At 37.8% G+C, this 57,671-nt stretch carries 46 protein-coding genes, 1 other RNA gene and 4 pseudogenes (1 of these 51 running past the window's edge); 12 read left to right on the forward strand and 39 right to left on the reverse strand.

Going from position 1 to position 57,671, the window contains the following annotated elements:
• The 4 genes from JNUCC41_RS22040 to JNUCC41_RS22055 form a co-directional block, all read right to left on the reverse strand.
• On the reverse strand, positions 1–351 hold the 5' portion of the coding sequence (locus JNUCC41_RS22040) for a hypothetical protein (protein ID WP_228467412.1). The gene continues 111 nt to the left of window position 1, outside the view; 351 of the gene's 462 nt are visible here — the first part of the coding sequence; it begins with the start codon at positions 349–351; the stop codon falls past the left edge of the window.
• Between the two features lie 316 nt (positions 352–667).
• A complete protein-coding gene (locus JNUCC41_RS22045) occupies positions 668–988 on the reverse strand; it encodes a hypothetical protein (RefSeq protein WP_192204852.1) in 321 nt (106 codons plus the stop codon).
• A gap of 330 nt (positions 989–1,318) precedes the next feature.
• Positions 1,319–1,744: an OsmC family protein gene (locus tag JNUCC41_RS22050; protein WP_192204853.1), complete on the reverse strand. Its 426-nt coding sequence runs from the start codon at positions 1,742–1,744 to the stop codon at positions 1,319–1,321.
• Positions 1,745–2,335: 591 nt separating this feature from the next.
• Entirely contained in the window at positions 2,336–3,955 is a 1,620-nt protein-coding gene (locus JNUCC41_RS22055; RefSeq protein WP_228467413.1) for a family 14 glycosylhydrolase, read from the reverse strand.
• A gap of 626 nt (positions 3,956–4,581) precedes the next feature.
• On the opposite strand from JNUCC41_RS22055, the gene JNUCC41_RS22060 reads away from it, so the two are divergent.
• A complete protein-coding gene (locus tag JNUCC41_RS22060; protein ID WP_192204854.1) occupies positions 4,582–5,124 on the forward strand; it encodes a ribonuclease H-like YkuK family protein in 543 nt (180 codons plus the stop codon).
• Between the two features lie 138 nt (positions 5,125–5,262).
• Here JNUCC41_RS22060 and ssrS read toward each other — a convergent pair.
• The 4 genes from ssrS to JNUCC41_RS22080 all read right to left on the reverse strand — a co-directional run bounded on the left by ssrS (position 5,263) and on the right by JNUCC41_RS22080 (position 8,977).
• Positions 5,263–5,449, reverse strand: a non-coding RNA gene (ssrS, locus tag JNUCC41_RS22065) — 6S RNA.
• A 339-nt stretch (positions 5,450–5,788) separates the two neighbouring features.
• Positions 5,789–7,042: an MFS transporter gene (locus tag JNUCC41_RS22070; RefSeq protein ID WP_228467414.1), complete on the reverse strand. Its 1,254-nt coding sequence runs from the start codon at positions 7,040–7,042 to the stop codon at positions 5,789–5,791.
• Between the two features lie 639 nt (positions 7,043–7,681).
• Positions 7,682–8,563, reverse strand: coding sequence for a mechanosensitive ion channel family protein (locus JNUCC41_RS22075; protein WP_192204856.1), 882 nt, complete (start codon positions 8,561–8,563; stop codon positions 7,682–7,684).
• Positions 8,564–8,584: 21 nt separating this feature from the next.
• On the reverse strand, positions 8,585–8,977 hold the full coding sequence (locus tag JNUCC41_RS22080; RefSeq protein ID WP_228467415.1) for a sporulation protein: 393 nt from the start codon (positions 8,975–8,977) through the stop codon (positions 8,585–8,587).
• Positions 8,978–9,629: 652 nt separating this feature from the next.
• On the opposite strand from JNUCC41_RS22080, the gene JNUCC41_RS22085 reads away from it, so the two are divergent.
• Complete coding sequence (locus tag JNUCC41_RS22085; RefSeq protein WP_192204857.1) at positions 9,630–10,163, forward strand: DL-endopeptidase inhibitor IseA; 534 nt, start codon at positions 9,630–9,632, stop codon at positions 10,161–10,163.
• A 171-nt stretch (positions 10,164–10,334) separates the two neighbouring features.
• Here the strand turns inward: JNUCC41_RS22085 and JNUCC41_RS22090 are convergent, their stop codons facing one another.
• The 6 genes and pseudogenes from JNUCC41_RS22090 to JNUCC41_RS22115 all read right to left on the reverse strand — a co-directional run bounded on the left by JNUCC41_RS22090 (position 10,335) and on the right by JNUCC41_RS22115 (position 16,444).
• Positions 10,335–11,324: an HAAS signaling domain-containing protein gene (locus JNUCC41_RS22090; RefSeq protein ID WP_192204858.1), complete on the reverse strand. Its 990-nt coding sequence runs from the start codon at positions 11,322–11,324 to the stop codon at positions 10,335–10,337.
• Positions 11,311–11,658 carry a PadR family transcriptional regulator gene (locus JNUCC41_RS22095; protein ID WP_034306796.1) on the reverse strand — a complete coding sequence of 116 codons (348 nt, stop codon included), beginning with the start codon at positions 11,656–11,658 and terminating at the stop codon, positions 11,311–11,313. Before JNUCC41_RS22095 ends, JNUCC41_RS22090 begins: the two co-directional genes overlap by 14 nt.
• Positions 11,659–11,998: 340 nt before the next feature.
• The gene (locus JNUCC41_RS22100; protein ID WP_192204859.1) at positions 11,999–12,994 is read right to left on the reverse strand and encodes an asparaginase; all 996 of its coding nucleotides are present in this window, start codon (positions 12,992–12,994) and stop codon (positions 11,999–12,001) included.
• A 581-nt stretch (positions 12,995–13,575) separates the two neighbouring features.
• Positions 13,576–13,812 (reverse strand): annotated as a pseudogene (locus tag JNUCC41_RS22105) (glutathione-dependent formaldehyde dehydrogenase); the annotation flags it as partial.
• Between the two features lie 162 nt (positions 13,813–13,974).
• Complete coding sequence (locus tag JNUCC41_RS22110) at positions 13,975–14,730, reverse strand: GTP cyclohydrolase II (protein ID WP_192204860.1); 756 nt, start codon at positions 14,728–14,730, stop codon at positions 13,975–13,977.
• 568 nt (positions 14,731–15,298) lie between these two features.
• Positions 15,299–16,444 carry a glycerate kinase gene (locus tag JNUCC41_RS22115; protein ID WP_192204861.1) on the reverse strand — a complete coding sequence of 382 codons (1,146 nt, stop codon included), beginning with the start codon at positions 16,442–16,444 and terminating at the stop codon, positions 15,299–15,301.
• Between the two features lie 227 nt (positions 16,445–16,671).
• Between JNUCC41_RS22115 and JNUCC41_RS22120 the strand changes: the two genes are divergently transcribed.
• Positions 16,672–16,899: a hypothetical protein gene (locus JNUCC41_RS22120; RefSeq protein ID WP_192204862.1), complete on the forward strand. Its 228-nt coding sequence runs from the start codon at positions 16,672–16,674 to the stop codon at positions 16,897–16,899.
• 455 nt (positions 16,900–17,354) lie between these two features.
• A complete protein-coding gene (locus JNUCC41_RS22125; RefSeq protein ID WP_192204863.1) occupies positions 17,355–18,962 on the forward strand; it encodes an FMN-binding glutamate synthase family protein in 1,608 nt (535 codons plus the stop codon).
• Between the two features lie 108 nt (positions 18,963–19,070).
• On the opposite strand, the gene JNUCC41_RS22130 is transcribed toward JNUCC41_RS22125, so the two are convergent.
• The 3 genes from JNUCC41_RS22130 to JNUCC41_RS22140 form a co-directional block, all read right to left on the reverse strand.
• Positions 19,071–19,460, reverse strand: coding sequence for an MFS transporter (locus JNUCC41_RS22130; RefSeq protein ID WP_192204864.1), 390 nt, complete (start codon positions 19,458–19,460; stop codon positions 19,071–19,073).
• 389 nt (positions 19,461–19,849) lie between these two features.
• Entirely contained in the window at positions 19,850–20,788 is a 939-nt protein-coding gene (locus JNUCC41_RS22135; RefSeq protein ID WP_192204865.1) for an MBL fold metallo-hydrolase, read from the reverse strand.
• 600 nt (positions 20,789–21,388) lie between these two features.
• Positions 21,389–21,982: a branched-chain amino acid aminotransferase gene (locus JNUCC41_RS22140; RefSeq protein ID WP_192204866.1), complete on the reverse strand. Its 594-nt coding sequence runs from the start codon at positions 21,980–21,982 to the stop codon at positions 21,389–21,391.
• 172 nt (positions 21,983–22,154) lie between these two features.
• Here JNUCC41_RS22140 and JNUCC41_RS22145 point away from each other — a divergent pair, with 172 nt between their 5' ends.
• Complete coding sequence (locus JNUCC41_RS22145; RefSeq protein ID WP_192204867.1) at positions 22,155–23,273, forward strand: NAD(P)/FAD-dependent oxidoreductase; 1,119 nt, start codon at positions 22,155–22,157, stop codon at positions 23,271–23,273.
• 650 nt (positions 23,274–23,923) lie between these two features.
• Here the strand turns inward: JNUCC41_RS22145 and JNUCC41_RS22150 are convergent.
• The 5 genes from JNUCC41_RS22150 to JNUCC41_RS22170 all read right to left on the reverse strand — a co-directional run bounded on the left by JNUCC41_RS22150 (position 23,924) and on the right by JNUCC41_RS22170 (position 28,684).
• Positions 23,924–24,685, reverse strand: coding sequence for a hypothetical protein (locus JNUCC41_RS22150; RefSeq protein ID WP_192204868.1), 762 nt, complete (start codon positions 24,683–24,685; stop codon positions 23,924–23,926).
• A 455-nt stretch (positions 24,686–25,140) separates the two neighbouring features.
• Entirely contained in the window at positions 25,141–26,079 is a 939-nt protein-coding gene (gene glaH, locus JNUCC41_RS22155; RefSeq protein ID WP_192204869.1) for a glutarate dioxygenase GlaH, read from the reverse strand.
• A 327-nt stretch (positions 26,080–26,406) separates the two neighbouring features.
• Positions 26,407–26,748: a DUF3870 domain-containing protein gene (locus tag JNUCC41_RS22160; protein WP_192204870.1), complete on the reverse strand. Its 342-nt coding sequence runs from the start codon at positions 26,746–26,748 to the stop codon at positions 26,407–26,409.
• Between the two features lie 29 nt (positions 26,749–26,777).
• Complete coding sequence (gene lhgO / locus JNUCC41_RS22165) at positions 26,778–27,995, reverse strand: L-2-hydroxyglutarate oxidase (RefSeq protein ID WP_192204871.1); 1,218 nt, start codon at positions 27,993–27,995, stop codon at positions 26,778–26,780.
• A 14-nt stretch (positions 27,996–28,009) separates the two neighbouring features.
• Complete coding sequence (locus JNUCC41_RS22170) at positions 28,010–28,684, reverse strand: GntR family transcriptional regulator (RefSeq protein WP_141992068.1); 675 nt, start codon at positions 28,682–28,684, stop codon at positions 28,010–28,012.
• Positions 28,685–29,670: 986 nt separating this feature from the next.
• On the opposite strand from JNUCC41_RS22170, the gene JNUCC41_RS22175 reads away from it, so the two are divergent.
• The gene (locus tag JNUCC41_RS22175; protein WP_192204872.1) at positions 29,671–30,381 is read left to right on the forward strand and encodes a Dph6-related ATP pyrophosphatase; all 711 of its coding nucleotides are present in this window, start codon (positions 29,671–29,673) and stop codon (positions 30,379–30,381) included.
• A 507-nt stretch (positions 30,382–30,888) separates the two neighbouring features.
• Here JNUCC41_RS22175 and JNUCC41_RS22180 read toward each other — a convergent pair.
• From JNUCC41_RS22180 to JNUCC41_RS22210, 7 genes and pseudogenes are all read right to left on the reverse strand, one after another.
• Positions 30,889–31,461 (reverse strand): tyrosine-type recombinase/integrase, encoded by a 573-nt coding sequence (locus tag JNUCC41_RS22180; protein WP_228467416.1) that lies wholly within the window; start codon positions 31,459–31,461, stop codon positions 30,889–30,891.
• A 608-nt stretch (positions 31,462–32,069) separates the two neighbouring features.
• Positions 32,070–33,041, reverse strand: coding sequence for a UV DNA damage repair endonuclease UvsE (gene uvsE, locus JNUCC41_RS22185; RefSeq protein ID WP_192204873.1), 972 nt, complete (start codon positions 33,039–33,041; stop codon positions 32,070–32,072).
• A gap of 178 nt (positions 33,042–33,219) precedes the next feature.
• A complete protein-coding gene (locus tag JNUCC41_RS22190) occupies positions 33,220–33,723 on the reverse strand; it encodes a PCYCGC motif-containing (lipo)protein (protein WP_192204874.1) in 504 nt (167 codons plus the stop codon).
• Positions 33,724–34,272: 549 nt separating this feature from the next.
• A pseudogene (locus JNUCC41_RS22195) lies at positions 34,273–34,794 on the reverse strand (DUF1641 domain-containing protein); the annotation flags it as partial.
• Positions 34,787–37,750: a formate dehydrogenase subunit alpha gene (fdhF, locus tag JNUCC41_RS22200; protein WP_192204876.1), complete on the reverse strand. Its 2,964-nt coding sequence runs from the start codon at positions 37,748–37,750 to the stop codon at positions 34,787–34,789. The gene fdhF and the pseudogene JNUCC41_RS22195, both read right to left, overlap by 8 nt.
• Before the next feature lie 182 nt (positions 37,751–37,932).
• Positions 37,933–39,819 (reverse strand): annotated as a pseudogene (gene pulA / locus JNUCC41_RS22205) (type I pullulanase); the annotation flags it as partial.
• A 373-nt stretch (positions 39,820–40,192) separates the two neighbouring features.
• Positions 40,193–42,322, reverse strand: coding sequence for an ATP-dependent Clp protease ATP-binding subunit (locus tag JNUCC41_RS22210; protein ID WP_192204878.1), 2,130 nt, complete (start codon positions 42,320–42,322; stop codon positions 40,193–40,195).
• A 659-nt stretch (positions 42,323–42,981) separates the two neighbouring features.
• Between JNUCC41_RS22210 and JNUCC41_RS26910 the strand changes: the two are divergent.
• The 5 genes and pseudogenes from JNUCC41_RS26910 to JNUCC41_RS22230 all read left to right on the forward strand — a co-directional run.
• A pseudogene (locus JNUCC41_RS26910) lies at positions 42,982–43,095 on the forward strand (transposase); the annotation flags it as partial.
• A gap of 248 nt (positions 43,096–43,343) precedes the next feature.
• Positions 43,344–43,712, forward strand: a complete 369-nt coding sequence (locus tag JNUCC41_RS22215; protein WP_228467417.1) for a GntR family transcriptional regulator — start codon at positions 43,344–43,346, stop codon at positions 43,710–43,712.
• Positions 43,709–44,611 (forward strand): ATP-binding cassette domain-containing protein, encoded by a 903-nt coding sequence (locus JNUCC41_RS22220; protein ID WP_192204879.1) that lies wholly within the window; start codon positions 43,709–43,711, stop codon positions 44,609–44,611. The genes JNUCC41_RS22215 and JNUCC41_RS22220 overlap by 4 nt, the downstream gene beginning before the upstream one ends.
• Entirely contained in the window at positions 44,592–45,332 is a 741-nt protein-coding gene (locus JNUCC41_RS22225; RefSeq protein ID WP_192204880.1) for a hypothetical protein, read from the forward strand. The genes JNUCC41_RS22220 and JNUCC41_RS22225 overlap by 20 nt, the downstream gene beginning before the upstream one ends.
• Positions 45,329–46,021 carry a hypothetical protein gene (locus tag JNUCC41_RS22230; protein ID WP_192204881.1) on the forward strand — a complete coding sequence of 231 codons (693 nt, stop codon included), beginning with the start codon at positions 45,329–45,331 and terminating at the stop codon, positions 46,019–46,021. Before JNUCC41_RS22225 ends, JNUCC41_RS22230 begins: the two co-directional genes overlap by 4 nt.
• A gap of 184 nt (positions 46,022–46,205) precedes the next feature.
• Here JNUCC41_RS22230 and JNUCC41_RS22235 read toward each other — a convergent pair whose 3' ends face one another.
• The 4 genes from JNUCC41_RS22235 to JNUCC41_RS22250 form a co-directional block, all read right to left on the reverse strand.
• Entirely contained in the window at positions 46,206–46,649 is a 444-nt protein-coding gene (locus JNUCC41_RS22235; protein ID WP_228467418.1) for a C40 family peptidase, read from the reverse strand.
• A gap of 204 nt (positions 46,650–46,853) precedes the next feature.
• The gene (locus JNUCC41_RS22240) at positions 46,854–47,480 is read right to left on the reverse strand and encodes a metal-dependent hydrolase (RefSeq protein WP_192204882.1); all 627 of its coding nucleotides are present in this window, start codon (positions 47,478–47,480) and stop codon (positions 46,854–46,856) included.
• Between the two features lie 498 nt (positions 47,481–47,978).
• The gene (locus tag JNUCC41_RS22245; protein ID WP_192204883.1) at positions 47,979–48,890 is read right to left on the reverse strand and encodes a hypothetical protein; all 912 of its coding nucleotides are present in this window, start codon (positions 48,888–48,890) and stop codon (positions 47,979–47,981) included.
• Positions 48,891–49,133: 243 nt separating this feature from the next.
• Positions 49,134–50,024 (reverse strand): selenium metabolism-associated LysR family transcriptional regulator, encoded by an 891-nt coding sequence (locus tag JNUCC41_RS22250; protein ID WP_192204884.1) that lies wholly within the window; start codon positions 50,022–50,024, stop codon positions 49,134–49,136.
• Positions 50,025–50,158: 134 nt separating this feature from the next.
• Between JNUCC41_RS22250 and JNUCC41_RS22255 the strand changes: the two genes are divergently transcribed.
• Positions 50,159–51,184 (forward strand): YeiH family protein, encoded by a 1,026-nt coding sequence (locus tag JNUCC41_RS22255; RefSeq protein ID WP_192208286.1) that lies wholly within the window; start codon positions 50,159–50,161, stop codon positions 51,182–51,184.
• A gap of 24 nt (positions 51,185–51,208) precedes the next feature.
• Here JNUCC41_RS22255 and speD read toward each other — a convergent pair whose 3' ends face one another.
• From speD to JNUCC41_RS22285, 6 genes are all read right to left on the reverse strand, one after another.
• Positions 51,209–52,045, reverse strand: a complete 837-nt coding sequence (speD, locus tag JNUCC41_RS22260) for an adenosylmethionine decarboxylase (RefSeq protein ID WP_192204885.1) — start codon at positions 52,043–52,045, stop codon at positions 51,209–51,211.
• Between the two features lie 160 nt (positions 52,046–52,205).
• A complete protein-coding gene (locus JNUCC41_RS22265; RefSeq protein ID WP_192204886.1) occupies positions 52,206–52,868 on the reverse strand; it encodes an ABC transporter permease in 663 nt (220 codons plus the stop codon).
• 17 nt (positions 52,869–52,885) lie between these two features.
• Complete coding sequence (locus tag JNUCC41_RS22270) at positions 52,886–53,803, reverse strand: osmoprotectant ABC transporter substrate-binding protein (RefSeq protein WP_286182189.1); 918 nt, start codon at positions 53,801–53,803, stop codon at positions 52,886–52,888.
• Between the two features lie 11 nt (positions 53,804–53,814).
• Positions 53,815–54,468, reverse strand: coding sequence for an ABC transporter permease (locus JNUCC41_RS22275; RefSeq protein ID WP_192204887.1), 654 nt, complete (start codon positions 54,466–54,468; stop codon positions 53,815–53,817).
• Positions 54,469–54,480: 12 nt separating this feature from the next.
• Entirely contained in the window at positions 54,481–55,635 is a 1,155-nt protein-coding gene (locus JNUCC41_RS22280; RefSeq protein WP_192204888.1) for a betaine/proline/choline family ABC transporter ATP-binding protein, read from the reverse strand.
• 204 nt (positions 55,636–55,839) lie between these two features.
• The gene (locus tag JNUCC41_RS22285; protein ID WP_192204889.1) at positions 55,840–57,015 is read right to left on the reverse strand and encodes an acyl-CoA dehydrogenase family protein; all 1,176 of its coding nucleotides are present in this window, start codon (positions 57,013–57,015) and stop codon (positions 55,840–55,842) included.
• Positions 57,016–57,671 lie beyond the last annotated feature (656 nt).

The raw sequence follows: 57,671 nt of genomic DNA on the forward strand, positions 1-57,671 counted from the left end.
GTCGATTTCTTCGAGAAGAGTTACATATTCTTTATGTAATCCCTCCCTGATTTCCTCCCATTTTACCTCATCAACATGATGAATGGTCCAGCTTGCGTCCCAATCTTTTTCGAAGTTTGCACCACTGATCATTGTTCGGATCACCCATAAATAATACCGGATGTGGTCAGAATGAGCAGCAATGGTTGATCCATTTATGGAACGCGAAGCATCTTCTGCGGTTAAACCATCAAGTGTACCAAAAACCCCGGTATTCGGTTTCGATTCAGTATAATAGCTCCCTCCATTTCCCGGTCCTTCAAACGTTTCTTTCAAAAGCATTTTTAATGAACTTGCCAACGTCTCGCTCAACTCAATTCCCCCCAAGTGTTTTAATTGACTTCATTACTATATATTACACTAAGACAAATCAATATTCGTTTAAAATTTGTTAAATTAATCCAAAAACATTACGAATTTATAGAATTACTCGCTCAACTGGCAAAAGGTATGAATTTCATTTTACTTTCGGGTACAATCTTATATCGTATTGACGCTGTTCTTAACGTGATAAAAAAATAATAACACCTTAAAAAGACCGTTCCTTTAATAAACAGGAACGGTCTTGATTTATTTATCTGAACATATGATTCAACTCTTAAAAGTATACAATGCTAAGTCTAAAGTTTTAGTAGCTTTTCAAACGTTCCTCCAGGGAAACAACTCTAAACTTTAACTCCTGATTAGAGTCCAAGCACCCTATTACAATTTGGTTATCTTCCGTAATGGTGACATATCTGAAGGTTTCTTCTCCGTGGATCTTTATTTTTGTCTCCAATGTCGTTTCCATTTTTGCAAAAACTTGATCTGTGTATGTAAGCGGAAGAAGATCATCCAATCCTTCTTCAGGGCTGTTGAGCCACTTAAACATGAAATCTTTCAATGAGTATTGTTCAATCATCGATAAATGATTTTTAAAAATTAATTTGTCAATGGTTATCTCTTTCAACTTATCCACTCCTCAATAGTATCTAAAGTTTATATCGATAAACTCCTAACATCAAGGGCATTCCAATGACAAACCATTACATTTTGATTACTTGCTGACTAAATAAACCCTCTCCTTCCGAAAAATGGAGTACTATTACCTGGAAAAGGAATTTTGGAGATGATTTTTTCTTAAGAATACGCCTAGGATTAACATGTAGAGGGATCATTTTCTGAGTTTTGAATGTTTTGGTATAGATGATTCCTTGAACAAGGATGTCAATACCAGTCGAAAACAGCCTCCATTTGCTTATGAAATGAAGGCTGTACTTTTAAATGAAAAATGTATAAATTATAATTCTTGTTTTCCTTTTACACCATTTATCGAATAGCTGATTTTAATGTTGGCATTTAATGAATGATATACTGAACAGTACGTATTTTTGGATAATTGAATGGCACGGACCACTTTATCTTCAGGCATATCACCCTCCAATAAATAATGGATATGAAAATCGGTAAATCGCTTAGGATGATTTTCTGATCGTGCCCCTTCTATTTCTATTTGAAAGGACTTTGTTTCAAATCGCATTTTTTTTAAAATCATTACAATATCAATGCCTGTGCACCCGGCAAGAGAATGCAAAAGTAACTCAGTGGGTCTTGCTCCGCTATTTTTTCCTCCTACATCTTCGGATGCATCCATCTTTATTTCATGTCCCGACGGAGTTGTGCCAGAAAAGGCCATTTCCCCTGTCCATGTAATCATTGTCTTCATTTATTTCAATTCCTCCCTTTCTTGTTGTTTGGTTCAAAAATTGTCCGCTTGTTTTATTTAATGTAAGTACAGATCATTTAAGACTTAAAATAATATTCCCTCAAATATTGCGGTCAGTGCTAATGATCCTAACTTGTGATGACTTTCCATTCCTTATATTCTTTCCACAAGTCCTACATAGTTAGTCATTCTGTAAAATTCAGGCACTTGCTTTCCGAGTGCGGTCTTTCGCCTGTGGAGTCTTCCTTGGAGTAAATAATATTCCCGCAGGAGTTTCGAACACCCGCTCCGATCAACTTTATATTAAAAATTCTCTCACAACCATGTTCTAAAGATAAACTTAGTTATCATTCTTGTTTTTTTACTAATTTAAATGGATGAAACCTTTAATAGATTGAAGAAAGTTGCGACACTCCTGCCGAAAAAACTGGCTAGCCGAGACCCCGCAGACGCTTTGCGGCAAGGAGGCTTAGCTGACAGTCGGCGGAAAGGGAGTGGATTTCTGAAATCAACTGCAATATTTTTTTGAGAGTTTTAAATATTTAGATAGAAACCGTTAGGCTTGCAAAATGAAAGACACCATTTCTTCATCTACCATGAAGTTTTATAGTTTCCTCCTCCATTCAAAGGAGTTTTATACCTATTATTTTCCCCATCTTGCCAAGTAATATGGCCATTTTCATCTTTCAGGACGAACTTGAATTCATAAAATCGATCTGCGGCTAAACGAAATGTTCCACTCCAGCTGCCTTCAGTGCTTTGAGTGAGTTCATATTCGTAATCTTCAGGATTCCACCTGCCAATTTCGCCTCTATCCCCAATTAAGTAAACTCCATGTGTGGGAGGTACATTTTCAACTGTGAATGTAACTGGAATCGACATGCCTTTCAATTTATCAGCCATCATCCTGAACTCATTTGTTGGTTTTCCTTCATCGTCGAATAAATAGGACATCCTTAGCAAGGTAAATCCATCAAAATCATGGTTAAAAACCATTTCTGCTATATTGTCAAATCCCCCTTCATTGTTGATAAGCGGGAGTGCGTTTTCCCCATTCAAAGAAATTCCTTTTTCATTGGCCAATGAGGCGATATGGGTAACCAACGTTTTAGGTGCGCTATAGGATGGTGCAGTATGTGCGTCTTGATCTCCCATTTCCAAACAGGTGAACGTGAGGGCCATATTCGATTTCTTAAACTGATTCAATAATTGGGAGTAGTTATAGTACCCTGCACTATACTCTGCTGAATGCGGCAGTACTGGATCATTCATTTTCCAATGTACTCCTGAGATTTTAGCTCCAATTGGCACGCCAAAGACTGCATCAAAATGTTTATGGGCGAATTTAGAGATTTTTGCAAGATGCTTTTCGAGTGCTCCTTGATACCACTGCATAAAGTCGTATCCAAATTGTGTATCGATTGCTCCGCCCCTGGTGAAAAATTTATCCCCGTTTCCTGGCGGCTGTATCTCATTCCAGTTTTTATACGTTTTTCCCCACGCACCATTTAATTTTTTTATCGTTGAATATTTTTCCCTCATGGTAAGCCTGAAGTCCCGTTTCGCTCCTTCTGTATAAACTTGAAGCTGTCCCCTTTCAGGATAATCCCAGCCATCAGCATTTTGATAGGAGGGATATCGTAGTTCCCCAGCTGGTCCTGCACTTAAATATATTTTAGCTATTAAATCCTTCTTATCAGCAAAGTTCTCTGCAAAGGATTTATATAATTCGTTGTACTGATCGGCTGTACCTTCCCACCAAGGAGCAAGTACCTCCTTATTCCAGAAACCACTTTCACTCTTGAATGCCATGTTTTCTAGAGTGTCTTTATTCCAGAGCCAACTCGGGATGGAATAGTTACAATCATCCCCCACATTACCGCCGCATTGATGTGTAGACAAAATGGGCACCCATTTTAAACCGGAAGCTTTCACAGTTTCCGCATATTTTTTATAATAGGACCAATCAAACTGATTATCTTTTTTACTCTCGACTAATCCCCACCAAATATCTGTCGTTATTGCATAAACTCCATTTTCCTTCAACTGAGTTAACTGTGCCTCAAATTCCTCCCAATTTGTTATTTCGCCCAATGGGGCCATTACATAAAGCTTGTAATCTGGTTTTACTTCCGCTGATCCAGGTGAAGTACTTGATAAGGGAACAAAATACAGCATAAAGGTAAAAACGCCAACAGATAATTTGTTCATAAAAATGCCAACCCTTCCCCAATAACTTTATTCATTTGTGCATCATTGAAATCGTTTACATTCACTTCGATTGATAAAGGTATTCCTTTACTGAAAATTATATTTGTTTTGGAAATATTTATCAATTAATCCGTCAGGGGAATTTAGTTCAAAGCTCCGGAAAGAAAAAATGGATAGTCTAAGAGACTATCCATAGCAGCGGGCCATCTATATTTTTATAAAACAATATAAACACTATCATCTTCTATGGTTGAGTTTGTTTACAGAGTTTAATTTGTCCATTAATTTTCGCTTTCAGCAGGCGGTCCGCCCTCGGAGCCATTGTGCCTGCGGGGTGTCTCCATTGGACGTGCCTTTATTAGCAGGAGTTTCGTACACCCGCTCCAATCAACTTTGTTTTAACATTAGGGTAGAACACCTTTTGCCTAGAGTCTTTTTGTTTAAAATAGAACAATTAAAACTTGAGGTGATAGCTATTCAGCGAGATTACCTTTTGTTGACTGCATTCTATAGGTGCCGGTACTTCCAACCGCACGAAACAATGACCCCCTTCATATGATGTGTTATGAGCGGCATGAGATAATTAATAATTTGATTATATCCGGGGAAAGGTTGGGTGCAATAATATGACGCAATATCCATTTCATAACATTCCATTTCAAAACCTTCAGAAAAAAGACATGTCATTTGAAGATGTATTTGTTCATATTGTTGAGTTCATGAAATTAAATCCTTCCGGTGATTATCGATTAATGGTCGGTACAGATTCGCAAGTACATAAAAAGCACACGGTTTTCATTACAGGCATCGTAATACGGCAGGTCGGAAATGGTGTTTGGGGTTGTATAAGAAAAGTGATGATTCCTAGAAGGATGCTGCATTTGCATGAACGAATTTCACAAGAATTGTCGTTAACAGAGGAGATCGTATCATTGTTTACGGAAGAAAGAAAAAATCAATTAATCGATATTGTACTGCCTGCCGTATATCAAGGGGCAACGTTCACAATGGAAGGGCATATTGATATCGGGATTGGGAAGCGGAACAAAACCAGTGAATTTGTAAAAGAAATGGTAGCCAGGATGGAATCCATGGGCGTGGAACCGAAAATCAAACCCAATGCTTTCGTCGCTTCAAGTTATGCCAACCGGTATACAAAGCAAGAGTAAACATTTAATAAGCAAGAGTTATCAACATTGTTTTTTAGGCTGATCAAAATGAAAATTTCAAAAAAAATGGATAATCATTACAAATTGAAAAACAGCAAAAAACCGGCCTCAGAACGAGACCGGTTTGGACATTTAAAGATATAAGCCGCCATTGCCGTATTCAGTAAGAAAGTTTTAAACCACCACTCCTCAAAGTGGGTGTTTGCAGAAAAAATCCTGTTGTCCAAGTCAGTGACGAGGCATAACATTCCTGATTCAATATAAAACTCCCTATTACAGCTTAAAGGTTAAAACTTTATTATCAATACGAACAGTACAGCTTGTATTGATATAATACCTGAATTCCTAGTAAGTTACAATGTTAATATTCACCATATGAATCGCCTATGGCTGTAGAGGAAAAGACGCCCTAAAAGCATTCGTTAGACTCAAACTATTGATCAAAATAATCGATAAAATCTACTTATTCACCTGACTTTTGAAAATTAAATGCATAAGTACCAATAAGTCCATTTTTAGCATTTACCAGTACTCTAAAAATAATTGTAAATCCAGTTTTTATCAGATGTAATAACAGTCAGAAGAAAAAATAAAGAAAAGCAGCCAAATTGGCTGCTTTTCTTATGGCTATAGCTGTATTTAGGTGTTTGCAAACTCAAGATAATTACGATTGAATTTCCAGGGGTTTTGTTTCAGCCTTTTGATTGTACAATGGCAAAATGAAAAACATCCCTAGAATAAAAAAGAAAGCGGCTGTTTCAAATATGGCGAGGAGTGAAAATTGCTCTTTCAGGACGCCTGCTGCACTCATGGTCAACACCATCGACCCAGTGAATAACGGGCTTAAGATTCCATTGACCCTTCCGATGAACTCGCCTTCGGTCCTCTGTAATATCAATGTATTGATCCCGATTTGAATACAAGGCAGCATTAGCCCATTAAAGAACTCGGCTGTAAGTGTAACCCAAAGATTTGTTGAAAGCCCCATTACCGCTAATCCAATGGCATTCACAAGCATTCCTAAAGCTAATAATCTTTGAGGTGCCACCTTTTTGGCGAAAATCATCACACCGGCTCCACCTAAAATCATGCCAAACCCATTTACCATAAATAACCATTGTAGATTTTCCTTAGGCAGTTCCAGTTGTTCTGTAACAAGAAATATTGAGAGCGGCTGAATGAAACCAAGTCCGAGCCCGGCTGCCAAAAAACATAAACCAAGCAAACTTAGTTCCTTTTTTCGCAACACATACCTCACTCCGCTTTTCATTTCCTGCCATATCGTTGTTTTTGCGGTCTCTTCATCCAGTTTAAAATCTTTTGGAAGAAAGGCGAGGGCACCAGCTGAAAGTAAAAACGCCAGGCCAGTAATCGCAATTGAAATATTTATCCCGAATGATTGGAAGGCGAATGTACCGAGAATCGGACCTAAAACCATAAATACTGCAAAGACGGTCTGATAAACAGACATCCCTGTCTGAATTTGACTTTCTGGCAAATGCATCTTAAATAGCTTCATGCCTGATGGCTGAGAAAACTGAGAAAGAATCGCCGAAATCAAAGTTGCGAAGAATACCATTTTCCAACTGCCGAAGATAAGCGAGATAAGCACCGCAAATACGGATATTGCACTTAATATATCACACCAAACCATCGTTTTTTTTGGACTCCAGCGGTCAGCAAACGTCCCTCCAATAAATGAAAAAATAAAAATGGGCGCGAATTCCGCTACTGATATCATGGAGATGGCAAAGGCATTCCCGTTTGTCTTTTCCATGACGAATAATAAAACTGCAAAATTCCGTACCCATATCCCTATTTGTAAAAACAAGCCTGATAAGATAATGGCCCGGAATACACGATTTTTAAATATGTTAGGCTCTTTATTACTCAATGTTACGGATGTATGTTTCCCCAATATAAAAACCTCCTGTGAGATTTCTGGACAGGAGGCAGTACAATACAAAATTAACAGAGCAAAATATCCCTAATGGACGGAACACAATGATCTTTGTTTGTATTTTAATGTACAGACTAATCCTATCCAGAAAAAAGTTCGTATTTAGCACGTATTTTTTTCTTGAAGAATAGGATTAAATGATCATTGTTTAAAGGTCACCCTTCCATTTTATGTTAATTCCATAATAATCTATTTAATCTGATAAATCAAGGTAAAATCCATAAATATAACCTATTTTTTGGGCAGGTTTTTTCGACGTATTGTATAAAAAATGGACTTCCTTTAAAAGAAAGCCCAGACTGTAGACAAACTTGAAGATAAGCGAGTTTGCCTGCGTTTTTTAAAACAAAAAAAGTTCCATTTGTTTTCAGAAATCAGCTCCCTTTCCGCCGACTGTCTGCCAAGCCCCCCAGCGGTTAATGCTTAGAGGACGGACCGCCCACGGAAAGCAAGTTCTCTACGTTCCAATCAACTTTCATCGACTTCCTTTAAAAGAAAGCACTTTAATATCCATAAGTTAAAATGAATACTGTTAGTAATGCTTCTGCCCTCTGTTATCTTCTCCACCAATTTTTCATGACCTATCCCTTCTTCTTTTCAGTTCTCCAAAATACGTTCATGATTAGGATTGCCTTGAACGAGCAAATGGGCAGAAGGCATTATAATTTGATGCTCATATAAAGCAGTCATCATTTCAAACCTCACACTTCTCGCTGTTTCAAAGTAATGTTCAGGATTAACAAGTCCCACTAAGCATAGTTCATAACCAACATATTTAAGATTCGGATTTAAATCAGTAATGCCAATATATCTAAAATCCTCTTCAGGTGTACCATCCTCTAGCCTTAGAAGTGTTTCACCATACTTCTCATTACAGATATGGCATATATCTTCCAACAGCCGTTTTACCTTTTCAGGATTTTCTTGGTAACTTACAGTAACGCGTTCAATGATTCGCATTTTCCCTTTATTGAAATTTTGAATCGTCCTGATTTCACTATGTGGGATTGTCAGTAGTTTTCCTGACCATTCCCTGATCTGCATGAACCGGATACCGATTTCCTCAATCGTCCCAGAGCTTGTCCCATTGAATGTCACAAAATTCCCCACTCGAAATTCATTATCTGAAAGCCTTACGAATCCCAATAAGATATCCTTAAGCATCTGCTGAGCGGCAAATCCGATTACGACCCCTAAAATCCCAGCTCCAGCTAAAATTCCTTTTAGGTCTATAAACTGTCCAATCAAATATATAAGGAAAAGCGCGGAAATGCCGTACCTAAGAGAAGAACGAGTAACCCCCTGTATCGTTTTTTCGACTTCCTCATCAAAAAAATTGGACCTTTTAAAGAACCATTCAACCATTTTATTCAAAATATAATAAACCGCCAATAACAGTAAAGCTAATATAAAAAGCCTCAATAAAAGAAATTCTTCCAAATAATCTATGGCAAGCTCAGTAAATTTCAAGATATTCATGTTCCCACCTCCATTTCCACTTTATTCAGAATCGATGAAAATCCAGTCATCATCCTTGCCTATTATCCCTTTATCCAGTATCAGTCTCGTTTTAAGACGATAAGAAACCCCTTGCTTATAAGGGTCCTTCAATATAGGCAGACAAAAGTTAAAAGGAATTTCATTGCTTTCCCCTGAATTTATCTCTCTTGAAGACAAAATGGTGCTCGTTTTAAGGATTTCGTCAATTCCGGTAGAATGAGTATCCATAATTAAATCACATTCTATCCTCCTTATTCTTTGCGCAAGGGTACCACCCTTAATCAAGAAATATCCATTTATGCATTCACCAGATTTATACGTGTTTTTCGGAAGGATTAAATCTATTTGTGCTGAACCTATCCCTAAAAGTAATAAAGATTTTCTAAGTATCAAAGAATACACTCCATTTTTATATTTATTTGTAATTCTACATCCCCAATATATTTATACATTTCCTAAAAGGCTGCATGATCCTGCACAAAAAAACCTTTACCATTTTGGTAAAGGTTTACTGAAAAATAAATAGACCTTTACCAATAGGTAAGGTCTGGCTAACAACAATATGCTGCCAACAACACCGAGAGCAAAAAGCTCCGTAATGACGACATTGTTGTAAAAGCTACTCCCCTTTGGAGAATGTATTCAAGTATATAATTTATAATACGGTAGGACTTGAAAGTTTGTCAAATCTTTATATTTTATTACTTTCGGGCTCTGCCCGGGAAATTCGGATTCTTTGTACATATCTTGATATTAATGAAAATATAATGGATTAACTTGTCCCGCTATTGGAAAAAAATTCACTGCTGGGTTTTAAATAGGCCAGTTGGTGGAATAAGTATGTAACAGCCAAGTCCTTTCCTTACAAATGGGATTTCAAAAAGAATAAAGTGAACAAACTATGTATATATAAAAATTTTATTTAAAAATTAACAAGATTTCTCTTTTACTTATGCCGATCATGTTGTAATATAAATGTAACAATTGTAATGTTAATTACACTTTCGTTACATAAGTATCCTATTAGGGATTGGGGAGATATAATATGAAAAAATTTTCAGGTGTGCTATTATCCATTATCATTTTATTTTTCACATTAAGTGGTCAGGTTACCGCTAAAACGACATCACAGAATTTGTCTGACGCAAATGCATTAAAAATAGCCGATAATGCCAGCAAACATTTTTGGAATGCTTTACATGGTTACAAAGCCCGTTCATGTTCACAAAAAACTTTCAATTATAAAGGGACAGAGTATTCATACCTTTGCCAAGAGTTTAATACAAAAGATAAATTGACTACCTACTTAGCAGAGACATTTACTAATAATGCAGTTGAAAAAGGGCTGAACAAATATAGTTATATTACACATAAAGGGAAATTAGCCCGTCCAATCGGAGACGGCGACAGCATGTTAGAGTGGAGAAAAGCAAAAATTAAATTGGTCTATCAAAAAACCAATGTTAGATCCTACAATTTAACTGTACCTACAGTCGACGGTGACTCAGTAAAAAGAACAGTTACCTTTTATAAGTCCGGATCCACTTGGAAAGTTAATCAGTTCGATGCAGTTCAATAAAAAAAATGTAACACCTCATATGCTGTATAGTTAGTTAAAAACTATATTTCATATGAGGTGTTTTTCTGTTTTCAGTTGTAAATTGAGAAATAATAATCTTACAGACTTGTTATAAGCTCACTTTTCACTTCAAGGAACTTTCAAACAAAAAACACAGCTGGATGCTGTGCCTTAACGGATTTTTGCCTTACGGAAGCCTTGATAGGAATCGTAGACGGCAAAAAAGATGGAGATGAGTATGAGACCCCAGTAGATCGAGGTTTTCCATTCATCGATTGAAAATAGTGTTCTTTGGTACGCAGTGAATTCCGGGTTCAATAAATCAGGATTACTGATGATGATGATGAAAGTCAGAGTGGATAACAGTTGGTATATGGCATGAAATAAAGCTAGTTTCAGGGTCCATCGCCTTAAAAATAATTTATAAATCGCCAAGATCACCCCAATGATGACGACGCCTGAAACCAGCAGCCAATAGGAATTCAATACTTCTTGATTGAAAGAAGGTGTCACGAAAATGAGACTGCCATTTCTTTTTTCATAGACTCCTAAGAGGTTTGCTGCATTGAAATAAAGGGCCACGAAGACAGAAAGACCTAACAAACTCGCAAAAATCTCGATCATAGGAACCGCTTTTTTCTTTGAAATGTTCGGAATATCTTTTAGGTTTTCCGGTGTCCATGGTTTCAAGTCTTTTGTTAAAGGCGACTGGTCTTTTGACGTATCCACGCGTTCTAAAATGGCAAATGAAATCGTTAACCAGAAAAACACTTGGATACCTGTACTGATGATACCCGCAATCCCTTTCCCGATTATTATTAAAATTGCGTCCACAACCGTATTCTCCATATCTCGAAAAGGGTTATCCCCTATTAATCCGATCAATGAAATGACTGCAGCGATTGGTATAATCATTTTCAACAGACAGATATAAACATCAAAATAACGCGGTCCAATCAGATGCATCGGCCGATCGCGATAACGACTTGCCAGTGTAACAGGATCTCCTAATTTTAAAAGAACGGCTTTCACGTCTTGCTCCGTATGATCCGCCGGAAGCATATCTTCGATTGTAGATTGAAGCTCAAGAGCAATATCCTCCCGGCTTTTTTCTGGCAGCCTGCGGGTCACTTCCTGAATATAAAGTTCAATCAGCTCCATCTTCTCCCTCTCCTTTTAATAATATATAAAGCTCTTGAGAAGTTTTTTCCCATTCTTCCTTTAACTGAGTGAATATTTCTCCCCCATAATCGCTTAAAGAATAGTACTTGCGCGGTCTACTTTCAGAAGTATCCCAGCTGCTGGTGACCAATTCTTGTTTTTCCAGGCGGCGAAGCAAAGGATATAAAGTACTTTGATCAATGGTAATTCCCGACTTCTCTAAACGCTGGACAAGCGAGTACCCATACTGAGGGGTTTTGAGCTGACTTAGAACAGCTAACGTCAAAGTGCCTCTGCGCAACTCAGTGGTTAATGAATTCAGTAAAGTGCTCATCCAATCACCTCTTCTCTATACTATGTGACGTACACCATACCTTATACTATGCATCATACACTATTTTAGTTCTAACAACACCATAAAAATGAAAATATATTTTATTTAAAGCATAAAAAAGAGAAGCGTTTCACGCCTCTCGTTTTCCTTCATTAATATGACACAAGAATAACCCTTATTATCAAGGAACTAGCATATCAAGCAATTGCTGCAGTTCCCTCACTGGTACTTGTTTTTTTCACTGTAAAAAAAGATTAACTTCATCAACTGATGAAGTCTGTCCAAAGTCAGGAGTTTATAGCCCCCAAATATTTGAGTTGATAGACTAATTAGCAGGATTTCAAAAATATAATGAAATATCTGCTGCAATTGTTGTTTCCATCATTTCTTTTACCTTTTTGGGATCTGTTGTTTTTCCTAGCACCCACATTAATTTCGGTACGATTGCTTCTGTGTTCATATTTTTAGAACGTACTACACGATCATGGTCAATTTTCCGACCAACTTCATATATACCCATGTCTTCTCCTTCTTCTAGACATTGAGTCGTAATGACAACCGATACACCGTGCTCTGTTAATTCAATTAATTTCTCTAAAATGTTGCGCACTTGAAAAGGAATACCACCACTTCCATAGCTTTCCACAACCACTCCTTTATACAAACCTTTTAGGCAGTCAAAAAATTCTGGTTTTATCCCAGGATGTAATTTCACAACCGCCACATCTGTACAAAGTGACGTATCTAATTGAATGTGTTTCTTTTTAGGGATTTTAATGGATTTATTATATTCAATATAGTCATCATGTATCGATGCTACATACGGATAATTAATACTTTCAAAGGCATCATAGCTTTTCGTTCTAAGTTTAATCGCTCTTGTCCCTTGAATGACTTTGCCGTCAAATACAATATATACCCCACCTATTTCTTCACAAGCAAAACGAATGGCATCTGAAATGTTTCGTTTTGCATCTGTTTTACTATACGAAATAGGGATTTGCGAACCTGTAATCACAATCGGTTTTGATGCATCTTGTAACATATAAGAAAGTGCAGCTGAGGTGTAAGCCATTGTATCGGTGCCATGCGTAATAATGAAGCCATCGTACAGACCGTAGTGTTCATAAATAACATTCGCCAAGTCTATCCAAAACTCTGGTTGCATGTTGGTGCTATCAATGTTCATTAACTCCCTCGTATCAATACGGCAACGTACATTTAATTCAGGTATGTAACTTAATAAATCATCGGCATGCAGTTCAGGCGCAAGTCCGTTTTCTCCTTCAAGTGAAGCTACTGTTCCACCAGTCGTAATCAACATTAATTTTTTCAATGATAATGACTCCCCCATCAATATGTTTTTCAAAGAAAGTATTCATTTCGCATTCAATATTCAATTCGCGTACTTTCATGTTATTATAGTTACAAAAATATAATAATTCAAGATGAAAATATTCTATTTTGTACACTTTATCCAATTTTTGAAGCAACAGAATGTTTTTTCCTTCCTTAATTTAGCTGAGTTATTTTACAAATAATGAATTTTTTCCACTAAGATCTTCATTACAACTTTGATATTTAAGCCTAATACCATTTACGTATTTAAATATTTTTAAAGAAAATATTATAGTTTTTTTCTAAATGTTTTTATATACAGGACAATTGATTTTATCCCATCTCGGAAAATAAAACGCCTGTCCAGAATAAAAAACATACAGTATTCTTAAAGCTATCACGCAAAAAAAACGATTCATCAATCTAAGAATCGCATTTGTTCTATTTAACTATTTTTAATTCAACTAAACGGCCCCTTTAGTTCCTAAAGAAAAAACTGCCTTAAAGACTTTTCTGATTTCATTTTAAAAAATTTCCATAACAGAGACATACTCTTTGTAATGCCATGCTTCCAGAGGATCATGGTTTTAGAACGACTTTTATACAATCATCCTCACGATTATTAAAAATTTGATAACCATGACATGCGTCTTCAAGGGACATTTTGTGTGTGATAATTTCCCTTGGGTCAAATTCATTATTTATTATTTTTTTAAACAATTCTGGCATTAAATAAATGACTGGAGCTTGTCCCATTTTAAGATTAATATTCCTTACCCAAAATGCAGTCATTTGCACTGTCCCATACTTACGGACAATAAAGCACATAAAAGCTGCCAAAAAAGTGCTTCAGAAATAGCGGTCATGTCTAGCTTTCCAAATAAACAATCTACATTAATAAAGTCAATGAAGTATATTATTTTTTCTATATGATTTAGGATATAAGCCCAGATCAATTATAGGCGTAGCAGGATGAGATTAGTCATTTGGACAAATCCTCTCTTCCTCTAAATGGCCTGAACGTTTTATCTTTGTCTGGAGATAATTCTCATTAAACTCTGAAATATCTCCCCATAAAGGCTTTCTACCTGCAACCTCCAAACCAGCGTTTTTCAATGCTTCCAACTTTTTTGGGTTATTGGTTATAAGTGTAACCGGTTTGGATCTTAGTGCTTTCAATACTAATATCGCGTCATTATAGTTTCTGGAATCATCAACAAAACCCAGTTTTTTATTAGCATCAACTGTATCATAGCCATTTTCCTGAAGGATATATGCCAGTGCCTTACTAAAGAGGCCAATTCCTCTTCCTTCATGATTGGCTAGATAAAACAACGCACCCGTACCGTGTTCTACTATCATTTTCATGGATTTTTTCAATTGATAACCGCAGTCGCATCTCTTACTGCCAAAAATGTCTCCTGTATGACAAATGGAATGCATTCTGATAAAGGCATCATCACTATATGAAAAGTCACCATATACTAACACACTTGATTGCTGCAATTCAGCTAAATTAACAGAAGATAATTTCTCAATAATTCTCTCATAGTTTTCTGTTACCTCGTCACAATTTAGCCAACAATACCAATTGAACACTACCGTCTCCCCATATAAGTTAACTGGTAGTCGAATGGGACCAACTAAATAAATGGCCTTTTTATCTATTTTAATTAACCGGATTTTATCTTCTATAGCTGAAAGAACCTTCGAATCAAACTTTGTTTGGGTCATAAGTTTCACTCCTTTTTTGAGTTAGTTTAAGCATCGATTCATAATTTATCCCAATAGAATTTTCGCAGCTTTCAAGCTTGTCAATTTGAATAATTAACATACTTCTTCTTATTTTCATATGTACACCTATACTATTGTGTATTGTATGTTTTGTTCGTCAGTAATTAAATAAATAGGGTAGTACCTGTCTTAAATCAATTACAATGAATTTTGAAAGGGTGTTAAAGATAGGAATTCAATTAGCATTTGATTAGCAAAGCTAGTTCATTTACTATACTCATTCACCTTCTTTGAAATAATCTGCCCCGATAGTTGCAAAAAGAAAAAGCTGCCTTAAAGACAGCTCCGAACTACAGCTAACGTACCCGTTTGTTCACTAGGAAAGGCCTCGTCACCAATTTTATAAAAAGCCACATTTAACTAAAAAGAATTCTTATAAACCTTGAGGACTGACCTCCTAAGCTAATCATTTATTTCGAACCAATCAAAAAGTAACTAATCGTTTCAAGCTCTTCTTCATTTAGTTCCCTTTCTTTATATCTTTAATCTCTTTTAGAAAACAAGTAACCTACCTACTATTTTTAATCGCTCCCAAAAAAGTCCGCATTACTTGTTCGGCTGAAATTTCCAACAATTCAGCTCCTCTATCCATAGCTTCCTTTAAAGGCATAGGAGCGTTCACTAAACTATGAATACTAGTTACTCCATGGTCATATAAAACTTCAATACCCGTTCCGATCGATCCAGCTAAAACAAATACTGGAATACCGTACTTTTTGGCTTCTTGTGCAACTCCCATTGGTGTTTTGCCTGAAGCTGTCTGGTAATCGATTTGGCCCTCCCCGGTAAAAACACAATCAGCATCGGACAATTTTTCACCCATTTTCGTATGCTCCAACACAATATCGATGCCCCTTTTTGTTTCCGCTGGAAAAAAGGCTTGAAATGCACCTCCGATTCCACCTGCAGCACCCGCACCCGCTTTATCATGCAAGTGTATGCCTGTCTTGATTTCCACTAAATCAGCCCATGATGATAAAGCTTTATCAAGCAATTCAACCATGGCAGGAGTGGCACCTTTTTGTGGTCCGAATACACTTGATGCCCCATCCGGACCGACTAACGGATTCTGGACATCCGACGCAATCAAGAACTTGGAATCTGCAATTCTGGAATCAAAATCTTCCGTATTAATTTCTGATATCCGTGATAATTCGGCACCCCCGAATCCTAGCGGTTTACCATCTTCATCAAGCACCCTCATTCCCAAAGCCAGGAGCATTCCAACACCTGCATCATTGGTAGCGCTTCCACCTACCGCTAAAATGAACTTTCGACAGCCATCATTCAATGCTTTTTGAATAAGCTCCCCTGTTCCGTATGTAGTAGTGATTAATGGGTTCAACTCATCTGGATCGACTAGGCACAGTCCGGATGCACTGGCCATTTCAATCACGCATGTTTCCTGATCACCCAAGATCCCATATGCTGCCTGAACGTCTTCAAGTAAAGGTCCTTTAACGGTCACTTCAACTTTTCGACCATTCGTAGCTGCAACAAGGCTATCCATCGTACCTTCCCCGCCATCCGCTACAGGAACCAATTCTGTCTTCGCATCCGGCAGTGCCTTCCTGACCCCTCGTTCGATAGCTTTGGAAGCTTCTAATGCTGACAAACTTCCTTTATAGGAATCTGGTGCAATAACAATTTTCATGCTCAGGCCCCCTTTGAATATCTTTTTATTTATAATCTTTTTAAATATTTTAGTCACCGGTCATTCTAAACGAAAATTAGTATGACATATTGTTTGTTTTTTTGGTTATATCAGTATGTATTCTGTTATGTTATGTCCCCACCTACCTAAAGTATAAGATTGCTAAAGGGTTAAGCTAACGACCATCCCCTTTTTCATTATAAGTCATTGCTTGTTTGATGGGGGTGATGGAAACGAAATTAAATCCGTTAAATAAGAGTGAGCCGATTCAAATGACGGAAACTGTTTTTGGTACTCAACATACCCTTGTTGGGTTCCTGAATGTGAATCGGTTTCTCTTTCTCCATACTGCGTTTGCTGAAAATAGTATCGACCAAAGACTGGATACAATCATCAAACAATTAAAAGCATTTTGTTTTCGAAACGGTTTGGGCTTTTTTGTGGAAACGGTATAATAAATGTCACTCTTTCCGGGAAGCTGAATCAGCACTTTCACTAGGTGAAGCAAAAAGGCACTGCTGGAAAGGAGGATGATCGGACGAAACGGCAATTTCAGGAAAGCATCCTAGGCAGATTATCTGAAAAGTCGGTCGAGGCACTGCAACAATTTTTAAAAATATCCGGGTACTTGCAAAAAGAATGTATATCCATCGTAATCCCCTTATATACCGCTTTAATATAATCAAGGAAATTAACATAAACCAGAGGAGCTAATGGTGCCATAACTTTGCAGATAGTCATTTAGTTAAGACGGAAAGGAGAAACTAAAGATAAAGTAAGATCAAGACGATTATTTAAATTAACTCATTCTATCCCTATTAAATTCTTGCATTGGAAATTTGTATAATTGATCGAATTACCGAGTAGATTAACAATACATGATTTTTTTGCATATCAGGAGGGAATTTGAATGAGTGGCATCGCAAATCTTTTAATTATCCTTGGATTTACCGTTATTTTCATCGTTATCATCGTCTTGGTTTTCCTAATACTTTATATGATTTTCTTTGACCGCACGCAGAAGCATCATGCAATTTTAAGAAATTACCCCGTGCTCGGGAGAATACGTTACTTTCTGGAAAAAATCGGGCCTGAAATGCGGCAATATTGGTTTAACAGTGATAACGAAGGAAAACCCTTTTCCCGGGATGACTATGAACATATGGTGAAAAGTTCAAAATATTTACGGGATGTAATAGGTTTTGGTTCAAAACGGGATTTTGATGAAGAAGGCTTCTTTGTTAAGAATAGCATGTTCCCAAAATTGGCCGAAGAAGAAAAATACGATCGAGAAACAAAAGTGATGACTAAAAGATACATTCTAATGAAAGACCCGCTTTTCTCACAGCGAGAAGAAAAATGGGGAGATGAAGTGTCCTCTGCATTCTTATTGGATGATGAAGATTCCGTGATCATCGGCCCAAACACTAAGCATCCCTTTCGATTAAAAGGTCTTATCGGCATGTCCGCCATGAGTTATGGTTCTTTGGGGAAGAACGCAATCACTGCCCTTTCTGAGGGATTAGCTGCAGCAAAAGGCACATGGATGAATACAGGGGAAGGCGGACTTTCTCCTTATCATTTAACCGGCGGTGTCGATATAATCATGCAAATCGGGCCGGCCATGTTTGGGGTCCGTGATAGTAAGGGCGCAATGGATTGGGATGAATTAAAAAGAAAAAGTGAAATACCGGAAATCAAAGCATTTGAAGTCAAATTGGCTCAAGGTGCCAAAACTCGCGGAGGGCATATCGATGCTGAAAAAGTGAATCCTGAAATAGCTGAGATCCGTAAGGTCGTACCATACAAAGCGATCGATAGTCCAAATCGGTTTCATCAATTCAATGACGTAAAATCCATGTGCGATTTTATTGAAAGAATCAGGGAACATACAGGCATTCCGGTCGGCATCAAAATGGTCATCGGCGGCAATGACAGTGTCGAAGAGCTTGCTAGCTATATGAAAGAAACCGGGCAAGGTCCCGATTTCATTACATTGGATGGCGGTGAAGGCGGCACGGGTGCTTCTTATCAGGAATTGATCGATAGCGTAGGGTTGCCGCTAAAATCCGCATTGCCGATTTTAGTATCGACATTGGAAAAATACGGCGTCCGAGATCGGGTTAAAATCATCGCCTCCGGTAAATTGTTCACGCCTGATAGAATCGCCATTGCCCTAGCTATGGGAGCTGACCTTGTTAATATAGCACGTGGTTTCATGATTGCTATAGGTTGTATTCAGACGATGAAATGTCAATCAAATGCTTGTCCTGTCGGGGTAGCAACCACTGATCCGGAATTGCAAAAGGCACTTGTCATCGATGAAAAGAAATACCGTGTGGTCAATTTTCTTGTTACCCTTAGAAAAGGATTATATAGAATTTCAGCCGCTGCTGGTTTGGATTCACCTATCCATTTTCAGCCTAAGCACATTAGTTATAAGGATGATATAGGAATTGTCACATCCCTTGAAGATATCATGAAAGAAGTAAAGGGACAAATAGGTGCCAGGCAATGAAAAACCACCGCCCATGTTTGATGGGCGGTGGTTTTTCACTTTATCAATAAGCGAAGATCCAAAATGTATCAGGCATGTAAACGAATGTCCCCTGTCTGGACTTTCCCCTTAACCATCAGCTTTCCATAGCGATAATAAACATAAACTACAGCTATAAAACCAGTTATGGACAGGAATGGGATCAAATATGAAGATGATTGATATATTCCCGCTTTTCGACATCCAATCCGTTACAAGCGGCATGACTATAGAAGCCAATCCTGCAGCTGTTGCCACGATCCCGGTCACTGCTCCTTTTTTTCTCCAGAACAATTCCGTCATAATCGTAATGGCTAATTGAAAAACCCCCGCAGTGGAAAGTCCGATGAAAAATGCCGTGATGGAAACGATGATAACCGTTATTGGCCGGACGATCTTTTTTAATAATACGGATAAAACCAATACAAAAATGAGCGCCCCTAAACTATAATAACTCAGTAATTTGATGGAACTGGCCATTGTCATGCCCACAGCTTGCTCTGTGAAATGGTGAATAATCCTGTTGATGTGAAACCGATTATCACGAGAGCAAGTCCCTCTTTACGTAATACCGGTTCTGAAATGAATTTCATTCCCCCGGTATTATACATATTCGTACTTGGAAAATAAACGGTGAATAAAAACACACTCCTGATGCTGTTTTCATAAACGTGTTCTTCATCCCAAAACTCCCAACCTGTCTTCAGTAAACGTTCTCCACCATTTCAATATTCATAAGAATCTAAAAATAATTTTTAGTAAACAAAACCGCTTAAACCTATTCATTAACGTATATTTAAGACAGTGTGATTTGCGTTTTTAATGCAAAAAAGCTCATATGACATGAGCTAGAATCAATGTTCAATATTTCAAATGGATTGATAATACCATTTGCCATCACGTATAAACTTTATGCATTGGTCATTCAAAAGAAGGTATTCAAGGTGAGCCAGTGTTTCACCAACTGCAAACCTGGTTTCGTGAATGGGCAGATTTCCAAATAAGATATGGCAAGCACTTTTTACAGAAATCGGCTCTTTCATGTTTTCATGAATTACATGCAGCCTGCCCTGATGGTGGTCCAACAATTCAACAATTCTTTTATTGGCATTTTGAAACGGTTTCCCATGGGAAGGGATGACATATTCAACGTCCAGCTTTTGTATTTTTTTCAAAGAAGTAAAAAACTCTTCCAATGGGTTGCAAAGACCTTTAAACCAATACGAAATATTTGGAGATACCCTGGGCAATATATGATCTGTCGAGAAAAGGACACTTTTTTCCTTATTATATAATGATATCAGGCCATCAGAGTGCCCCGGCGTGGAAATTACTTCATACTCATATTTGCCAAAATGCAGCTTCATTCCTTCTTCAAGATGATGATTTACGGTAGGATAGGGTTTTACTTGGGGCATGAATCCACTTTCGTCACTGGATAAGGCGACGGCTACCTCGTCTTCCATTCCACATGACTTATAATTATCTTTAAGCAGTTTCAGCGAATCCATTTCCCAATATGTAGTTCCCGCATGTTCATCCACTTGTGTCATCCAAACATCCGCACCGGTTAATTGTTGTAATGCCCCTGCATATCCGTAATGGTCTGGGTGATAATGGGTGATGATAATATCGGTAATATCGTGTTTTTTGATAATCGGGTTCCATAAATCCTTTGTCGTTTTGTTATTTAAACCCGTATCAATGATTGTCCAGCCTTTTTTACCTTCTGCTAAGAAACAATGGACATGATCCAATCTAAAAGGCATTGGAACGGTAACTTGAGTAACTTCCAATTCATTCAGCACCTATAACTTCCCCTTCCGATGTAACTTTATTTACATGAACAAAAAATCAAAAAACAAAACATTTAAGTTTATTAAATAAAGGTATATCATTAATCAATTCGACGAATTCTTTCAAGTTCCTTTAATCAATATCCAGAACCCATGGCCTAGGGCATTTGTTTGTGGGTGTAAAAATATGACCGTTTATTTGCACTACAGGGTCGCTTTCCGAGTGGGTCTGCCCCTTCCGTTCCAATCAACTACGTTTCAACAAAAAGAAAGAACTCATTTGCATACAGTCTTTTTAAAAATATAGAAGGATTAAAACTTCAGGTGATAAGGGTGCTTTCTTCAGCGAGGTCAACTTGAAAGGGTTACTATAGATCAACTGGTGCTATCGAACCATTTGGTTGTAAACTGGAGACGGACTTTGTTTTATCTTACATGCATGACTTGGTGGAAGATATGTATTCAGAGGTAGGACACCCATGTATGAATCCATTTATATTCTCTATTACTGCTTCAAATCCAATAAAAAACCAAAAAGGTTTCGGAATGAGAGCATTCCGAAACCCTTTTGTCCACAAACTGACGTCATTAAATTAATGGCGGCACCTCGTTTTACATATCCTCCTCGATTGTTTGAACAAGGATAAAAAGAAAATGATAGATTAAATTAAAAGCTTCTTGTAATGACATGTCTTCTCTAAACCCTTTTAAGTTATCCAAGGCAAAATTCACGTCCCATAGCCCGTCGCCCTGATTAAACATTAAACTGAACGAGCCAATTCCTCCTTGAAGTTCCTTAGTTAAATACGTTTTTAAAACTTCACCCATTTTTTTCTGGAATTTCAATCCGAACATCGCGTTATATGTACCGAAAACATCATCGACTTCTAACGAAAGTGCCTCAACGCCGATTAATTCGAACCATTGTGATTCAAAGTAAAGGAATTCATCTTTGTTTTTTTTCAAATACTCGATAGGTTGTGCTAAAAATGCAGAGTTCTCTTCAGAGATTAATTCTTCGCTCTCTTTATTACTGCGCTCCATATAGGCATCTGTAAAACGAGAAGCATTTTCTTTTTCCACTATAACGATATCATCGGCAATTAATTTATGCTTTTCTATATAATCCTTTTCTTCTTTAAACAACTCAACCTTTTTTTCGATTACGGATGTTGATATGTATGATTCCATTTGTTTTTTTAACATGATTTGTCCTCCTAGTATCTTTTCAAGCTCTTGCAATTTCAATCATAGCATATTCCATATAGATAAAATAATTTTGTGAAAGAAATTACAATGTCGATTGTAGCAATCAATTCGTGTCTTCGATATAGTAGTGGTAAGAGTTTATACATATAAGAGAAATGAGATGTTGAATATGCAAAAAATCATTGTAGTTGGTGCAGGAATTTTGGGAGCTTCAACTGCCTATCAGTTGGCTAAAAATGGGGCTGAAGTGATCATTATTGACCGTCAAGATATCGGCCAGGCAACATCTGCAGCTGCAGGAATCGTTTGCCCGTGGATATCGCAAAGGCGCAACCAAGCTTGGTATCTCCTTGCCAAAAATGGGGCGGCTTTTTATCCCGGTTTAATTGAAGAACTTGAACGGGACGGGGAAACAGAGACAGGTTATGCCCAAGTCGGGGCCATTAGTCTACATACAGATGAAGCTAAATTGAATGCCATGAAAAACCGGGCGGCAAAAAGGAAAGAAGATGCACCGGAAATTGGGGCAATCACTTTACTTTCCGCAGAGGAGACTCGTGCCTTATTCCCGCCTCTTTCCAGTGAATATGCAGCCGTTCACGTGAGTGGTGCCGCGCGGGTCGATGGACGCGCACTTCGTGATTCCTTATTGCGGGCATCACAAAAAAACGGTGCAAAACTTTTGTATGGTGAGGCTATACTTTCATATAACGGTTCACAAGTGACAGGTGTAACATTTGGAGATGAATTCATACCTGCTGATAAAGTGATCGTTTGTGCTGGCGCTTGGGCACCGGAATTACTGAAGCCACTGGGCGTTAATTTTCAAGTCACCTTCCAAAAGGCTCAAATCATTCATCTGGAATCGCCAAATGAAAATACGAATAACTGGCCAGTAGTCATGCCTCCGAGTGATCAATATCTTTTGGCTTTCGATAATAATAAAATCGTTGCAGGGGCGACACATGAAAATACGGAGGTATTCGATAACCGAATGACCGCAGGAGGGCTGCAGGAAGTTTTCAACAAAGCCTTGCAAACCGCCCCCGGTTTGACGGAAAGTACGTTTGTTGAAGCAAGGGTCGGTTTTCGCCCATTCACGCCGGGATTCCTTCCGGTTATGGGCCCTTTACCGGACTGGGAAGGCATAATCGTAGCCAATGGTCTTGGGGCTTCCGGTTTAACAATGGGCCCATATTTAGGCTTCCTATTGGCAAACCTCGCACTTGATAGAAAAATCGAAATCGATTTGGAAAATTATGATGTAAGAGGTGCGCTTTTTACATAACTTCTAATTCATTACCTATTGGCTTTATGATGAATATCGACTGATTTGAAAAATACCCAGATCAGTTTTTTTAAAATGGTCCTTTCATAAAAAAATCAAGGACCTTTATTGGGTCCTTGATTTATAAATTCTTTAATTTTTCGAGCAGGACATTCTTGTGGGAATTTGACAAATTCATCAATTCAAAACTTCCACAAATATCTATGTGCCATTGAACAATATTTCCTTGCGCAGCAAACATCGTTTATACGAAATGGTTTTCTCTAAAGGAAATTGTTGAAGCCACAATTAACCATCATCAACATTACATACAGTTTTTCTCTCATGCATGACTGTTGATGGTTCAGTTACTTTAATCGTATAAAATATTTATCCATTTATTTTTCATCTATTTATTAATATCAGGTCCACATACTTCTTCATAAATAACTTTTAACTCTTCAATAGTAAGTGATTTTAAAAATTCCTCTAGTTCATCCATGTTAATGCCTCCTATAATAAAGAACATTTGTTCTTATTATAATCTCCAAAATATCACGAGTAAATAGTTAATTTTACTTTTAACACTTTTAGATGAACGAAATAATCACCAAATATCCCCTATCTTTAAAAACCTAAATATAGCTTCATTGAGCCTATAGCCCTTCTCTTTAACCAATGGTCATTTCTTTTGAAAAATAGTGCTGTAACATCATTTTCATTTGCCCTTTATTTGCTGCAAATTGCTTATGTCGATGCCCATTTCCTCCAGATGGATGAGGAAATCCCAGAAGCATGTTGTTGGCATCTAAATAATCTTGACCCGCTAAATAGTTTAAGACCTTGGAAACGTTAACGCCTAAAGGAATAATAAGCGGGCGTTCAATGGTACCTATTTCGGTAGCAAAGCCTTCCATTATATTTTTTTTAAGCAACTCGGTCTTTAAAATATTCGGAGTCGTTCCACTGTAGTTTTTCCCGTTATAAAAGACTGGATAGGTTAAAACAGAGGTAGTATGAACGAGGTGACTAGCTTCGTTAAAAAGATCCTGTGTGGACGAAATGTTTAAGTATGTGTGTAATCCAAGCTCATCTAACATGTGAACTAAATTTTTTCTCATCGTTCCTTCAAAACTGGAATTCCTTTTTACTTCGTGCAGGATCTCTTCATCGCTATGTAAGTGCCCTCTTGCATTAATTACGGTAGAATATGATTTTTTCATTTGATGTAAACCAGGAGTGATTCCGACAATCACCACTTTGGCCCGTTCATTTACATATTCGAAAGGTGCGTAATAGATTTCGAGTTTTTTCTTTTCATCTCTTTCAAGCAAAAATTGTTCGCTCTGTATCATTTTATCTGAATAGTCAGCAGGTAAAGCATTAATTAAATCCTTAAATTGCGTAAAATTAGAAAAAATAGCGATTCCCATAAAAAACCATCCCCTCTTTCTACGATTTATTGGCCATATCAGTATATCAGAAAAGAAGGTTCGTCTACGAACACATGATGTGTTCTGCGTGAAGACATTTGGATAAGCTATTATCTTTTGCGAATTAATTAGACACTTGTTGTTATAAAATGTTGTTTTTTCTCTCCAAATTGATGAGAAAAGCTTGATAAAGGATGTATTGGAATGTGCCGTGGATTGTGAAGCGTAAAAGAGAATATAGATTAAAATAATTTTTACACGCTGGTAGCGTTAGTTCAAGATAATAGATAGATGCGTGATGATGTTTAAGGTCCTCTTTTTCCCTTCCATTTACAACATTACTCTTTAACTGAAGCTAAAAAAAAGATAAATTGCTTTCCAACCCTTCGGTTGAAAAGAATTTATCTTAAAATGGTGTTTGGGGATGAATAAAAATTTGGGTTTACAAAATGAAACTATTGATTGAATCTTCCGCGCTGGCGAAGTAATTCACGGTTCAGGTTCGGATCCTTTTCAAATGCAGCGCGTCCGTGAAGCCAGAATATGTTATTTACGACAACTAAATCTCCAACAGGCAGTTCCAGCTCAAGCACACTTTCATCGCTTTCTAATGAATTGGATAAATCTCGTAAGTATTTGGCTTGTTCGATTGATTCAGGATAAACGAATTGATCGATATAACATATACCAGGTTTGTTATTATGATTGAAGAAAGTCAATCTTTCAATCTCCTGATCAATGTTTTTGCTTTTTGGAGCTTTATACGTGAATTTGTGGCTGGATAATGGATGATTCACATACATATCAAGCTCTTTCCAATCGTCTAAGTGCAATAAACGTGATTCTCCACCGCGTGCATTTTGTTCGATCATCTTCATCATTATTAACCAATCCGTCGGTTCATCTACAAAAGTGCCGTCCGTATGAAGGGTAAATAAACGATAAGCCTGACGCAAATACGAATCACTGCTATCTGTGTCTTGAACACTAAAGCGGGCATAATATTTTCCTGACATGGCATCATGGTTTGGCGTTCCCAGCAAGTATGAAATGGCCGTTGCAAAAATGACGTATTCATCCGTATTTTCCGTAACACCCTCCAAGCCTAGTGTGAAGCCTCCGGATTCCCGATCATGAACGATGTTCCGAAGCAATTCACCAAAGTCTTCACCCACTTGATCCAATAAATAGGAAGCAACGATGAGTCGTGCATATGGTGTATATTCCAGATGTTGAACAGACTGTTTATCCTTCGATACGGTTTCTAAAAAAGCGGCAATTGCCTCTTTTGAAATTTCAATATGATATAAACGGCTGGATTGAGGGTGAACTTTCACTTCGTATTTTTCTGTTTTCCTTTCGAACTTTGCTCTCTTTTTTTCTGCAATGCTCATGAATAATTCCTCCTGTTATTTGTAATATAGGTGACAAAGTTAACGGGAAATATAAAAAGCCAGTCGCACATGATCCCCAAATAAAATAGGAATCGAACTGTACAACTGGCTTATATTCACTTCACTGCTCTATGTAAATAGAGTCACAGCGAATATGCAGTTTATGTATGATTTATTTTTCCTGTTTCCAATCATTATGATCTTTACACGATTCTGAAAAGGTATTTTCCAAAGGTGTTAATGTCATAATATTGGCTTAATTCCATTAAAACGTTTTTTCGTAAAATTGTCAACACTTTTAACATATTATTCTGAAAAATTATATTGCTAACTTTGTAGTTTCGATTTATCTCCTGCTTTAATTTGCTGAAAATGGAGATCGAGGTCTTTCAAGGCAGCAATCAGTGCGTTAGCGGCTTTTCCCCGATAATAAGATTGGATGGATTCTATCGCGTCATCAACACCATCATTTAAACTGATCCCTTTTAATAAACGCCCAATAAATTCCCTGCCATGCTCTGTTGCCAGTGTACAGGAAGCTTCCAGGACGACCCCATATTTAGCATCGACTTCTGCAGTAATGGTCAGTGTTTCAAAGACACTTTTCGCTGCCATCCCTTGAGGTAAACGAGCATGACCTGCAATGAAAATTGTTTTACCATTGAACATGAGGCGCCTTCCTCTCTCTTTAACGAATTTTATTTTGTTAATACAGCTTCCAATAAGTGTGTTTGTTCCGGAATGCGGTTAACAACCTCTTTTCCGATTTCAATCGAGGCTGTTGCTGCAGGTGACGGTGCATTACATACATGGATGGTCCGTTTCCCTATTATAATATGAAAATCATCCACCATATTACCATCATCCTGTAACGCCTGGGCCCGTACTCCAGCAGGTGCAGGGATTAAATCATCTTCTTGAATTTCAGGAATCAACTCCTGCAGGCTTTTCGTAAATTGCTTTTTACTAAAAGAGCGGACATATTCCTCCATACCTTCCTTCATGAATTTACTGGCCAGCTTCCAAAAACCTTTATAGCTTAAAACTTCAGTTAAATCTTTCGCATTGAAGTCCGTTTTCTTATAACCTTCCCGTTTGAAACTTAGTACAGCGTTTGGACCGGCATCTACTTCACCGCTAATCATCCGAGTAAAATGAACCCCCAAAAATGGAAACTTTGGGTTAGGTACCGGATAAATCAAATGATTGACAAGGAAGCGTTTTTCAGGCTTCAGTTTAAAATACTCACCGCGAAACGGGACAATTTTCATATCAGTTTTATACCCAGCTGCTGCTGCGATGCGATCACTGTGCAACCCTGCGCAATTAATGACCATTTTTGCTTTAATTGTACCGTTGTTCGTATCGATGATGACATCATCAAAATCCTCGTTAATTTTCTCGACCTTTGTTTTCAGCTTAATTTCACCGCCGTTGCCCCGGATAATATCCGCCATCTTTTCACTTACCTGACGATAATTGACGATGCCGGCTTGCGGGACGCGAATCGCACCAAGCCCATTGACATGTGGTTCGATTTCCTTTAACTCATCCACACCGATTCTTTGTATTGCCAGTTCATTTTGCAAACCGCGGGAATACAAATCATCTAAAAGGGGCAACTCTTCTGGCTTTGTTGCAACAATTACCTTTCCGCAAATATCATGTTCAATTCCATGCGTCCGGCAGAATTCCGTCATTGATTTGCTTCCTTGACGGGCAAACCGTGCCTTGAAACTGCCCGGTTTATAATAAATTCCTGAATGAATGACGCCGCTGTTATGTCCCGTTTGATGATCTGCAACAACAGCCTCTTTTTCAATGACTACCACTTTAGCATTAGGAAAACGCTGGTAAAGTGCCATTCCTGTCGATAATCCTACAATTCCTCCGCCAACAATTGCGAAATCATACACAATTAACACTCCTTTTATTGATGATTTTTAGTATTCAGCAACTCCATATACGTAATTAAATTGTTCTTAGTCCGTAAGATGTGAAATTCTACTGCTGCCCTTAGTTCTGCAGGATCCCCTCTTAGTGCCGCTTCATATATCATCCGGTGTTCCCGTTGCGTTTCTGGGTAATAATCAATCAGCAAATTCGGCGCAATGGGGGAGATCCCCAGCGTTTCTACCATTTTTTGAACCCTTGGCCATGGGCATCCTTTTCGGAGGGTTTCATGAAAAGCCGCATTCAAAAGGATATAATGCTCATTGGTTTCATCAGATAATTGAATTCCTTCCATTTCAATCAAAATTCCCTTTAGTTTTTCTTTGTCCTCCTTTGTTAAGTAAGGAAGTGATTTTTCTACTGCAAGGCCTTCAAGCAGAGACCTAGTATGATAAATTTCTTCAATATCATCCCGGGTAATCGGTGTGACGATTGCTCCTTTATGGGGAACCATTTCCACCAACCCTTCCAGTTGAAGCTGTGTTAGGGCCTCACGGATGGGCATCCTGCTAACTTCCAGGCGATCTGCCCACTCCTCTTGGATGAGTCGCTCTCCCTTTTTCAAAGTCCCATTCAAAATCGCTTTCCTAAGACTTTTTGTTACATTTTTAACGATTGTTGATTTATCTCTTCCAGAATTAGCATTATCCAATCCAGCGTCCACCTTTCGATATTGGATACAATTTTAACTATAACAACTATATAAAGCGATTACAATACTGAAAATTAAATATATTGTATCCAATTATAAAAATAATGGATACAAAACTTTAGAAGACAATCCTCTACAGACCTTATTATAATTTCTTGCACCCGTTTATATTTTTTTATTAAACAACTTAGTATTTGTTCCAAGACCATAAAATTTCAGAAATTCTAAACAAGGAACAAATGACAAAACCTAAAATATATCAATATGATATCATTGTTACTAAATCCTAATTTATACAAAAAAGGGAGTTGTTATTAATTTAGTAAAGAAGTCTATATAATTGACGAAACAAGGACTAATAATTTCTCGGATAAGGAAATTTTCGATAAAATCGGATCCCTATGGAGCAAAGCAAATGATCATGATATTGAAATTGATTTGAAATATGGGATATACCAACAGTACGAAAGTAACTATCGTGGCAATTATACTTTAGCTATAGTCACCATCGAATGAAAAATCGGTCATTCCAGATCAGGAATATGTGGTGTTTAAATGTTTTCAAGATGAACAATCCGTGGGGGAATCTTGGTAAAAGGTATGGCAGTTGGTAGAAGAAAAAGAAATATAGTCTGGATTTTGAAAAGTACTATCATGCTGGAAAAGTGGAAAAATATATTGCAATTTTCAAGTGATAAAAGCATCTATTATGTGAAATGAGTAATAAAAGTAGATTCTTTATTTAGCTGGTCCTAAAGGCATGAACCCCTTCACCCACAGGGACTCATGCCTTTTTATTTCACCTTTGTTCACTAGGTATTTAAGATGATCCTCCTTTAGCAATATGACTTATCTTGTCCCGTCCGACATTTATATTTTATCTGCAAGCTACAACCGTGATAAAATCAAACAAATATAGTTATGAAAATTCATCTATAAAATATGAAATTGGCAAAAAAGTCATTAGAATAAAGGGGAAAATATGAATGTCGGAATTAAAAGATTGGAAAAATAGTGCTCACGGGCATAAGTTCATAGCTTCTTTTAGCGGTGGAAAGGATAGTGTCTTAGCTCTATATAAAGCAATAAAGATTGGTGAGCCTGTAGGACTGATCGTCATGCTGGAGGAAGAAGGAAAACGTTCCAGATCCCATGGAATGCCTCAGGAACTCATACATGCCCAAGCTGAATCAATAGGATTGCCCTTATATTCAGCAGCTGCCAGTTGGACTGATTACGAAAAAGTATTTATGCGCCTTTTAGAAAATGCTAAAAATCAAGGAGCAGAAGTGTTAGTAACTGGAGACTTGGATATGCCCGCTCATGGCTGTTGGCATGATAAGGTTACGAAGAATGCCGGGTTGAAGCTTGGAATGCCTTTATGGGAAATGAACCATCGTGAAGCTGTCGATGAATTCATGAATCTAGGATTCGTAACGATCATTGTAACCGTCAATTTATCATTGGGAATGCGAGAAGATGATTTAGGGCGAACTTTAACCCATGAATACGTGAAGGAACTTGAAGCTCGAGGCATTGACCCCTGTGGAGAAGGTGGAGAGTTTCATACAACGGTAATAGATGGGCCTATTTTTAAACAACCGATTCCCGTTCGTAAATGTGAGATTATTAAGGACGGGGAGTATGCTTTTTTACCTTTGGAGCTAGATCATTTAACGAATAACAGTACCTTTTAACCAAACTAATAACCCAAATTCCTTGCAAGCATTCCCTACTTCACCCCGATTATTACATGTTCTCTAACAATTGGGGTGAAGTTCATATGGTGGAATCCTTTTTTGGACAGGAGGATAAACCGCTAATTTTAGTTACCATAATATAATTATAGTAACTTCGTTGTTTGTCCCCCCTTTTCATTCTTGATAACTTTTGTAACATTACTTATTCAAAAAAGTATAACAGATTTTCAGAAGTCTAAATGTTTCTAATATAATCTTTGAAAAGAAATTGGATTTTTTACATAATCACTACTGGATGATATCAACAAAAAAAGACTATATTCTAGTCTTTTTTTGTTGATATCCTTCGATTGTGTTAAGGTCCTATCCAATTACCAGTAATACCAGTTACCTCGAGCATACAGATCTATCTTAATAATGTTGCATTGGAATAATTCCCTACTATAAGACTGAAATATCAATAATTAATAATGAGTAATACAAGAGTTGTCTTCGTCCGTTCTGTTAATAATAGAAATCCATCAATGTTTCGTCCATTAAATCTTGTGTGAGTCCTATGTAAATCATCGTATCTTTTGGATTGGAATGATTAAGGATTTGCTGCAGTAAAGCAATATCCTTGAATTTTTGATAATGCAAATAGCCGAAAGTTTTCCGAAGGGTATGTGTACCGACATCCGGAATGTCTGCCATTTCAGCTGCTTTGTTCAGCACCCGATAAGCCTGTACCCTAGTGATCGGTCCATTTCCTTTTCGACTCGGAAATAAATACTGTTCATTCTTCAGGTTCGATTTCCGGACATATTTCCTTACTTCCTTCCGTAGTTGAGGATTGACCAAGAATCTCTTAATTTTATCAGTTTTTTGCTCAACAATGACTATATGCGTACCCTCGAGAATATCTTTAACCCGCAATTGTAAAAGATCCCCTATACGTAAACCAATGTTTATCCCGATTGTAAACATCATATAATCCCTGTAGCTGCAATATTTTAATAATGACTTTTTCATCTTTTCTATGTGATCCAACCGGCGTATCGGCTGGACATTCTTTATTCTTTGAGAGGTTGCTTGCATGAATGGCTCATTCCCCTTTCCCCTTCTTTCATTGTACGTGAACAGGTGAAAAAAAGGCAAGTTTTATAAATTTTGATACCTTGATAAACCTTGATATAACGCGTTTTTGAATGTATCAATAGAGGTCCTTTGTTACATTCGGAATATTCTTATAAAAAAAGCCGAAAATCGCTTAAAATCTACCAACCTCCATTAACCGCTTCTACAGCCTCATATAGCGTTTTTAATCAGAAATCGATTCTTGACTCTAAGGAATTAAAACAACAGCTTTAAAAGAGAAATATGAAGCTCGCTTTTTGACTTTTATTATAATTTTTTATGAAAATATACGATATTAAACAAGACTGTTTTTCTTTTTTTAATATTGTCTCTTTTCTATATTAATATAAGGGAAACACCATTTTAAAAAAGCCGATTTCCCCCGCTAAGAAATGTCTGGTATTCATTACAATTTATTCCTGCGAGAACAAATAAAATCGGTCCCGGGATTTCTTTTCCTCATTTGTTGTTAGATTCATTTATATTGACAATAATCATGTTATGTAAACACTAATTTTTGATAAAGAGAATCTTAGTTACTTCCCTTTGTCAAATATACCTCCAACCAATTAATGAATATAAAAACTGGCATTATCTATGATTTCTATTTCTTTGTAACTTTTTAGCTCATCCATCAATTGGAAAAGTGCTCCATCCTTTTGTTTTGCTTCAATCATGCAATCCAACTGTGGTAAGCTTCCCTTTATTTGGTGCAAAAATTCCATGAACATTCCTATATCCACAAAGTCAGCGTGTGCACGAAATTCCTTATCGGACCTTGGACTTGAAATATGCATTTTAGGAGGTAGCTTCGAAATACTCCAGGTATTTAATATACGGTTCCAATGCTCTCTCCAATCTTCACTTGGTAACTGATGTGCGAGGTAATGGTGGTAATCAAAAACCATCGGAATCCCTAATTTCTCACATAAATAAAGGGTTTCCGACAAAGTAAAGGTAGTATCATCATTTTCAAGAATGACCATTCTTTGAATCGATTCAGGAATCAAACCCCAATTATGGATGAATTGCTCTAATGCCTGAACATGCTCCCCATAACCGCCCCCAACATGGAGAACACAGCGGTGCTCGGGATCGACTCCCATTTTTTTTAATAACGTATGATGCATCCTTAATGTTTTTAAAGATGTCTTCAGAATATCGATATTTGTACTATTCAAGATAACGAAATGATCTGGGTGAAAATCTATCCTTATTTTTGGGTGGTTTGTAATGAATGTTTTTAATTTAGCCAGTTCTTCTGAAATCGGATCGATGTAATCCCATTCTGGAATTTCTGGATGATTGGCTAAAGGGATTAGTTTTGAAGAAAGCCTAAAGAACTGAATATCATTAGCTTCGTTATGAATCAGCAAACGCCAGCAATTATGAAGATTGGAAATTGAAATACGTTCGAGCTTCCTTATCGCGGCATCTCTGTCCTTAATTTTCGAAAACTGAGCAAAAGTCATCGTTTGGGATGGTGAACAGTTTGGAACATGATTACTCATGGCTACATAACCAAGGCGGATTAATGTCAAGGGGATAGCTCCTTTACGATTTTATGTTTATTGGAAGTATTCCCCATCGCAATCAATATTATATATGTAAGCAACCATCCCTCCCAAAATAAAAAAAAGGCCTTTTTCCGAATGAATATCGGGCAAAAGCCATTTTTCCAACTATCATATTCACGCTAGGATTTCATTCTCTTTCCTTTTACACTTCAGGGGTCGGGGTTGGTTTAGCATATCCACTTTTATATTTCTCATCGATTTTATTCCGGATCTCTTTAATGCTCATACCGTCATTCAAGTCCAATATGGATTGTGCAGCTATTTCTAAGCAAACTCCGCATTTCGTCCCGTGGTCATCCCAAACGACTTCACCATTTTTTTTATTTTCATGGATAAAACAATCGTAATTATTTTTATGGTTAGCTGACTCTCCACAACCGCAGTAACAAGGTATTTTTTCAAGTAAATTTTTGTTTTGCGCAACAGCTAAATAGATTGTCTTCATATCCTCAGGTTTATCAGCTAAGAAATCCGGTGCTATCTCATTGCTGCTGGTCTCCTCCTGAAGGTCACCGGATACCGAATGCTCTGAATGTCCTTCATGACTGTTTTCTTTTTGAACAACACTTTCCTCTTCACTTGAACAACCTGAAAGTATTAATGAAGAACAGATCCCTAAAGTGATGGTCATTAATTTTAGCTTCATTTATACACCCCTTGATCAATTTGATACCCCCATTTTATGGTACGCAACGGATTTCTACAAGCATTAGGTTCCATAATGATAAGGATTTAAAATAACAAGTATACTAAAATGCCTTACTGGTACGACTTCGGTATTACCAAACTTTAAAAAAGAATGAGGAGTCCTATTCTCACTTTCAACCCTTTTTGATTAAGTATCTGTATATGTTCGTTTCACTGATGATTGACTTTATTATTTGTGTCTAATAAAAATATAAAAGGCTAGTGAGAAATTTATTACTTATCTTGCGAAAAAAGCCGATGATTCCGTATAAGGGAATCATCGGCTTAAATATTTTATTGAGAATCATTTCAATATTCCGGAGAAAAACGAACAAGGTCCTTATTTCTTTCTTCTCGATAACGTTAGCGGAATGGTTACGAGTGAAACTCCTGCAGCGATCCAAAACCAGCTGGTATATCGTTTTTTTTCTCTTCCGCCTTCACTGGGTATACTTGATCCGTATGATTTTCTTGTGGTCGGCCGTTCTATGTCTGCTGTTTCATTCGCTTTATGCAATTGCTGATTCTCTGGTAGTTGTGTGGTTCTTTCTAAACCGCTTGTATCTTCCCCCATTCCTTTAAGGAAGGTCATCAGAAATGTCATGGCTTGTTTGACTTCTTGGTCATTCAAGGAACGCATCAGCGCTAGATAGCTTGGCTTATCAGGAGTTTTACCCGCTTCGGCGACACGGGCAATCCCTGAATTGACTTTAAGGATAAGCGGTTCAAGCTGCTGAACATTAAGTGATCCTAAAGTGCCAAGTATGAGAAGGAGATTTTTTAGCGTATTTGCCGTTTCTGGGGTGTCTGCTGTTTTGACAAGAATGTTCAGCACTTTGTCCCCTTCCTTCAACAAACTGTTAACCATTGATAATATCCCACGATCCTGCATGCCTTTCATAACTTCAAACGTTTCTTTAATCACTTCTTTATTTTCCAAAAGGGTACGCTCTATATCCTCGAGTTCAATTCTTCTTCTTTCTTCATCGCTTAAGGTGATTCGATTGATCACTTTTGTCGCTTTAGCCACGGTTCCTCTCCTCCTTTTTGATTTTCAAGAGGTCACCGGGGAATATATAATCTTCGCGGGCCCATTTTTTTTGTACTTGTACACCTATCTGTGGTTGTGGATTACCATTACGATGGTTGAAGCTCGGCAATGGATTATCTCCTTTGACCCTGAGCACTTCCATTTTTGCCTGAACTTCCTTATAGGCAGGGGTATCAGTATCTTTATCTGAATGGCTGCTTGTCAATTGGTTGATTGCCCCGTCACCTGAATCGTTCATTGGCAGATAAACCTCTTTATCTTTAACACGATCTGTAACCAGGCATTGCACTTTCGCATTTCCATAAGGTGAAGTAAGCCGAACGAGAGTGCCATCCTCAAGCCCTCTATCTTTTGCCAATTCCCTGGATACTTCAAGGAATACTTTTGGCGTTTTGTAAGTGATGCCTTTTGATTTATAAGTCATGTTTCCTTCGTGGAAATGTTCCAACAATCGGCCATTATTCACATGGATATCAAACTCATCCCCAAAGTCAATCGGTCTGGTCCATTCGACTGGAAATAACCTTGCTTTTCCATCAGGGAAAGGAAAAGCTTCCGTGAATAAAAGCGGCGTATCTTTACCATCTGGTGCCACTGGCCATTGAAGACTTTTATATCCTTCCAAGCGTTCATAACTTACTCCAGCATATAATGGAGATAGTTTAGCTGCTTCGTCCATGATTTCACTTGGGTGCTCATAATTCCAACCTGCTCCTAACGAATTAGCTACATTCATAATGATTTGCCAATCGGGCTTTGAGTCACCCAACGGTTCAAAGACTTGATATAGACGTTGAATACGGCGTTCGGTATTCGTGAAGGTACCTTCTTTTTCAAAGCTTGGGCTTGCTGGGAGGACGACATCCGCGAATTCTGCCGTTCTTGATAAGAAGATATCTTGTACCACAAAGAAGTCCAGTTTTTCAAATGCTTCATGAACATGATTGATATTGGAATCGACCAGACCCATATCTTCTCCTTTTAAGTACATTGCTTTGATGGTACCTGCATGAATCCCTTCGACCATTTCATGATTATTAAGGCCTGGGTTTTCTGGTATTTTTGCACCCCAGATGTTTTCATATTTCGCGCGAACGTTTTTGTCCGTTACTTTTTCGTAACCTGGCAAGCGATCCGGCATACTGCCAAAGTCGCTGGCTCCTTGGACATTATTATGTCCGCGTAAAGGATAAGTACCTGTTCCAGGTTTACCGTAGTTGCCTGTTATGAGCAATAAATTGGAAATTGCAGTACTCGTATCGCTTCCTCCGCCATGCTGGGTAACGCCCATGGCCCAAAGCGATGCAACACTTCCCGCTTCATGAATGGCTTCTGCAAGCGTAATTAAATCTTCTTTAGCTACACCTGTTACTTTTTCCGCATATTCCATTGTGTAAGGTTCTAAAGACTTGATGTATTCCTCCATCCCATTTACGCGATTTTTGATGAAGTTTTTATCAGTCCAACCTTTGTCGACGATATATTTAGTCACGGCGGACAGCCAAATGATATCCGACCCCGGAGCAGGCTGGATGAAGAGATCGGAACGTTCAGCCATTTCATGCTTTCTGATGTCCGCCACAATCAGCTTCTGTTTACCTAGTTTATGGGAACGTTTGATTCTGGTAGCCAAAACGGGGTGGGATTCGGCTGTATTGGAGCCTATGATTAATACAAGTTCGGACTTTTCGATATCTTTTATCCCTCCTGTATCCCCGCCATATCCAACCGTTCTGAATAATCCCAAAGTAGCCGGCGTTTGACAATACCGGGAACAGTTATCGACATTATTGGTGCCAATGATTCCCCTTGCCAGCTTTTGCATTAAATAGGACTCTTCATTGGTGCATTTGGAAGACGTTATGAAAGCCATTGAATCCGGTCCGTGATACTCTTTGATTTCGGTGAATTTACGGGAAATCAATTCAAGGGCTTCATCCCATTCAACTTCCTTGAACGCATCTCCTTCTCTAATTAAAGGTTTTGTGAGTCTTTCTTCACTATTCACGAAATCCCATCCGAATTTCCCTTTTACACAAGTCGAAATTCCATTTGCAGGTGCCTCCACTTGCGGTTCGATTTTTAGGATTTTACGATCTTTGGTCCAAACGTCAAAGCTGCATCCTACCCCGCAGTATGTACAAACCGTTTTTGTCTTCTTGATCCTTGCATCCCTCATGGCTGATTCCATATCTGAAATCGCTAGAATCGAACCATATCCCGTTTCCACATTTTTCGTGATTTCTATCATAGGTCGAAGAGTTTGTTTAGCGATGCCGGTTAAAAATCCAGCTTCCCCTTCCATTCCTTTTTCCATCATTGCATTACACGGACAAACTGTGGAACAGTGTCCACATGACACACATGATGATTCGTTGATTGGAACATTATTGTCCCAAATGACTCGTGGACGTTTAGCTTCCCAATCAATGGTCAATGTTTCAGTGACCTGTACATCTTGACATGCTTCAACACAACGGCCGCAAAGGATGCATTGATCCGGATCATATCGATAAAATGGATTTGACCGATCCACTTCATATGGTTTCTGATCAAAAGGAACACTTTGATGATTTACCCTCATTTCCTTAACCGTATTGTGGATTTCACAAGTGCCATTATTATAATCGCAAACCGTACAATAAAGCTCATGGTTATACAATATCTTGTCCATCGCCATGACCTGTGCTTCTTTTACATCTGGTGAAACTGTATCGATTACATCCCCAGCCTTGATCTTGGTGGAACAAGACCTTACAAGTTCTCCATTAACGCTCACTAAACATGTATCACATGTTTCGATAGGACCCAGGCTAGGATGGTAACAAACATTCGGGACTTCAATCGAGCTATCCGTCAGCATTTGTAAAATTGTTTGATTACCTTCCAGGCTGGCCTCGACACCATTGATTTTTATCTGTACTTTCTCTGGCAAAATAATCGCTCCCCTCTTAAAAAACGATAAAACTCATCATTACGTATTTTCTACCCCCGCACATTTTTTCTCAAACTTGCGAAAGAAAATAATGGAAGACTTCATTTGACCAATAATTTTCATATCAGAAAATGAAATAAAGTCAAAGTGAGACATAGTATTCACTCACTTCGACTTTATTATCATCCGTTAGAATTTGTTTTCAGTACAAACGAACTTAAAGGGGCAACGGTAATCTGACTCCCTTTAACCCTTTCTATTTCTTCCAGGCCCGCCCGCTGACCATCCACTAAAACGGACCAATCACCTTCGTGGGGAAGAGAAATGTTTATCCCGTCCCAATTTGCATTATGAATCACTGCAATTTTGTAATCATTATGTTTTAAAGTAAATGCTACCGCATTTGGCGGAGCATCAATGAATTGTAAATGCTCCTCAATTTCCTCGGGTGTGCTTAACCTAAAAACAGCATGATTTTTCCTGAGCGAAATTAGTCCTTTCATATACTCCACTTCCCGATCTAACACCGCTCTCCTTTTCCAATCCAACCGGTTAATCCAATCGGAAGATTGATAGCTATTTTCATCCCCATCCTTCGTACGCATGAACTCTTGTCCAGCATGTATCATTGGAATTCCCTGTGACAGTAAGACGACGGCCGAAGCTAATTTATGCATCTGTTTCCGTACCTGTTCTGTCGCATCTGGATTTGTGATGAGAAGCTTATCCCATAAAGTATAATTGTCATGTGCTTCAACATAATTGATCACTTGATCTGGTCTTTGATAGGTTGCTATATCTTCGTCATATTTCAAACCACCTGCGATGCCCTTTTTTATTACATCTTCCATTCCTGGTTTGCCATTCACGAATCCTTTATCATGTTCATTCATTACAAACCCTTTTAAACCATCACGGATCGCATCGTTAAAGTGAGCGATTCCAGGCATTTTACAAGCATTCTTTTGATTTGCTTTCAGCTCTTGGGCAAGGGGGGTATCCATATCCCAGCCTTCTCCCAAAACAATGAGGGACGGATCAATTTCTGCCAGTGCCTTTTTCACCTCATTCATCGTTTCCACATCATGAATCCCCATTAAATCGAAACGAAAACCATCAAGGTTAAATTCCTTCGCCCAATACGTTACAGATTCAACGATGAATTTTCGCATCATTTTACGTTCAGACGCGGTGTCATTTCCTACACCGGTTCCATTAGATAAGGTACCGTCGGCGTTATAGCGAAAAAAGTAAGTGGGAACGAGTTTATGGAAGTTTGATCCCTCCACTGTATAAACGTGATTATACACAACATCCATGATTACGCGTAAACCATGATCGTGTAAACCTTGAATCATTTCCTTTAACTCCCGGATCCTGACTTTTGGTTGATACGGATCAGTCGAATAAGAACCCTCGGGAGCATTATAATTCTGTGGATCATATCCCCAGTTATATTGCGGTTCATTCAATTTCATTTCATTGACTGTAGCAAAATCGAATATCGGGATAAACTGAACATGGGTAACACCTAGATCTTTAATATGATCAAGACCCGTTTTCGCTCCTTCAGGGCCTTTGGTGCCGGCTTCGATCACTCCTAAGAATTTACCTTTATGATGGATTCCGCTTTCAGGATGAATCGACAGATCCCGTGTATGCAATTCATAAATGATTATGTCCTCAGCTTTTTCGAGTGGTGGTTTATTCCGTGTCCACCTTTCAGGATTCGTATTATTTAAATCTATCACGACTCCTTTATTACCATTAACAGTAACTGCACGAACATAGGGATCGACGGCTTCACTCCAGGTTTCTCCCACTCTCACTTTATATGTATAAATCAAGCCATCCTGATCTCCGTTCAGCTCAATGGTCCATGTCCCCTTCTCCGAACGAACCATCTGAATCTCCATTCCATCTGTATCATCCCAATGGTTATAAGTGACTAGCTTAGCTTCAGATGCAAGTGGTGCCCATAATCGGAATGCCGTTTTATCTTTAAGATAGGAATTTCCTAAATCTTTGCCTTCATAGAAATATAGTTCATCCAATTCCGACGGGTTCACTGGATTACTATTTGCAATCGGCAGAGATTCCAACTGATTTTCCGCTTCATTATCCATTGGTTTTCGATTATTTTTATTTTCCTCTTCAAAATAAGAAAGTGAATCTTTAATAGGTCATTCCTCCATTGAAATTCCCATTTTAGAACAGGAATTATTAATATTTATAATCATAAACGAAACTTCCCTCATGTTATGTTCCACAGGCGTTTCCCATCAAAACATTCAATCAGCAAAATATGTCGAAAATTCAGAAATCTACATTTAATAATCGAAAGCTATAGGTCATTTAGCAGAACCTTATCTATCATTTTATAAAAATAAAAAAAATGCCTCCATAACAGTTTTACGGTCTTGGAGGCATTTCTAGTACTCTTTATGGTGTTTTAATAATTTTCACAGAGGCATCCTCAACAATTGCAGTGAAGTTCTTAACTTCAGGCTGCTCAAAGATAAAGTCAGTGATGCCGTCTTCGAGCTGTTCTTGAAGTACACGGCGGAGCGGTCTCGCCCCGAAAGCTGGGTGATATCCGAGTTCAATCAGCCTTTGTTTCGCTTCATTCGTTACATCTAAGGATAAACCATTTGCAGCAAGGGTTTCTTCTAGCTCGTGAATCATGATATCAACGATTTGAAGAAGATCTTCCTTCTTCAATGCCGAGAATTCAATGATGCTATCGAATCGGTTCAAGAATTCCGGTTTGAAGAAACTGCCTAAAGATTGTAGGATTGAAGCCTCTTCCACAGCTGAACTTGTACCGAATCCCATTACTTTTTGTTTCTCACCGACCCCAGCGTTACTCGTCATGATGATCACGGTATCTTTAAAAGTAACGGTCCGCCCTTGACTGTCGGTTAAGCGGCCATCTTCCATGATTTGCAGGAACATATGCAATACATCCGGATGTGCCTTTTCGATTTCATCCAATAGGATGATACTGTAAGGTTTGCGGCGAACTTTTTCCGTCAATTGTCCAGCTTCCTCATGCCCTACATATCCAGGAGGAGAACCGATTAATTTAGAAACACTGTGTTTCTCCATGAATTCACTCATGTCAAGGCGAATCATCGATTCCTTGTCCCCGAACAATTCCTCAGCGAGAGTTTTCGCCAATTCGGTTTTACCTACTCCTGTCGGACCAACGAAAAGGAAAGAACCGGTAGGACGATTTTTAGATTTTAACCCTGCACGACTTCTTCGAACGGCCTTTGAAACCTTTTTGACAGCTTCTTGCTGCCCGATTACTTTTTTCATCAGCTCCTCTTGGAGATGAACCATTCTATCTTGCTCATCTTCTTGGAGCTTACCTACAGGTATACCAGTCTTTTGTTCGATGATATTTTGAATATCTTCAACGGTAACGGTTGGCTTAATTGCATCTTCCCCAGCCTGCAAGGACTTTTCCAGTTTTTCTTCTTCATCACGAAGAAGGGCAGCTTTTTCATATGCTTCTTCTTTTAAGGCCATTTCTTTTTCTTTATAAATTTGCGCCAGACGCTCTTTCATGTTTTCTACCTGGCCGTCTTCGATGTTCAAGTTCAATTTGGAACCAGCTTCATCCATTAAGTCTATTGCCTTATCAGGCAGGAATCGGTCTTGAATATAGCGATTCGAGAGTTCAACAGCCGCTTTTAGGGCTTCCTCACTATATGATACACCATGATAAGATTCATAACTATCTTTTAAACCATGTAAGATGACCAATGCCTCAGCCGTTGTCGGCTCATTAACGTGAACAGGCTGGAAGCGTCTTTCAAGGGCACCATCTTTTTCAATTTTCCTATATTCGGATAAAGTTGTTGCTCCGACAAGCTGAAGTTCACCGCGTGCAAGTGCAGGTTTCAAGATATTCCCTGCATCCATTGATCCTTCGGCTGAACCCGCTCCCACAAGTTGATGAATTTCATCGATGAATAAAATGACATTTTTTCTTTCCTGCAATTCACTGATCAATTGCTTCATTCGTTCTTCGAATTGCCCTCTAATTCCAGTATTCGAAACAAGGGACGCTACATCAAGCATATATACAAGCTTATTACGTAATTTAACAGGCACTGAACCTTCTACAATCGCTAAAGCAAGACCTTCGGCAATGGCTGTTTTACCGACACCAGGTTCACCGATTAAAACGGGATTATTTTTATTGCGTCTATTAAGAACTTCAATGACACGTTTGATTTCTTCATTTCTTCCGATAACGGGATCGATAAGTCCAGCTTTCGCAGCATCGGTCAAATTGCGGCCATACTCCTCAAGCAATCCTCCATCCTCGCCATGTTCAGCTGAATCCGGTTTTGGTACATCATTATAATTAAATGGATTGAATGAATTTGGAAATCCATTATATTGGAATTTTCCTGTATCCATTCCGCCCATTGCTGCTCCAAGTTTGTTTCGTTCTTCTTTATAACAAGTGGAGCACAGTTTCACATCATGCTCCTGACCATTCATATTTAGGTGAACTTGAATATTTGCTTGGTTTACATGACATTTTTCACAAAGCATGTAGTACTCCTCCTTTTAAAAAATGAATTCACAATAAAACTTTGACCTTCTTTGACTTTCTGACTTTATTATACCTTGACCTTCTTTGACTTTCAATAATTTTGTCTGGGAATTTTTTTGCAATAAAAAAAGAAATTCCTTCGATTTGGTTTGCTAAGCATATTAAACTATCCATTTTCAGTCAAATAAAAAGATTCCATGCCCTTAACAAATTCAAACATTATTGATTCCCCACTTTAGGAAGCACATATCCTAATCTTAACAAAATCCTTTTTGCAGGAAAGTAGCAATCATCTATCCGATCCAGTCTTTAAAAAATCAAGAAAGAGACTTTGCAAACTGTAGACAAACTTGGATAAATAATTGAGTTTGTCTTCAACTTTTTTCGAGGGGTATAAAATTAGAACGTCGAGCACTCGCTTTGCGCCTGTGGGGTCTCCTTGTGACGCGCTTTTCCAGCGGAGTCCCGCGCACCAGTTCCAATCACTTTGTTTTAATTTAAATAGAATCCCTTTTGCCAACAGTCTTTTTTTAAATAGATATTTAAGCTTGAGGTGATGTGGATGCTTTCCAAACATAATTCTTAGTGAGATCAGCATGTGCCAGCGAACCATTTAGTCCGTAAAACGGAGTCCGACATTGAAGAGCTAAATATGAACATGGTCTATTCGTTGGTTCTTAAGTTATGGCTTTCATGATAAAGCACCTCACTTTTCTGCCTTTAGAAAAATTACAAGCGTCGCTTTAAAGATACAGACCTGTTTGAACAGATTCTCTACCGCAAACTTAAACTGCTACTTTAAAAACCTTAGTGGGCGTAGGGACTGGATAGAGTTTGAAGTCTCGGGCTTAGAAGAATATTCACTAAGAAATTAACGTGTTCCCCCATAGAAGATTAATAAGGAAGTAATTCCTCTTTAATACAAATAAAAACAGGTATTGTAATATGTACCAAATTATTTTATACTACATTACAACAGTAATGCACTATATGTCCGAGGAGGTGGAAACAATTCTAAATATGGATAGTACTAAGCCTATTTATGTGCAAATTGCAGATTGGATTGAATCGGAAATTTTAAATGGACATTTTGAAAGTGGCGAAAAGGTTTACTCACAATACCAAATAGCTGAAATGTATACGATCAATCCTGCAACTGCAGCAAAGGGCCTCAATCTTCTGGTTGACGAAAATATCCTGTATAAAAAGCGAGGACTTGGTATGTTTGTCGCCGCTGATGCAAACGAAATCATCATCTATAAACGAAAAAACCAAACATTGAAGCGATTAGTACGTGAGTTGGTTTTAGAAGCTAATCGGTTACAAATAAGTGAAGTAGAATTAATCAAAATGATAAAAGTGGAAAATAATCAGGAGGCTGAACAATGAGGGTGATTGAATGTACGGATTTAACGAAAACTTATTTAAGGAAAAATATTTTAGATGAGCTCTCTTTTTCAATTGAAGAAAATAAAATAACGGGATTAATTGGGCGAAATGGGGTTGGAAAAACGACTTTACTTAAAATTATTGCTGGGTTCATCAAAGAAACGTCAGGGCAGGTCAAGGTTTTTTCTGAAAGACCATTTAACAGCCTGAACGTCTCAATAAATTCCATCTTTGTAGACGACCAAATGAGTTTTCCACCAGCCATACCACTTGGTGAAATATTAACAGTGGCGGGGAACTTCTATCCAAATTGGGATAGAAAATTAGCTAAGCGCTTGCTTGACTATTTTTCTTTTGATCCAAAATCTTATCACAACCGGCTTTCGAAAGGAAAAACAAATACCTTTAATATGATTATCGGCTTAGCATCCCGTTGTCCATTAACAATTTTTGATGAACCAACTACAGGAATGGATGCGGCAGTAAGAAAGGACTTCTATCGAGCAATGCTTAAGGATTATATTGCTTATCCCCGTACAATTATTCTTTCTAGCCATCACTTGGATGAAATTGAGGATTTACTGGAAGATGTGTTACTCATTAAAGATGGGAAGAAACATTTCCAAATGTCAATCTCTGATTTAAAGGAATGGGCCATCGGATTAAAAGGAGCAACGGAAGAAGTACTTAATTTAACAAATGGAAGGGAAATCCTTTTTAAGGAATACTTAGGTGTGAATACGATGTATGCAGTTGTAAAAAATGACTTTTCTGAGTCCTTACTTAAAAAAGCTCGGATTGTAGGTATTGAAATCTTACCCGTTAAATCCAGTGATTTATGTGTTTACTTAACCAGTGAAACGAAAGGAGGAATTGATGATGTCTTTAACAAAAGTTAATTTGAAGGAAACGGTAAAAAAACAATACTTTTTTAAGTTAAAAGCAAATATAGATGCTTTTAGTTCACTCATTGGAATCCAGTTATTAGCACTTCTCTTTTCAATTGGCGGTGTTGGCTCAGCTGGAATGGGAGGAAGCAACATTAGTGTTAATATAAAATACTATTCTGCAGATTTAGTCATTGGTTTCACCCTGATTTGGGCTTTGGTTACAGCGATTACAATAACTGCGAAACCATACAGAAATCATGATTTTACTTTCGTAACCAATCGCCTTAGTAGTAGTCTAGCGAATATTCTCTTTTTATTAACGGCAAGTATCATTGGAAGCATCACTGCCATTCTGTCTGGGAATTTGTTAAAAGTCTTAGCTTATGTTTTTCTTGATGGGCGGATTTATGGCGTTCATTCTGGGCTAAAAGAACTTGTTATGGGTTTATGCGTAACAATTTTTTATATTTTCTTAGTTACCTCCATTGGCTACTTTATTGGGACACTAGTCCAAGTAAGTAAATTGGTTATCATTCTTATTCCTGTTTTGTTTTTTGGAACACTATTTCTTGAGGGCTCAATGCAAAAAGAACCTTTTCTCGTAAATGTATTTTCATTTTATACGATGGAATCGACGCTTACTCTATTTATTATCAAAGTGGTTGTAACGGTTGCTGTATTTTTTGCAGCTGCTATAAGCATCTTGAATCGAATGGAGGTAAGACGATGACCGTTTTGACTGCAATATTGCCGATAGTCATTATTATTCTTATTTTTGGTGTTTTCATTTTTATGGTTAGGTTTGCTGGAAAATTTGCAACTCCCAAAATAACTCACTGGCTTCTCTTCATCTATATTGGCGTACTCCTTCTAGGCACGGCTTTTGTCCCTTTCATCATTGATGATTCGATGAGCCAGAAAGGAACGGAAAAAGTGGTGGATACAGACCGGGAATTAAGTGATTTATATTCGCATCTTACTAAGGGAGAGATCGACCAGATTGATGCTAAGTATTTACTGAAAGAAAGTAACTTTAGTAATCACGAAATTCAAATAATAAAGGTCGAGTCTAGCAATGATGAAGGTTCACAGATTTTTGTAGAAAGAAAAACAAATAACGATGACACGATTGAAGCTTTCATTTTTGGCAATGGATTAATAATAGATGATTACGATTTTTATAGCATATTGAAGCCGTATCATCTCGAGTTAATCGATGATACCCTTACCATTAATCTTCCTCAACAACAAGATATTAATCTAATAATAACTAAAGCTGATTTTCCAATACGACAATTTACTGGCGAATCGAACATAGATACAGCCTTCAGTTCCGACCAAGTCGTTTATTTACGAATACCCGATAACCTTAAGTTAATTGCTGATGATCATGTTTTTCTTGAGTTTATTGAGAAGTAAACGAATGGGTGAGAGGTTTTCATCGCTTTGAAAAGACCTAAATAATGACCTCGTAAAGGTCAACTATTCTCTATAACGGGTTCAAATCCAATAAAAAAACAAAAAGGTTTCGGAATGTTCTCATTCTGAAACCTTTTTGTTTACAAGACATTTTGGTATTTTATAAAAAATTGATTTCCTTCTATTATATACGTTTCGCACCAATATACTTTGGCTTCCAATAACTATTATTGGTCTTAGCGTATGAAACTCCTTTAGATGATGATGAGTGTATGAATTCATTGTTTCCTATGTATATAGCCACATGTGTAGGTTTTTTCGCTTTATTTGGTGCAAAAAACAGTAAGTCACCTTTTTGCAGACTTTTAACTTTCTTTCCTTTTTTATATATGTCAGCAGCGGTTCTTGGTAAATTCTTACCAGCCTTTTGGTATGAATACTTCACTAAACCGGAGCAATCAAATCCTGAAGAAGAAATGCCACCCATTTTATATTTTGTACCTAATTCACTTTTAGCCACTTTAATCGCTTTTGTATGATATGAAGCAGCTTCCACCGGGTCCCCAGCAAAAGATGCGGTTACAAGCATGATAGCCAATGACAATCCAACGACAATTTTCTTAAACAAATTATTTTACCCCCTGATGCAATTTGCTAAACTTAATATACTAGAAAAGGTATATCACTCGCATCACAGGATCTTTACAAAAATGTTACATTTAGTAGATTCAGGAAGAATGACCATTTAAAACATAAAAAAAGTCGAATCAAGTGTCCCTTCAATTTAAAGTTACTCTACCTCATAGAAAAAACAGTGGTAAGGAAACCACTGTCAAAATTCTTTTGAGAAAAATGGAAGAAATAACTTTACCCCACGTTTGTTAAAAGGTAAACATTTCAAATCTGCAATTAAATGACTTATGTATCCTAATAAACAAGTAGTGAAAATTCCGTCAATCCCCATAAAAGCTTCGAATTGATGGGCAATGATGCCAAAGAAAGCGACACCTGCAACCGAATGTGTATAACTTCTATGTGGTGTAAACGAAGCTATGATAATATAAACTCCTAAAAGCCACAGCCAGCTTTCCTGCAAAGATAAACCGCCGCCTAAAACCGCTAATCCAGACAAGGTCAACATATGCCTTTGTCTGATGAAAGATGAAATGATGATGATTCCGATTCCTGCCCCTACACCGATCCATTTTTCCGTTTCAGAGCCTTCCAAAAGACTATAAATGATCATTAGTATCCCAATCGTTTGTGCTATCGTTCGAATAAACTTATGTGAAAAAGTAATCCTATTACTTAACTTCCCATCAATATCCATATCGGGCATAAGGCCTGAAACTCCCCCAATGCCAACCAAGAATAAAGTGGTGGTTGGATCTGTTTGAAGCGTGTTTGCCGTCAAGAATCCAACTGTTGCCCCTAATGCCATGTGTGCTGTACCGTTCACTGTCTCTCTCCTGTCCCACTAAGAAGTAATCTCTGTTCCCAAGAAACGAATGTTTGTTCGAATCTCTGTATTCTAACTATACAATATTTTTGGGGGAATTTCTTTATTTTTTATAAAAAAAGCCGTAGTAACCAATGATTTGAGCTTGAAAATCCCTCACTCTAAATTAAAATCACTTTTTCCAGAAAGTCTTTAATAGTTTTTTAAGTAATTTTCATCACATAAAACCGCAAAATATTTTTCTATAAATTGTAGTTTTTCATGAAATTTTATCCATCATATGAATATACTAATCTATAAGGGGAGTGATTCAGATAGCCTTTTTAAATGCCTTCAATAATTTTAAAAATGGGAAAAAGTCCAAGAAAATAAAAAACATGGATTTTCGGGAACAACACGTAAAGAAATCGTCTGAGCTCATCGGGAATAATGAAATTGTCCAGAATATAATTAACAATCACCTTTCCAAAAAAAATAACCACTTGTAGGGTGGTTTTTTTAATTATTATGGGAGATCGTTTCATTCTTTTCCAGCTTCTCACTCGTATCGTAAATATAGTGAAACTGTAAATAGTAATCGTATATGACATTTTGCAGGATCTTAAGCAGTGATTTATCGAATGTATCGAATTCAGTTTGGTAACTATTTAAAACAGTGACAAATTTCCCTTCCATGTTTTCGAAATAATGGATAAGAAAGTTCTTGTAATATTCACTATCACTATTGCTTTTATTCGAAATGCATGGATCGCCGGTTTGAATGGATTTATCAAGCATCGCTTTGATGGATTTAGGCAGCTTTGCTTTTTTGAACTGGTTCAGTGTATAGATATCGTAGGTAAATGAAAGTCCTAATTGATTGGAATAAAACTCTATGGCACAGTCCAATGTATAGATTAAGGGAGTTTTAAAGTCCTTGCTGTTTGCAATTTCCTCTGATATCTCCAATTGATATTCCTCGGATGTTAAATACGCAGCAAATTTCATTTTTGAACTGCTCATGCTGAATACTTCATAAACGGCTGCATCTTGTTTTTCAATTTCAATTTCGATATTAAAAAATTTAAAGTGTTTTAAACGGTAAAAAGCAATCGGTGCTAATAGGAAAAGCAATATCCAAACAAGGTAAAGAAATAACGTGTTAAAGATGATTTGATAAAATTCAGACGTTACGATCGGTTCGATGATTAACGATATCAATGTATGTTCAAAGCCCTGAGAGATTGGGGGATTTGTGGCAGGACCAACGGCTTCCTCTGGCTTTTTCAAAGTTTGGATCCCTAATTGAGCCATTGCAACTAGCGTATAAACAAAAATTAAAATTGTCCCGATCACATAAAATTTTGGCATGAATCCTATAATCCTGTCGAAAACAGAAATCCGCTTATCTTTCTGCTCCTCTATAGCCAATGTGGTTTCTCCTTTTAAGATTATTAATATCAGGAAAAGTCTGCAGGGGCTTAGAAATTCCTGGAGACTATCTATTTAATTTATATGATTGCAATTGTGTGAAAATACATAAAATTCGTATAATTATTGACATATTCCAAAATACTTTCGACGTTTTCATTAAAATTAAAAATATTTCGTCGTTAAAAATGCTCAACCTCTTCATTGAAAATGAAAGGATGAGCAAAAGTTAAGGTGATTTATTTAGGACGGCCCCTTTATCGCAAATTCTTCGACCTTCCTTAAAAACAGCTCCATGGCTTTTGAGGCTTCAAGGTCTAACTTTTTCACGATTGAAAAAGGCCTTATAATGGGCTCATTTTTCAAATGAAAGGTTTTCAATTCATTGGACCTCAGTTCTTTTTGTACAGTCAATCGAGATAACAGGGCAATGCCAAGCCCAGCCATCACCGCTTCTTTCACTCCTTGGATACTGGTGAAAATAAACGTTTTCTTTATGTTTAACTCCAGGCTACTCAGAAGTTTATCTGAATATGTACGGGTTCCCGATCCTTGCTCCCTGAGCACCCATGTTTGGTTTTGAAGCAATGTGCCCTCGATGAGATCCATTTGTGAAAGTGGATGAACCGGGGGGACGACGACAATCATCTCGTCATTCATGAATGGTCTGACATCAATATCCTTATAATTCGTTTCACCTTCAATCAAGCCTATATCAAGCTTATTCGAACGTATACCTTGTATGACTTCATTTGAATTCGAGATGATGATTTGTATGTCCACCATCGGATATTGAGCCGCAAATTCCGCTAAAACTTTTGGCAGGTAGTATTCCCCTATCGTGAAGCTTGCACCTATTTTCATCGTTCCGCTAACCACGTTATTAAATTCATTTATTTCTCTTATTGCTGTCTCATAATGATCAAGCATTTGCTTAGCATGTCTATACAAAATTTTTCCCGGCTCTGTTATTTGTACTTGTTTGGGAGAACGATAAATTAATTTCGTCCCTAACTCATTTTCCAGATTTCTTATGTGAAGACTGACTCCCGGCTGCGACAAGTTCAGAATGTCCCCTGCTCTTGAAAAGTTTTTCTGTTCGATTACGGTGACGAATACTTTTAACGGATCCATGGCTACCTCCCTTATTTATTTATGTGTTTTATTTTATCATAAGTAAAAGTAATCTTTGAAATAGCAAAAATATATTTCACTTATTTTTAATTTAGCTTTAAAGTTAAGGCATCAACAAAGATGGAGTGATCACACTGGAACAAACAAACGTAGAAACTAAAAAACTTGGATTTACAAAAGGAATAGCATTGACTTTGCTAATCGCCATTGCTGCAAAATACTTAGCGGAGCTTCCATTCCTTCATATAATGGGACAGTTAGTCATTGCGATACTGATTGGTGTTGTATGGAAAGCGATCATTGGAGTCCCAGCTTACACCGTTTCAGGGACAAATTATTCAAGTAAAGTCCTTTTGAGAATGGGCATTATCTTATTGGGAATGCGCCTGAATCTAAAGGATATATTTAATGCCGGTCCGAAAACATTTGCAGTGGGTGCCATTTGTCTTGGATTTGCTATATTGGTAGTTTATGGATTGACCCGTCTTTTTAAAGTTGAGAAAAAGCTAGGCATATTGACAGCTTGCGGAACGGGAATTTGTGGCGCTGCTGCCATCTTGGCAATTTCCTCCCAAATAAAAGCAAAAGAAAAAGATACAGCAATAGCCGTAGCGACGGTTGCTGTTTTAGGTACAACCTTCACTTTCGGTTATACAATCCTATATCCATTATTGGAGTTATCCGATCAAGGATATGGTATATTCTCGGGTGCGACACTCCATGAAATCGCTCACGTGATCGCTGCAGCGGCGCCAGGGGGAAATGAGGCAGTCGACTTGGCAGTCGTGGTCAAATTGACAAGGGTGGCTCTGCTCATTCCCGTTGCCATTTTAATCGGATTCATCATGAATTGGAAAGATCGATCAAGAGAAAACGGAAAGAGATTTTCCTGGAAGTCCATACAAATACCTTGGTTTATTTTTGGGTTTTTGTTAATGAGTGCCCTTTATTCTACAGGTGCAGTTCCTGAAACCATAGCCGATAAACTTGTTATGCTTTCCTATATCCTCATGGCTATGGCCATGGCAGGACTAGGATTGAATATTGACCTCGTCACCTTTAGGAAATATGGTGGTAAACCTTTTATAGCTGGACTGATCGGCTCTATATTATTGACTTGTCTCGGGTATGTATTAGTTCACGTATTCCATTTAAATTAAGTTTTCGATTAAAACAAGCATCCCTTAATCGGCATGCTTGTTTTTTTCTATTGGATGCGGAATATTGGCACCGTAAAAAATTTCATCCATCTCCGTTCGAAGCCTTTCTATAATTTCTTGCCTTTCTTCTGTATTCAGTTTTTCCTCTGTATAGCCGAATAGGTAATTATTAATATCGAATCTTTTCAGCTTACATTTTGTATGGAATATATTTTCCTGGTATACATTCACATCAATCATGTCATATAAACCCTTCACTTCATCAGGAATATAGTTTTGAATGGAATTAATATCGTGATCAATGAACAATTTCCGCCCATCTTTATCTCTCGTAAAGCCTCTTACTCGGTAATCGATCGTGATAATGTCGGTATCGAAGGAATGAATGAGATAATTAAGGGCTTTAAGAGGTGATATTTCCCCACAAGTAGAGACATCGATATCGGCCCTGAATGTGCTAATGCCTTCATTTGGATGGAATTCAGGATATGTATGTACGGTAATATGGCTTTTATCCAGTTGCATGACCACATTATCAGGTAAAGGCCCTGGTGATTCTTCATAAGTTCCTGTAGGTACTTCTACGACAGGACCTTCTGAAACAAGAATCGTTACACTTGCTCCTTGAGGTACATAATCCTGTTTGGCCGTATTTAAAACATGTGCCCCTATTAAATCAGAAACATTGTGCAAGATCTTCGAAAGCCGCTCTGCATTATATTGTTCATCGATATAATCCAGGTAGGCCTCTCTCTCTTCCCTCGTTTTTGTATAACATATATCATACATATTAAAGCTTAAAGATTTCGTAAGATTATTAAAGCCATGAAGTTCAATACGTTGCTCTGGTGTAAGTTTCATGATTGATTCCCCTTATATTTTTTTACGACTACCCTTATAGTTACCCTTTTTCTGAAATAAAAAACTAAGTCTGCCAGTCTGAGCTTCTGACTTCCAATCGGTAATTGTCATTTCTGGCCAAGGAAGAGCCATTGCATTAACATGCAATGGCTCTTTTGATTTAGGCAGTATGAGTTTTTTTCTTTTTTATCGGTGAAAGAATTCGTTCCAGCCATCCTAGTATCAGATCTGAGAGAATGGCCATCAATGCCGTCGGAATTGCTCCTGCAAGTATGATTGCCGTTCCATTTGAAGCGTTTGTTCCCCTGACAATGATATCCCCCAGTCCGCCCGCGCCTACGAATGTACCGACCGCGGTTACTCCAATTGCAACGACAAGCGCTGTACGTAAGCCAGCCATGATGACAGACAGAGATAATGGCAGTTCGACCATTCTTAGTAACTGGATCTTCGTCATTCCCATTGCCTTGCCAGATTCTAAATAAGCATGATCGATACTTGTAATTCCGACATAAGTGTTCCTCAAGATTGGCAGTAAGGAATATAAAAACAATGATAAGATAACCGTATTTGTTCCTAACCCCATTACTAGCATCAGGAGAGCGAGCATAGCCAATGCTGGTGTGGTTTGTATGACATTCGTTATTGAAAATACCCAATTGCTCAATTTCTTATGTTTCGCGATGAAAATGCCTATCGGGATGGCTACAATTGCTGCAAATAAAACTCCATAGGCGGACATTAAAAAGTGGCGATAAAATTCAGTAAGTACATACATCCAATTTTGGGAATAATAAGTTCCCAGCTGTTGCAAGGTTTCCATTAGTGTGCACCTCCCATTTATTCAAAGTATTTATGTGCTTTAAGGAATTCCGATGCTACGACCGATGGTTCCTTCAAGTTCCCATCCACTTCATAGTTCAGTTCCTGCATGGTTTCAGTAGTGATTTCACCAATTAACTTGTTAAGCTCCTCTTCAATTTCAGGATATCGTTCCAATAATTCTTCGGTAACGACCGGTGAACAGTCATATGGAGGGAAATATTGTTTATCATCTTCCAAAAGCTTCAAATCATTAACCTTAATCCGTCCATCTGAGGAGTATGCAAGGACAATATCCATCTGACCATTTTTGACTGCATCGTATACCAAGCCAATCTGCATCGGATAAGTTTCCCCAAATTCCAATCCATATGTATCGACGAACCCTTTATAGCCATCGCCTTTTCTTTTCAGCCAGGCACTGTCTACACCTAACCTTAAATTATCTGCATCCTTTTCCAGATCCGATATTTTCTGATACCCCTTTTCCTCTGCCAATTCATTTGAAATCGTAAAGGCATAAGTGTTATCGAATCCGTAAGAATCAAAAAATTTGAACCCATATTGTTCTTTGAATTCCCTTTGAACGATTTCCATCGCCTTTACTGGATCCTTTTCAATTTCCTGCCCCAGCACACTCGTTAAATCAGTCCCTGTATATCGAGTTGCGGCTATGTCTATATCACCGGTCTCCATCGCCTTTTGCTGAACGAAATTGGAACCTAGATTTTTAATGATTTTCGTATCAACTTCCGTATTCCTTTCAAGGAGTTGAGCGATCATGTTCGCCAAGATCTCGGATTCGGTCATGCTTTGGGCACCGATCTTTACAGTAGTTTCAGAAGATGACCCTAAACCAGGCAAGGAGCACCCGGTGATCACTAATGAACAAACTAAAAGGGTCATGAAAATTGTACGTCTCATTTTTTTATACATGGTAATCCTCCTCAAGCAGCTTCCTTCATACCTTTCAAACCTTTTGGTACGACTTTTCGTTCAATGATCGAGAATACATAATCCACCAGGATAGCCATGATGATTACCGGAACTGCACCTGCGATGATATATTCTGTTTGATATAAATTCAAACCGATAAAAATGTAATCTCCAAGTCCCCCGCCTCCAATAAAGGAAGCTAAGGTGGCCCATCCAATTAAATAGACGGAAGCCGTACGGATGCCAGCCATAATGACAGAAAGCGCAAGCGGGAATTCAACCAGACGAATTCTCTCCCAGCTTGTCATCCCGATTCCGCGTCCGGATTCCAGAAGATTTTCATTTACGCCTTTAATGCCTGTGTATGTATTTCTGAGAATGGGTAAAACGGAATAGAAAAATAACGCAATGATTGCGGGTGTTTTCCCAACTCCGAGGAAAGGAATGAAAAAGGCTAGTACCGCTAAGCTCGGCAATGTCTGCATAATGTTTGCCATTCCGATTATTATCGAAGAGGTCCTTTTCATTCGCGTCAACATGATCCCTAGTGGTACGGCAACTATTATTCCAAGGAAAACAGCGATCAAGGATATATATAAGTGCTCCCATGCCTTATAAACCAATTCTTGCCAGTTCGTTTGTAAAAAATCGAGCAAAGTTTCCATCTCATTCACCTCCTAAATCATTTCTGCCATTTCTTCCATTTGATTTTCTTCTTCTCCCCAGATGCTGTCATATACGATGTCCACCAATGTAGCCCTAGTGACGATTCCGACCAAATGTTTATTGTGGTCAACTACCGGCACGTATTTGAATCCTCGTTTTAAAATCTTCTGAACGGAATCGCGGATTAAAGTATCCTGTTTCACTGAATAGACTTCAGTATTGATTACTTCACTGATATATTTAGCCTTTTTACGATATTCACTGATCGTTTCAACATCCACGAACCCTTTCAACACATTTTGCTCATCGACCACAAGTAAAGAATCTACCCGTTTCTTGCGCATGATCGTAATTGCATCTGTAAGCGATTTTTCCTCTGTAATGGATATTGGGTGTCGACTCATGATCTGTTCAACCAACTCGACATTCGGTCTTGTTTGAAGCAGGCGATCTTTGCCGATGAATTCTTCTACAAACTCATTGGCTGGGTTTCTGAGAATTTCATCCGGTGTTCCTACTTGGACGATTTCACCAGCTCTTAAGATGACAATCCTGTCGGCTAGTTTAATGGCCTCATCCATATCATGGGTAACAAAAACAATTGTTTTATCAAGTGTGCGCTGTAGATTTTTAAATTCCTCCTGAAGGGCATCGCGGGTGATTGGATCTAGGGCGCCAAAAGGTTCATCCATTAAAATGAGTGGAGGATTTGAAGCTAGTGCTCTGAGAACGCCTATCCTTTGTTGCTGCCCGCCGCTCAATTCGTAAGGATACCTTTCCAAGTATTCAGGACCCATATCAACAAGCTGAAGCAATTCCAGTGCGCGTTCCTTTTTCTTCTGTTCATTCCACTTGAGAAGCTTTGGAACGAGGGTGATATTTTCAAGAATCGTCATGTGAGGGAAAAGTCCGATTTGCTGGATAACGTACCCTATCTGTCTTCTTAGCTCGACTGGATCTTTATCCAGTATATTTTCACCATTAATAAGTATCTTGCCTTCCGACGGTTCGATAAGACGGTTAATCATTTTCATTGTCGTTGTCTTACCGCAACCACTCGGACCAATAAAACAAATGAACTCCCCTTTTTTAATATCCAATGATATATTTTTTACAGCTTTCTTTCCTCCCTTATAGATTTTCGATACATTTTCGATTTTTAACATAACAAGCACCTCCATCAGTTGTACAAAATTACAAATTTTACAAATATGTTAATTTTCATTTGCACAGTCTCTTGTACCCATTTAACAAAATGTATAAACCTTTTATTTTAAAAAAACTAGTTCATTGGAATTATATTGAATTAATGACAAAAACTACCTCATTTAAAATGAGGTAGTTAAAAGATATATAAAATTAAAGATGAATTAAAATCCAATATTTTTAGCAATAAGGGTTTTTACGGTTTCATCTGTCCCTGTAAAGAAAGTTGTCAAAGGAATATCCCGGTGACGCTGGGCAATTTTATCGTCTCCTATATTTCCGTAGCCATCATGTAATTGCATGCACTTATTAGATATTCGCTTAGACATCTCCGTTATCCAATATTTAGCCATCGATACTTCAGCTATGATATTCGCCCCAGTCATATGTTTACAGATCAAACCATCAACAAATGTTCTTCCCAGATGAATATCTGTCGCTATTTCAGCAATGGTAAACTGTGCATTTTTATATTTACTTATTTTCTTATCAAATGCTTTTCGTCCTCTTATAAAATTCATCGTTAAGTGAAGCATTTCTTTTGCCGCCATTAAAGACCCGATCGCACACATTAGTCTTTCCTGCTGCAGTTTTTGCATGATATAAGAGAGACCCTTCCTTTCCTCCCCAAGGAGGTTGCCAACAGGAACTGAAGCATCATCGAAAAATAGTTCGGCTGTGTCTAAGCATCCCTGTCCTGTTTTACCAAGCTTCCTACCCCGTGAAAAACCTGGTGTATCTTTATCAATGATCAGCAAGCTGATCCCGCCCTGGGAATGAACAGCATTAAGATCAGTTTTGCATGCCACAATCATGAAGTCGGCCTTAAAGCCATTTGTGACAAACGTTTTGGCTCCATTGACAATATAATACCCATCTTTCCTAATCGCAGTGGTTTGGATATCCCCTAATTCCGAATCCATTCCCGGCTCTGTCAATGCAAAAGCTGAAATCAATTCACCTGAAATGAATTTCGGTAAATATCTTTGTTTCTGATCTATTGTTCCAAATGAAGAAATATAAGGGGCTACAACATCAGAATGAATGGATATTCCTCCTAACGCTGATCCAACCATTTCCAATTCCTCTGCCAGCACAACTGAATATCCAAAATCTGCTCCTATTCCACCGAAGTCCACATCAAGCCACGGACATAAAAATCCATTGTCTCCAATCTTTTTCCAAAAGGAGCAAGGTATTCCCCCCTCCTTTTCCCATTGATCATAAAAGGGGACAGCCTCCTTGGCGAGAAATTCACGAATTGATTGTTTAAATAATAAGTGTTCTTCCGTTAGAAAGGAACGAGAATCATCCTTATTTATCTCCATCGTGCTAACCATGGGTTAACCTCCATTCTCTAACGATTTTGTACTTATAATCCATTAACATGTTCAAGTTAAATATCTCGTTGTAAACGGTTACATCAGCAAATATCAAACTGTTAAAATGACCCACAATATTCTTGTTCAACAAAAGTATTGAATTCCCTTTTAAAAATCTAGTTTTCCTCATTTTAAATCTTGTTTGTTTATTACTTAACTGCTTTGGATATGGTTTTATCATATATTCTGTCGAGGTCATTTTTGGAATATATTTGTACTAATTTAGCAAAAATTCTTTTTTATTACCGATTAAAATGGGTACTTTAACGGGCTGTTAAAGAAATAAACCAGCTATAGGATGTTAAAACCTTTGTTTCTCCTCTGCTTATTAACCAATACCCCTGGCCCCCCTGCAGTGTCATAGCTTCTCTTGTTATACGATATCTAATTCCAGCCAACCTCCAACATGTTTCTACAAGTAGGGGGCGGAAAGTTTTCTTTACGAAAGCATGTCCCACGTACCTGTACGTCCTGCTCGTTTTATATTGAAGCTTGAAATAAACCCAAGTATCCTCTCAAGCTCCTTTACTAGTGTTTTACATTTTACCCATAGCACTTAACTATGTAAAAACAGGTGCGAAAGTATATAACCTAAACTTTTTACATAAAAAAAT

Origin of the sequence: Brevibacillus sp. JNUCC-41, from assembly GCF_014844095.1 — a bacterium.
Classification (GTDB): Bacteria; Bacillota; Bacilli; order Bacillales; family DSM-1321; genus Peribacillus; species Peribacillus aracenensis.

What these genes read in the sequence shown, in the direction of transcription:
- JNUCC41_RS22050 (WP_192204853.1), bottom strand. Translation starts at nt 1,744, where the DNA reads ATGAAGACAATGATTACATGGACAGGGGAAATGGCCTTTTCTGGCACA.
- JNUCC41_RS22055 (WP_228467413.1), bottom strand. Translation starts at nt 3,955, where the DNA reads ATGAACAAATTATCTGTTGGCGTTTTTACCTTTATGCTGTATTTTGTT.
- JNUCC41_RS22060 (WP_192204854.1), top strand. Translation starts at nt 4,582, where the DNA reads ATGACGCAATATCCATTTCATAACATTCCATTTCAAAACCTTCAGAAA.
- JNUCC41_RS22075 (WP_192204856.1), bottom strand. Translation starts at nt 8,563, where the DNA reads ATGAATATCTTGAAATTTACTGAGCTTGCCATAGATTATTTGGAAGAA.
- JNUCC41_RS22085 (WP_192204857.1), top strand. Translation starts at nt 9,630, where the DNA reads ATGAAAAAATTTTCAGGTGTGCTATTATCCATTATCATTTTATTTTTC.
- JNUCC41_RS22090 (WP_192204858.1), bottom strand. Translation starts at nt 11,324, where the DNA reads ATGGAGCTGATTGAACTTTATATTCAGGAAGTGACCCGCAGGCTGCCA.
- JNUCC41_RS22095 (WP_034306796.1), bottom strand. Translation starts at nt 11,658, where the DNA reads ATGAGCACTTTACTGAATTCATTAACCACTGAGTTGCGCAGAGGCACT.
- JNUCC41_RS22110 (WP_192204860.1), bottom strand. Translation starts at nt 14,730, where the DNA reads ATGACCCAAACAAAGTTTGATTCGAAGGTTCTTTCAGCTATAGAAGAT.
- JNUCC41_RS22115 (WP_192204861.1), bottom strand. Translation starts at nt 16,444, where the DNA reads ATGAAAATTGTTATTGCACCAGATTCCTATAAAGGAAGTTTGTCAGCA.
- JNUCC41_RS22120 (WP_192204862.1), top strand. Translation starts at nt 16,672, where the DNA reads ATGGAAACGAAATTAAATCCGTTAAATAAGAGTGAGCCGATTCAAATG.
- JNUCC41_RS22125 (WP_192204863.1), top strand. Translation starts at nt 17,355, where the DNA reads ATGAGTGGCATCGCAAATCTTTTAATTATCCTTGGATTTACCGTTATT.
- JNUCC41_RS22130 (WP_192204864.1), bottom strand. Translation starts at nt 19,460, where the DNA reads ATGGCCAGTTCCATCAAATTACTGAGTTATTATAGTTTAGGGGCGCTC.
- JNUCC41_RS22140 (WP_192204866.1), bottom strand. Translation starts at nt 21,982, where the DNA reads ATGTTAAAAAAACAAATGGAATCATACATATCAACATCCGTAATCGAA.
- JNUCC41_RS22145 (WP_192204867.1), top strand. Translation starts at nt 22,155, where the DNA reads ATGCAAAAAATCATTGTAGTTGGTGCAGGAATTTTGGGAGCTTCAACT.
- JNUCC41_RS22150 (WP_192204868.1), bottom strand. Translation starts at nt 24,685, where the DNA reads ATGGGAATCGCTATTTTTTCTAATTTTACGCAATTTAAGGATTTAATT.
- glaH (WP_192204869.1), bottom strand. Translation starts at nt 26,079, where the DNA reads ATGAGCATTGCAGAAAAAAAGAGAGCAAAGTTCGAAAGGAAAACAGAA.
- JNUCC41_RS22160 (WP_192204870.1), bottom strand. Translation starts at nt 26,748, where the DNA reads ATGTTCAATGGTAAAACAATTTTCATTGCAGGTCATGCTCGTTTACCT.
- JNUCC41_RS22175 (WP_192204872.1), top strand. Translation starts at nt 29,671, where the DNA reads ATGTCGGAATTAAAAGATTGGAAAAATAGTGCTCACGGGCATAAGTTC.
- JNUCC41_RS22180 (WP_228467416.1), bottom strand. Translation starts at nt 31,461, where the DNA reads ATGCAAGCAACCTCTCAAAGAATAAAGAATGTCCAGCCGATACGCCGG.
- JNUCC41_RS22190 (WP_192204874.1), bottom strand. Translation starts at nt 33,723, where the DNA reads ATGAAGCTAAAATTAATGACCATCACTTTAGGGATCTGTTCTTCATTA.
- JNUCC41_RS22210 (WP_192204878.1), bottom strand. Translation starts at nt 42,322, where the DNA reads ATGCTTTGTGAAAAATGTCATGTAAACCAAGCAAATATTCAAGTTCAC.
- JNUCC41_RS22215 (WP_228467417.1), top strand. Translation starts at nt 43,344, where the DNA reads ATGGATAGTACTAAGCCTATTTATGTGCAAATTGCAGATTGGATTGAA.
- JNUCC41_RS22220 (WP_192204879.1), top strand. Translation starts at nt 43,709, where the DNA reads ATGAGGGTGATTGAATGTACGGATTTAACGAAAACTTATTTAAGGAAA.
- JNUCC41_RS22225 (WP_192204880.1), top strand. Translation starts at nt 44,592, where the DNA reads ATGTCTTTAACAAAAGTTAATTTGAAGGAAACGGTAAAAAAACAATAC.
- JNUCC41_RS22230 (WP_192204881.1), top strand. Translation starts at nt 45,329, where the DNA reads ATGACCGTTTTGACTGCAATATTGCCGATAGTCATTATTATTCTTATT.
- JNUCC41_RS22250 (WP_192204884.1), bottom strand. Translation starts at nt 50,024, where the DNA reads ATGGATCCGTTAAAAGTATTCGTCACCGTAATCGAACAGAAAAACTTT.
- speD (WP_192204885.1), bottom strand. Translation starts at nt 52,045, where the DNA reads ATGAAACTTACACCAGAGCAACGTATTGAACTTCATGGCTTTAATAAT.
- JNUCC41_RS22265 (WP_192204886.1), bottom strand. Translation starts at nt 52,868, where the DNA reads ATGGAAACCTTGCAACAGCTGGGAACTTATTATTCCCAAAATTGGATG.
- JNUCC41_RS22270 (WP_286182189.1), bottom strand. Translation starts at nt 53,803, where the DNA reads ATGTATAAAAAAATGAGACGTACAATTTTCATGACCCTTTTAGTTTGT.
- JNUCC41_RS22275 (WP_192204887.1), bottom strand. Translation starts at nt 54,468, where the DNA reads ATGGAAACTTTGCTCGATTTTTTACAAACGAACTGGCAAGAATTGGTT.
- JNUCC41_RS22280 (WP_192204888.1), bottom strand. Translation starts at nt 55,635, where the DNA reads ATGTTAAAAATCGAAAATGTATCGAAAATCTATAAGGGAGGAAAGAAA.
- JNUCC41_RS22285 (WP_192204889.1), bottom strand. Translation starts at nt 57,015, where the DNA reads ATGGTTAGCACGATGGAGATAAATAAGGATGATTCTCGTTCCTTTCTA.